The 55,651-nt window shown below is 66.5% G+C and carries 56 protein-coding genes (2 of these 56 running past the window's edge); 9 read left to right on the top strand and 47 right to left on the bottom strand.

Annotation, left to right across the window (positions count from 1 at the left end; translation table 11 throughout):
* The 3 genes from RT97_RS33810 to mscL all read left to right on the top strand — a co-directional run.
* Positions 1–2,671: the 3' portion of a beta strand repeat-containing protein gene (locus tag RT97_RS33810; RefSeq protein ID WP_253278217.1), read on the top strand. The gene continues 374 nt to the left of window position 1, outside the view; the window shows 2,671 of its 3,045 coding nt (coding positions 375–3,045); its start codon lies beyond the left edge, outside the window; its stop codon occupies positions 2,669–2,671.
* Positions 2,672–2,830: 159 nt separating this feature from the next.
* Entirely contained in the window at positions 2,831–5,338 is a 2,508-nt protein-coding gene (locus tag RT97_RS12535) for a tetratricopeptide repeat protein (protein ID WP_042579114.1), read from the top strand.
* Positions 5,339–5,397: 59 nt separating this feature from the next.
* Positions 5,398–5,829 carry a large conductance mechanosensitive channel protein MscL gene (gene mscL, locus RT97_RS12530; RefSeq protein ID WP_042579113.1) on the top strand — a complete coding sequence of 144 codons (432 nt, stop codon included), beginning with the start codon at positions 5,398–5,400 and terminating at the stop codon, positions 5,827–5,829.
* A gap of 4 nt (positions 5,830–5,833) precedes the next feature.
* Here mscL and pdxA read toward each other — a convergent pair whose 3' ends face one another.
* From pdxA to RT97_RS12515, 3 genes are read right to left on the bottom strand one after another with little or no spacing between them, the layout of a single operon-like run.
* Positions 5,834–6,874, bottom strand: coding sequence for a 4-hydroxythreonine-4-phosphate dehydrogenase PdxA (pdxA, locus tag RT97_RS12525; protein ID WP_042579112.1), 1,041 nt, complete (start codon positions 6,872–6,874; stop codon positions 5,834–5,836).
* Positions 6,871–7,644, bottom strand: coding sequence for a Nif3-like dinuclear metal center hexameric protein (locus RT97_RS12520; protein ID WP_042579111.1), 774 nt, complete (start codon positions 7,642–7,644; stop codon positions 6,871–6,873). The genes pdxA and RT97_RS12520 overlap by 4 nt, the downstream gene beginning before the upstream one ends.
* Positions 7,641–8,993 carry an MFS transporter gene (locus RT97_RS12515; protein WP_042579110.1) on the bottom strand — a complete coding sequence of 451 codons (1,353 nt, stop codon included), beginning with the start codon at positions 8,991–8,993 and terminating at the stop codon, positions 7,641–7,643. Before RT97_RS12515 ends, RT97_RS12520 begins: the two co-directional genes overlap by 4 nt.
* A gap of 293 nt (positions 8,994–9,286) precedes the next feature.
* Here RT97_RS12515 and RT97_RS12510 point away from each other — a divergent pair, with 293 nt between their 5' ends.
* Positions 9,287–10,447 (top strand): S1C family serine protease, encoded by a 1,161-nt coding sequence (locus tag RT97_RS12510; RefSeq protein WP_042579109.1) that lies wholly within the window; start codon positions 9,287–9,289, stop codon positions 10,445–10,447.
* A gap of 145 nt (positions 10,448–10,592) precedes the next feature.
* Here the strand turns inward: RT97_RS12510 and tatC are convergent, their stop codons facing one another.
* The 9 genes from tatC to RT97_RS12465 all read right to left on the bottom strand — a co-directional run bounded on the left by tatC (position 10,593) and on the right by RT97_RS12465 (position 15,471).
* Complete coding sequence (tatC, locus tag RT97_RS12505; RefSeq protein ID WP_042579108.1) at positions 10,593–11,399, bottom strand: twin-arginine translocase subunit TatC; 807 nt, start codon at positions 11,397–11,399, stop codon at positions 10,593–10,595.
* A 66-nt stretch (positions 11,400–11,465) separates the two neighbouring features.
* A complete protein-coding gene (gene tatB, locus RT97_RS12500) occupies positions 11,466–11,924 on the bottom strand; it encodes a Sec-independent protein translocase protein TatB (RefSeq protein ID WP_042579107.1) in 459 nt (152 codons plus the stop codon).
* Positions 11,925–11,937: 13 nt separating this feature from the next.
* Positions 11,938–12,189 (bottom strand): Sec-independent protein translocase subunit TatA, encoded by a 252-nt coding sequence (tatA, locus tag RT97_RS12495; RefSeq protein ID WP_042579106.1) that lies wholly within the window; start codon positions 12,187–12,189, stop codon positions 11,938–11,940.
* A 65-nt stretch (positions 12,190–12,254) separates the two neighbouring features.
* On the bottom strand, positions 12,255–12,614 hold the full coding sequence (locus RT97_RS12490; RefSeq protein ID WP_013539728.1) for a histidine triad nucleotide-binding protein: 360 nt from the start codon (positions 12,612–12,614) through the stop codon (positions 12,255–12,257).
* A complete protein-coding gene (locus RT97_RS12485; RefSeq protein ID WP_042579105.1) occupies positions 12,604–12,993 on the bottom strand; it encodes a DUF4870 family protein in 390 nt (129 codons plus the stop codon). Before RT97_RS12485 ends, RT97_RS12490 begins: the two co-directional genes overlap by 11 nt.
* A 10-nt stretch (positions 12,994–13,003) precedes the next feature.
* Positions 13,004–13,396: a phosphoribosyl-ATP diphosphatase gene (locus RT97_RS12480; RefSeq protein ID WP_042579104.1), complete on the bottom strand. Its 393-nt coding sequence runs from the start codon at positions 13,394–13,396 to the stop codon at positions 13,004–13,006.
* Positions 13,393–13,791 (bottom strand): phosphoribosyl-AMP cyclohydrolase, encoded by a 399-nt coding sequence (gene hisI, locus RT97_RS12475; protein ID WP_172672196.1) that lies wholly within the window; start codon positions 13,789–13,791, stop codon positions 13,393–13,395. Before hisI ends, RT97_RS12480 begins: the two co-directional genes overlap by 4 nt.
* A 35-nt stretch (positions 13,792–13,826) precedes the next feature.
* On the bottom strand, positions 13,827–14,612 hold the full coding sequence (gene hisF, locus RT97_RS12470) for an imidazole glycerol phosphate synthase subunit HisF (RefSeq protein ID WP_042579102.1): 786 nt from the start codon (positions 14,610–14,612) through the stop codon (positions 13,827–13,829).
* Between the two features lie 22 nt (positions 14,613–14,634).
* Positions 14,635–15,471 carry a D-hexose-6-phosphate mutarotase gene (locus RT97_RS12465; protein ID WP_042579101.1) on the bottom strand — a complete coding sequence of 279 codons (837 nt, stop codon included), beginning with the start codon at positions 15,469–15,471 and terminating at the stop codon, positions 14,635–14,637.
* 128 nt (positions 15,472–15,599) lie between these two features.
* On the opposite strand from RT97_RS12465, the gene RT97_RS12460 reads away from it, so the two are divergent.
* The gene (locus tag RT97_RS12460; RefSeq protein ID WP_042579100.1) at positions 15,600–16,907 is read left to right on the top strand and encodes a dicarboxylate/amino acid:cation symporter; all 1,308 of its coding nucleotides are present in this window, start codon (positions 15,600–15,602) and stop codon (positions 16,905–16,907) included.
* 8 nt (positions 16,908–16,915) lie between these two features.
* Positions 16,916–17,821 (top strand): amino acid ABC transporter substrate-binding protein, encoded by a 906-nt coding sequence (locus RT97_RS12455; protein WP_042579099.1) that lies wholly within the window; start codon positions 16,916–16,918, stop codon positions 17,819–17,821.
* Positions 17,822–17,848: 27 nt separating this feature from the next.
* Here RT97_RS12455 and RT97_RS12450 read toward each other — a convergent pair whose 3' ends face one another.
* The 23 genes from RT97_RS12450 to RT97_RS12340 form a co-directional block, all read right to left on the bottom strand.
* Positions 17,849–19,021 carry an AAA family ATPase gene (locus RT97_RS12450; RefSeq protein ID WP_042579098.1) on the bottom strand — a complete coding sequence of 391 codons (1,173 nt, stop codon included), beginning with the start codon at positions 19,019–19,021 and terminating at the stop codon, positions 17,849–17,851.
* 19 nt (positions 19,022–19,040) lie between these two features.
* Positions 19,041–19,784 carry a 1-(5-phosphoribosyl)-5-[(5-phosphoribosylamino)methylideneamino]imidazole-4-carboxamide isomerase gene (gene hisA, locus RT97_RS12445; protein ID WP_042579097.1) on the bottom strand — a complete coding sequence of 248 codons (744 nt, stop codon included), beginning with the start codon at positions 19,782–19,784 and terminating at the stop codon, positions 19,041–19,043.
* A gap of 157 nt (positions 19,785–19,941) precedes the next feature.
* Positions 19,942–20,598: an imidazole glycerol phosphate synthase subunit HisH gene (gene hisH, locus RT97_RS12440; RefSeq protein ID WP_042579096.1), complete on the bottom strand. Its 657-nt coding sequence runs from the start codon at positions 20,596–20,598 to the stop codon at positions 19,942–19,944.
* Positions 20,599–20,617: 19 nt separating this feature from the next.
* Positions 20,618–21,226: an imidazoleglycerol-phosphate dehydratase HisB gene (gene hisB / locus RT97_RS12435; RefSeq protein WP_042579095.1), complete on the bottom strand. Its 609-nt coding sequence runs from the start codon at positions 21,224–21,226 to the stop codon at positions 20,618–20,620.
* Positions 21,223–22,305: a histidinol-phosphate transaminase gene (hisC, locus tag RT97_RS12430; protein WP_042579094.1), complete on the bottom strand. Its 1,083-nt coding sequence runs from the start codon at positions 22,303–22,305 to the stop codon at positions 21,223–21,225. Before hisC ends, hisB begins: the two co-directional genes overlap by 4 nt.
* Positions 22,298–22,972, bottom strand: coding sequence for a suppressor of fused domain protein (locus tag RT97_RS12425; RefSeq protein WP_042579093.1), 675 nt, complete (start codon positions 22,970–22,972; stop codon positions 22,298–22,300). The genes hisC and RT97_RS12425 overlap by 8 nt, the downstream gene beginning before the upstream one ends.
* A gap of 7 nt (positions 22,973–22,979) precedes the next feature.
* Positions 22,980–23,339: a hypothetical protein gene (locus RT97_RS12420; protein ID WP_042579092.1), complete on the bottom strand. Its 360-nt coding sequence runs from the start codon at positions 23,337–23,339 to the stop codon at positions 22,980–22,982.
* 5 nt (positions 23,340–23,344) lie between these two features.
* Entirely contained in the window at positions 23,345–24,169 is an 825-nt protein-coding gene (locus RT97_RS12415; protein WP_052810631.1) for a hypothetical protein, read from the bottom strand.
* A 38-nt stretch (positions 24,170–24,207) separates the two neighbouring features.
* On the bottom strand, positions 24,208–25,530 hold the full coding sequence (hisD, locus tag RT97_RS12410; RefSeq protein ID WP_042579091.1) for a histidinol dehydrogenase: 1,323 nt from the start codon (positions 25,528–25,530) through the stop codon (positions 24,208–24,210).
* Positions 25,527–26,183, bottom strand: coding sequence for an ATP phosphoribosyltransferase (gene hisG, locus RT97_RS12405; protein WP_042579090.1), 657 nt, complete (start codon positions 26,181–26,183; stop codon positions 25,527–25,529). Before hisG ends, hisD begins: the two co-directional genes overlap by 4 nt.
* A complete protein-coding gene (gene murA, locus RT97_RS12400; RefSeq protein WP_042579089.1) occupies positions 26,180–27,469 on the bottom strand; it encodes a UDP-N-acetylglucosamine 1-carboxyvinyltransferase in 1,290 nt (429 codons plus the stop codon). Before murA ends, hisG begins: the two co-directional genes overlap by 4 nt.
* A 40-nt stretch (positions 27,470–27,509) precedes the next feature.
* Complete coding sequence (locus tag RT97_RS12395; protein ID WP_013539709.1) at positions 27,510–27,752, bottom strand: BolA family protein; 243 nt, start codon at positions 27,750–27,752, stop codon at positions 27,510–27,512.
* 19 nt (positions 27,753–27,771) lie between these two features.
* On the bottom strand, positions 27,772–28,536 hold the full coding sequence (locus tag RT97_RS12390; protein WP_042579088.1) for an ABC transporter permease: 765 nt from the start codon (positions 28,534–28,536) through the stop codon (positions 27,772–27,774).
* The gene (locus RT97_RS12385; protein WP_042579087.1) at positions 28,533–29,480 is read right to left on the bottom strand and encodes an ABC transporter ATP-binding protein; all 948 of its coding nucleotides are present in this window, start codon (positions 29,478–29,480) and stop codon (positions 28,533–28,535) included. Before RT97_RS12385 ends, RT97_RS12390 begins: the two co-directional genes overlap by 4 nt.
* Positions 29,481–29,643: 163 nt before the next feature.
* Positions 29,644–29,919 carry an STAS domain-containing protein gene (locus RT97_RS12380; RefSeq protein ID WP_013539706.1) on the bottom strand — a complete coding sequence of 92 codons (276 nt, stop codon included), beginning with the start codon at positions 29,917–29,919 and terminating at the stop codon, positions 29,644–29,646.
* A 19-nt stretch (positions 29,920–29,938) separates the two neighbouring features.
* Positions 29,939–30,595 (bottom strand): MlaC/ttg2D family ABC transporter substrate-binding protein, encoded by a 657-nt coding sequence (locus tag RT97_RS12375; RefSeq protein WP_042579127.1) that lies wholly within the window; start codon positions 30,593–30,595, stop codon positions 29,939–29,941.
* Between the two features lie 170 nt (positions 30,596–30,765).
* Entirely contained in the window at positions 30,766–31,509 is a 744-nt protein-coding gene (locus RT97_RS12370) for an MlaA family lipoprotein (RefSeq protein WP_155403795.1), read from the bottom strand.
* A gap of 26 nt (positions 31,510–31,535) precedes the next feature.
* Entirely contained in the window at positions 31,536–32,030 is a 495-nt protein-coding gene (mlaD, locus tag RT97_RS12365) for an outer membrane lipid asymmetry maintenance protein MlaD (protein WP_042579085.1), read from the bottom strand.
* 37 nt (positions 32,031–32,067) lie between these two features.
* Positions 32,068–32,850 carry a lipid asymmetry maintenance ABC transporter permease subunit MlaE gene (mlaE, locus tag RT97_RS12360; RefSeq protein WP_042579084.1) on the bottom strand — a complete coding sequence of 261 codons (783 nt, stop codon included), beginning with the start codon at positions 32,848–32,850 and terminating at the stop codon, positions 32,068–32,070.
* A complete protein-coding gene (locus RT97_RS12355; RefSeq protein WP_042579083.1) occupies positions 32,847–33,674 on the bottom strand; it encodes an ABC transporter ATP-binding protein in 828 nt (275 codons plus the stop codon). The genes mlaE and RT97_RS12355 overlap by 4 nt, the downstream gene beginning before the upstream one ends.
* Positions 33,675–33,772: 98 nt before the next feature.
* Positions 33,773–35,251: a glutamate synthase subunit beta gene (locus tag RT97_RS12350; protein WP_042579082.1), complete on the bottom strand. Its 1,479-nt coding sequence runs from the start codon at positions 35,249–35,251 to the stop codon at positions 33,773–33,775.
* A gap of 36 nt (positions 35,252–35,287) precedes the next feature.
* The gene (locus RT97_RS12345; RefSeq protein WP_042579081.1) at positions 35,288–40,027 is read right to left on the bottom strand and encodes a glutamate synthase-related protein; all 4,740 of its coding nucleotides are present in this window, start codon (positions 40,025–40,027) and stop codon (positions 35,288–35,290) included.
* Between the two features lie 184 nt (positions 40,028–40,211).
* Entirely contained in the window at positions 40,212–40,907 is a 696-nt protein-coding gene (locus tag RT97_RS12340; protein ID WP_042579080.1) for a transposase, read from the bottom strand.
* Between the two features lie 75 nt (positions 40,908–40,982).
* On the opposite strand from RT97_RS12340, the gene RT97_RS12335 reads away from it, so the two are divergent.
* Complete coding sequence (locus RT97_RS12335) at positions 40,983–41,702, top strand: DUF1266 domain-containing protein (protein ID WP_042579079.1); 720 nt, start codon at positions 40,983–40,985, stop codon at positions 41,700–41,702.
* Positions 41,703–41,720: 18 nt separating this feature from the next.
* On the opposite strand, the gene RT97_RS12330 is transcribed toward RT97_RS12335, so the two are convergent.
* The 11 genes from RT97_RS12330 to RT97_RS12280 form a co-directional block, all read right to left on the bottom strand.
* A complete protein-coding gene (locus tag RT97_RS12330) occupies positions 41,721–42,602 on the bottom strand; it encodes a class I SAM-dependent methyltransferase (RefSeq protein WP_042579078.1) in 882 nt (293 codons plus the stop codon).
* Positions 42,599–43,174, bottom strand: coding sequence for a DUF1415 domain-containing protein (locus tag RT97_RS12325; protein ID WP_042579077.1), 576 nt, complete (start codon positions 43,172–43,174; stop codon positions 42,599–42,601). Before RT97_RS12325 ends, RT97_RS12330 begins: the two co-directional genes overlap by 4 nt.
* Complete coding sequence (locus tag RT97_RS12320; protein ID WP_042579126.1) at positions 43,171–44,379, bottom strand: MFS transporter; 1,209 nt, start codon at positions 44,377–44,379, stop codon at positions 43,171–43,173. The genes RT97_RS12325 and RT97_RS12320 overlap by 4 nt, the downstream gene beginning before the upstream one ends.
* Positions 44,380–44,423: 44 nt before the next feature.
* Positions 44,424–45,554: a deoxyguanosinetriphosphate triphosphohydrolase gene (locus RT97_RS12315; protein WP_042579076.1), complete on the bottom strand. Its 1,131-nt coding sequence runs from the start codon at positions 45,552–45,554 to the stop codon at positions 44,424–44,426.
* 61 nt (positions 45,555–45,615) lie between these two features.
* Positions 45,616–46,737, bottom strand: coding sequence for a 3-dehydroquinate synthase (gene aroB, locus RT97_RS12310; protein WP_042579075.1), 1,122 nt, complete (start codon positions 46,735–46,737; stop codon positions 45,616–45,618).
* 34 nt (positions 46,738–46,771) lie between these two features.
* The gene (locus RT97_RS12305; RefSeq protein WP_042579074.1) at positions 46,772–47,320 is read right to left on the bottom strand and encodes a shikimate kinase; all 549 of its coding nucleotides are present in this window, start codon (positions 47,318–47,320) and stop codon (positions 46,772–46,774) included.
* Between the two features lie 23 nt (positions 47,321–47,343).
* Complete coding sequence (gene pilQ, locus RT97_RS12300; protein WP_042579073.1) at positions 47,344–49,494, bottom strand: type IV pilus secretin PilQ; 2,151 nt, start codon at positions 49,492–49,494, stop codon at positions 47,344–47,346.
* The gene (locus RT97_RS12295; RefSeq protein WP_042579072.1) at positions 49,491–50,030 is read right to left on the bottom strand and encodes a pilus assembly protein PilP; all 540 of its coding nucleotides are present in this window, start codon (positions 50,028–50,030) and stop codon (positions 49,491–49,493) included. The genes pilQ and RT97_RS12295 overlap by 4 nt, the downstream gene beginning before the upstream one ends.
* Complete coding sequence (locus RT97_RS12290; protein WP_042579071.1) at positions 50,027–50,704, bottom strand: type 4a pilus biogenesis protein PilO; 678 nt, start codon at positions 50,702–50,704, stop codon at positions 50,027–50,029. The genes RT97_RS12295 and RT97_RS12290 overlap by 4 nt, the downstream gene beginning before the upstream one ends.
* A 6-nt stretch (positions 50,705–50,710) precedes the next feature.
* Positions 50,711–51,331, bottom strand: a complete 621-nt coding sequence (locus RT97_RS12285) for a PilN domain-containing protein (RefSeq protein ID WP_042579070.1) — start codon at positions 51,329–51,331, stop codon at positions 50,711–50,713.
* Positions 51,328–52,407 (bottom strand): pilus assembly protein PilM, encoded by a 1,080-nt coding sequence (locus RT97_RS12280; RefSeq protein WP_042579069.1) that lies wholly within the window; start codon positions 52,405–52,407, stop codon positions 51,328–51,330. Before RT97_RS12280 ends, RT97_RS12285 begins: the two co-directional genes overlap by 4 nt.
* Positions 52,408–52,645: 238 nt before the next feature.
* Here RT97_RS12280 and RT97_RS12275 point away from each other — a divergent pair, with 238 nt between their 5' ends.
* On the top strand, positions 52,646–55,057 hold the full coding sequence (locus RT97_RS12275; protein WP_042579068.1) for a penicillin-binding protein 1A: 2,412 nt from the start codon (positions 52,646–52,648) through the stop codon (positions 55,055–55,057).
* An 11-nt stretch (positions 55,058–55,068) separates the two neighbouring features.
* Here RT97_RS12275 and cyaY read toward each other — a convergent pair whose 3' ends face one another.
* Complete coding sequence (gene cyaY / locus RT97_RS12270; protein ID WP_042579067.1) at positions 55,069–55,401, bottom strand: iron donor protein CyaY; 333 nt, start codon at positions 55,399–55,401, stop codon at positions 55,069–55,071.
* 12 nt (positions 55,402–55,413) lie between these two features.
* On the opposite strand from cyaY, the gene lptM reads away from it, so the two are divergent.
* Positions 55,414–55,651, top strand: partial view of an LPS translocon maturation chaperone LptM gene (gene lptM / locus RT97_RS32490; RefSeq protein WP_080898268.1) — the 5' portion only. The gene runs 32 nt beyond the window's last position; 238 of the gene's 270 nt are visible here — the first part of the coding sequence; it begins with the start codon at positions 55,414–55,416; the stop codon falls past the right edge of the window.

Here is a 55,651-nt window from a genome sequence, read left to right as displayed (position 1 = left end):
GAGCGCAGGCACCGTCAATGCCGCCAGCGTCAGCGCAACCAACGTGTCGGCCGCCAACGGCACCGTCACCAACCTGAGCGCCGGCACGGTCAACACCGCCAGCGTCAGCGCAACCAACGTGTCGGCCAGCAACGGCACCATCACCAACCTGAGTGCCGGCACAGTCCGGACCAACAGCGTCAGTTCGACCAACGTGTCGGCGACCAACGGGACCATCACCAACCTCAGCGCCGGCACCGTCAACACCGCCAGCGTCAGCGCAACCAACGTCTCGGCCACCAACGGGACCGTCACCAACCTGAGCGCCGGTAGCGTCAACACCGCCAGCGTCAGCGCGACCAACGTGTCGGCCACCAACGGGACCATCACCAACCTGAGCGCAGGCACCGTCAACACCGCCAGCGTCAGCGCGACCAACGTGTCGGCCACCAACGGCACCATCACAAATCTGAGCGCCGGTACCGTCAACAGCGCGAGCGTGAGCGCGACCAACGTCTCGGCCACCAACGGCACCATCACAAATCTGAGCGCCGGCACCGTCAACGCCGCCAGCGTCAGCGCGACCAACGTGTCGGCCGCCAACGGCACCGTCACCAACCTGAGCGCCGGCACCGTCAACACCGCCAGCGTCAGCGCGACCAACGTGTCGGCCGCCAACGGCACCGTCACCAACCTGAGCGCCGGCACCGTCAACACCGCCAGCGTCAGCGCAACCAACGTGTCGGCCGCCAACGGCACCTTCACCAACCTGAGCGCCGGCACCGTCAACACCGCCAGCGTCAGCGCAACCAACGTGTCGGCCACCAACGGCACCATCACCAACCTGAGCGCAGGCACCGTCAACACCGCGAGCGTCAGCGCCACCAACGTGTCGGCCACCAACGGCACCATCACCAACCTGAGCGCAGGCACCGTCAACGCCACCAGCGTCAGCGCCACCAATGTGTCGGCTACCAATGGCACCATCAACAACCTGTCCACCACCAGCATCTCGGCCAACACGGGCACGATCAACACGCTGAGCGCGACCAGCATCACGGCCGGCACGGTCAGCGCGGGCAACGTGACCACCGGCAACCTGTCGTCGGGCAACGGCACGATCCAGTCGCTCACCTCGACCAACATCCTGGCGACCGGCGTGACCTCGACCAACGTCGTCGCGACGGGCCTCACATCGACCAGCGTCCTGACGACCAACCTGACGGCCAACACCGGCAGCATCTCGACGCTCACCTCGACCAACGTCAGCACCACGCAGCTGACGGCATCGAACGGCACGATCAACACGCTGAGCGCGGCCAACGTCAGCACGACCAACCTGTCGGCTTCCAACGGCACGATCAACACGCTGAGCGCAGCCAACGTCAGCACGACCAACCTGTCGGCTTCCAACGGCACGATCAACACGCTGAGCGCGGCCGCCGTCAGCACGACCAACCTGTCGGCCTCCAACGGCACGATCAACACGCTGAGCGCGGCCAACGTCAGCACGACCAACCTGTCGGCTTCCAACGGCACGATCAACACGCTGAGCGCAGCCAACGTCAGCACGACCAACCTGTCGGCCTCCAACGGCACGATCAATACGCTGAGCGCAACCAACGTCAGCACGACGAACCTGACGGCCAATGCCGGAACGATCAACACCCTGAGCGCGACCAACGTCAGCACGACGAACCTGACGGCCAACGCCGGCACGATCAACACGCTGAGCGCAACCAACGTCAGCACGACGAACCTGACGGCCAACGCCGGCACGATCAACACGCTGAGCGCAACCAACGTCAGCACCGCGAACCTCTCGGCCAGCAACGGCACGATCAACACGTTGAGCGCGACCAATGTCAGCACGACGAACCTGTCGGCGGCCAATGGCACGATCAACACGTTGAGCGCCACCAACGTGAGCACCACCAACCTATCGGCAGCCAACGGCACGATCACGAACCTGTCGGCCAGCCGCGGCACGATCAACACGCTGAGTGCCACCAACGTCAGCACCACCAACCTGTCGGCAGCCAGCGCAACCATCAATGCACTGACCGCCAACACGGTTGCCGCAACCACGGTGAACGCCAGCACCGTCAATGCCAGCACGGTGAACGCCAGCACGGTGAACGCCACCACGGTGAATGCCACCACGGTGAATGCCAACACCGGCAACTTCCAGACGCTGACGGCGGCCAATGGCAACATCACGGTGCTGAACACGCAGACGGGCAACATCACGACGATCAACGCGGTGACCGGCAACGTCACCACCTTGAACGCAGGCACGGTGAACGTCACCGGCAACGTGACGGCCGGCGGCACGGTCACCGCGGGCAACGGCATGGTCGCCAACGGCCGCGTGCAGAACGTGGCACCCGGCATCCTGCCGACGGATGCCGCCAACGTGTCGCAGTTGAACCAGGTGCGCAGCGAGGTGCAGGACATGCGCAAGACGGCGAGCACTGGCGCGGCGATCGCCCTGGCGGCCGCCTCGGTGCCGGCGCTGGAAGCGGGCAAGAGCTTCGGCATCGGGGTGGGCGTGGGCTCCTACGACGGCCGCTCGGCAGTCGCCGCGGCAGCCAGCTTCCGCCTGAGCGAGTCGGCCCAGATCAAGGTGAACTTCGGCAGCGGCAACAACGGCAAGGTCGGCGGCGGCATCGGCGCCTCCTGGTCCTGGTAGTCCGCCTCGGAGGCACCCGAGGCGCCAATGCGCGAGGGGTGCTCCAACGCATGAAATCGAAGGCCGGCACCTATACTGGGTGACCGGTCTTTTTCGTTGCAGCAAGGGTCGGGGCCAGTGTCTTCGGCAGCCCTCCCGATCCGTCCATCACACGGCCACATGACCACTTCTTCCATCGCGCCAGCACCCGTCCCTTCCGAAGACGTCGAGGACAACGCGCCTCGCCTGCTGGAGCAAGGCCTCGTGCTGCACCGCCAGGGCCTGTTCGCCGAGGCGCTGAAGGTCTACGAAAAGCTGCTCGCCCGATTTCCCGCACACGCCGACGCGCTGCACCTGACGGGCGAGGCGCTGTACCGGCAAGGCCGCCCGCGGCTCGCGCTCAACTACGTGAACCGGGCGATCGCGCAATCGGCGCATCACTTCTACTTCAACACCCGCGCGACGATCTTCATGCACCTGGGCTTGCTGGCCGAAGCGCAGCAGGACCTGCGCCGCGCGATCAAGGCGTTTCCGAACTACCCCGAGGCGTTCGTGAACCTGTCGGCGGTCTACCGCCAGCAGAAGAAATTCCGGCAGGCGCGCGAGGCCGCGGCCGATGCCACGCGCCTCGCGCCGCAGGTGCCCGCGGCATGGAACAACGCCGGCGCGATCGATATGGAGCAAGACCGCTTCGACGAAGCCGTCGTGCAGTTCCAGCAGGCCCTGAAGCTCGACGCGAACTACACCGCCGCCCACAAGAACATCGGCAAGATCCGCGCGCACCAGAAAGACTGGGCCGGCGCCCTCGCCTCGCTGGAGCAGGCCGCGGCCGACCCGCGCGACTTCGAGGCCTCGTACCTGCTCGCCAGGGCGCTGCTCAGCGCCGGCCGCACCGAAGACGCCATCGCGCCCATGCAGCACGCCATGCGCAACTGGCCGGCCGTCGAGCGCCGCAAGGCGCTGTCCGATCCGGAAGGCGTGGCGGCGCTCTATGGCGTGTGCGGCGCGCTCGAGGGCGTGTCGATGCGCTTTGCGGAATCGGCCGAGCTCTACCAGCTCGCGCTCGACAGCCTGCCGGAGCACGAGTTGCTGCTGAACAACCTGGGCACGGTGAACTTCCGGCTTGGCCATTTCGACACCGCCATCGAGGTGCTCAAGAAGGCGCTCGCAGTGCACCCGAAGCAGGTGCTCGCGCGATGCAACCTGGGCGTCACCTATGTGATGGCCGGCCAGTCGGAGGCTGCCATCGCGGAGTTCGAGCAGTGCCTGCGCGACGACCCGAACTTCATGCCCGCCATGGTGTGGATGCTGGGCGAGAAGGCCCACATCGCCGACTGGCGCGGCGTGCCCGAACTGCGCGAGCAGATCGCCGCGCACCTGGACAACCCGGGCAACGACCAGACGGTGTCGTCGTTCATCCTGATGTCGAACTACGACGACGCGCGGCGCCTGATGGCATGGACTCAGCGGTCCGCCACGCTGGCCGACAAGAGCGCGGGCATCAAGCCTTTTTCCGATGCAGCGGACGCGGGCGTGCGCCGCACCTCACCGCGCATCCGCGTGGGCTATTACTCGTTCGACTTTCGCAACCACCCGGTCGCGCACCTCACGGCCGAACTCTTCGCGCGGCACGACCGCAAGGACTTCGAGGTGTTCGCGTACTCCTACGGGCCCGACGACGGCCACCCGGCGCGCGCGCGCATTGCCGCCGCCGTCGAGCATTTCGTGGACATGCAGGGCCAGTCGATCCAGCAGATGGCCGAGCGCATCCGAGAGGACGAGATCGACATCCTCATCGACCTCTCGGGCGACACGCGCGGCGCCAAGCCGCAGGTGATGGCCTACCACGCGGCGCCCGCGCAACTCATGTGGCTGGGCTACATGGGCACCAGCGGCACGCCGAACTACGACTACCTGGTGTCCGACAACTTCCTCTCGCCGCCGGGCACGGAAGACTGCTACTCCGAGAAGCTGCTGCGCCTGCCCGAGACCTTCCAGGTGATCGATTCGCAGCGCCCCACCAGCCCCGCGAGAGCCACGCGCGCCGACCACGGGCTGCCCGAGGACGCCTTCGTGCTGTGCAACTTCTCGCAGTCGTTCAAGATCCAGCCGGAGACCTTCGCGGCCTGGGTGCGCATCGTGCAGCGCATTCCGAACGCGGTGCTGTGGCTCGCGCAGGGCCCGGGCGGCTTCGAGCCCAACCTGCGCGCGCAATGGGAGGCCGCGGGCCTGCCGGCCGGGCGCCTCGTCGTCTCGCCGCGCATGCCGATCGACAGGCACCTGGCCCGCATCGGCCTGGGCGACCTGTTCATCGACACCTTCCCCTACAGCAGCGGCGCGACGGCCAACGACGTGCTCTGGGCCGGCGTGCCGCTGCTCGCGCTCACCGGCACGACGATGGTCTCGCGCATGGCGGGCAGCCTGCTGGGTGCCATCGGACTTCCGGAGCTGGTGGCAACGAGCCACGACGAGTACATCGAGAGGGCCGTTCACTACGCCACGCATCCGGACGAACTGGCGGCGCTGCGCGCCCGGCTGGCCGAGGCGAAGGCCGCGCGCCGCGGCTATTTCGATACGCCGCGCTTCGTGCGGCACCTGGAGGACGGCTTCCGGCAGATCGCTGCGCGCAGCCGCGACGGCCTGCCGGCTGAGCACATCGCCGTCGCCCTGCGGCCGCTGGAGAAGTGAGCAATCGCGGGCATACTCGGCACTCCTTCAACAGCAGAGCTCCAGCAGCCTTTTGAATCATGAGCATCCTCAGTGAATTCAAGGAATTTGCCGTCAAGGGCAACGTCATCGACCTGGCGGTCGGCGTGATCATCGGCGCGGCGTTCGGCAAGATCGTCGACTCGCTGGTCTCCGACATCATCATGCCGGTGGTGGGCCTGGTGTTCGGCAGGCTCGATTTCTCCAACCTCTACCTGGTGCTCGGAACGGCACCCGCCGGCGTGGCGAACACGCTGGCCGATCTGAAGAAAGCCGGCGTGCCGGTGCTGGCCTACGGCAGCTTCATCACCGTGGCGGTGAACTTCGTGATCCTAGCGTTCATCATCTTCATCATGGTCAAGCAGATCAACAGGCTGCGCAAGACCGACGACGCAGCGCCCGCCGCACCGGCCGCGCCGCCTGAAGACATCGCGCTGCTGCGCGAAATCCGCGACAGCCTCAAGCGCCCCTGAGCGCCTAGGCGCTTCCCAGCGTCCTCGCCATGCGAAGCGCCTCGACGAGGCTCGACGCATCGGCCAGGCCGGTGCCTGCGATGTCGAACGCGGTGCCGTGATCGGGGCTGGTGCGCACCAGCGGCAGCCCGAGCGTCACATTCACGCCCTTCTCCACGCCGAGGTACTTGACCGGGATCAGGCCCTGGTCGTGGTACATCGCGATCACCACATCGAACTCGCCGCTGTCGGGCACGCCGTGCCGGGCGCGGGCGCGCATGAACACGGTGTCGGGCGCATGAGGCCCGTTGGCGTCGATGCCCTCGGCGCGCGCGGCCGCAATGGCCGGCGCGATGGTCTCGCGCTCCTCCGAACCGAAGAGACCGCCCTCCCCCGCATGGGGATTGAGGCCCGCGACGCCGATGCGCGGCGCGCGGCCCAGCGCGTGGGAGAGCGCACGGTGCGTGATGCGCAGCGTCTGCAGCACGCCCTCGAAATGCACCGCCTCGATGGCGTTGCGCAGCGACATGTGGATGCTCACGAGCACGGTGCGCAGCTCGTCGTTGGCCAGCATCATGCGCACCGGCACGTCGGCGACGCTCCGACCCAGGTGCGCGGCCGCCTCGGCCTGCAGGAGTTCGGTGTGGCCGGGGTACGGAAAGCCGGCCGCGGCCAGCGCCTCCTTGTGCAGCGGCGCGGTCACGATGGCGGCGATTTCGCCGCGCAGCGCAGCCCGCGCGGCCCACACCACGCAATCGCCCGCCGCGCGGCCGGCCTCGGCACTGACCTGCCCCATCACGATGTTCGCCGGCGGTGCGATCACCTGCAGCACCGGAATGCAGCCGGGCGGCAGGGTGCTCACCTCGGCCACGGTCTCGATCTGCGCGACGGGCCATGCGGGTCGCCCCGGCCCGGCCAGGGCTTGCGATGCGCGCCGCAGCGTGGCCACGTCGCCGGCCACGAAGGCGCCGCGGGTCGCACCGGGTGCATCGCGGAAGGCCTTGGCGATGATCTCGGGGCCGATGCCCGCGGGATCGCCCAAGGTGATGGCGATGGCTCCGCTCATGCCGGATTGTCGATATCGATGAACTCGTGCTTGAGCCCGAGCTGCGCAGCCACGTGCGCGGCCACGGCCTGCGCGCCGTAGCGCTCGGTCGCGTGGTGCCCGCAGGCCAGGAAAGCCACGCCCATCTCGCGCGCGTAGTGCGCTTGGGGCTCCGAGATCTCGCCGGTGATGAAGGCGTCGGCACCGGCCGCGATGGCCGCTTCGAAGTAGCCCTGCGCGCCGCCGGTGCACCAGGCGATGTTCTTGATGGGACGGTGCGCCGTGTCCAGCAGGGTCACGGGGCGCTCGAGCACCTTCTCGACGTGCGAGGCGAGCGCCTTGGCGCTGGCGAAGTGCTCGCCGTTCTCGCGCGCGCCGAGGAAGCCGAGTTCCTGCTCCCCGAAGCGCCCGCCCGAACCCGCGTGCGCCACGAGCCCCAACTGCAGCCCGAGCTGGGCGTTGTTGCCCAGTTCAGGATGCGCATCGAGCGGCAGGTGGTAGGCGAAAAGATTGACGTCGTCGCCGAGCAGCAGGCCCAGCCGCTGCTTCATCCAGCCGGTGACGCAGCCGTCCTGGCCGCGCCAGAACAGGCCGTGGTGGACGAAGATGGCATCGGCGTCGGCGTGGATCGCGGCCTCGATCAGCGCGCGGCTGGCGGTCACGCCCGAGACGATCTTGCGGACCACGGTGCGCCCTTCGACCTGCAGGCCGTTGGGTCCGTAGTCCTTGAAGCGCCCGGGGGCCAGCAACAGGTCGAATGCGTGGAGCAGTTCGTGTCGTGTGGTGCTCATCGCGACATTGTCGCGCTCCCCGGGGCCCCGACGCCATCGCGCATGGCATGGCCGCGCGCGGCCAGTGGCCACAGCGCGAGCAGGAAGCCCAGCGCCGCCAGCGCCGCGACGTAGTGCGCCGGCGCCATCGTGTCGTGCTGCAGCCAGAGCGTGAGAATCACCGGCGTGAGCCCGCCGAAGACCGCATACGACATGTTGTAGGCAAACGAAAGCCCCGTGAAGCGCACCGGCGCCGGAAAGGCGCGCACGCCCGCGATCGGCACCGTGGCGATGGCGCCCACGAAGAAGCCGACCAGCCCGTAGTGCCAGAACAGCGTGGCCGGCGTGCCGGGCAGTCCCGTATAGAACAGGTAGGCCGTGGCGAACAAGCCGCCCCAGCCAATCAGCATGACTGCGCGCGTGCCGATGCGGTCGCTGGCCCAGCCGACGATCACGCAGCCGATGGTCAGCGTCAGCGTGGCGAGCGCATTGGCTTCGAGCGCGAGCGCGGCCGGGATGTGGTGCACCTTCTGCAAGTAGGTGGGCGTGTAGAGCACCACCACCACGATCGCGGCCGACAGCACCCAAGTCTGCAGCGCGACGTACACACAGGCCAGCCGGTGCTCCCGCAGCACGGTGCGCAGCGGCATCTCGCGGGCGACCGACTTCAGGCCGGCCAGTTCCTTGAAGACCGGCGTCTCGTGCAGGAAGCGGCGCAGGTACACCGACACCAGCCCGAACACGCCGCCCAGGATGAACGGAATGCGCCAGGCGAAATCGCTCACCTGCTCCGGCGAGTAGTGGCGGTTGATCGCCACCGCGACCAGTGAACCCAGCAGGATGCCGCCGGTGATGCCCGAGGTCAGCGTGCCGATGCCCAGGCCGTAGCGCTTGACCGGCACGTGCTCGCCGACGAACACCCAGGCGCCGGGCATCTCGCCGCCGATGGCCGCGCCCTGCAGCACGCGCATCGCCAGCAGCAGCAGGGGCGCCGCCACGCCGATGCTCGCGTAGGTGGGCAGCAGGCCGATCACCAGCGTGGGCGCGGCCATCAGGAAGATCGACAGCGTGAACATGCGCTTGCGGCCCAGCAGGTCGCCGAAATGCGCGATGACGATGCCGCCCACGGGACGCGCGAGGTAGCCGGCCGCGAAGATGCCGAAGGTCTGCAGTTGCCGCAGCCAGTCGGGCATGTCGGCGGGAAAGAACAGCCCGCCCAGCACCGTCGCGAAGAAAACGTAGATGACGAAGTCGTAGAACTCCAGCGTTCCGCCGAGGGCCGAAAGAGCGAGGGTCTTGTAGTCGCGCGCGTCGAGCGTGCGTGCCGGAGCGGGCTTTGGGCCGTCCGCGAGGGTTGCTTCTGAAGTCATGGCTGGCAGGGAAATCGTGACCGCGCGCGCCGGCCGTGGAACCGGATGGGAAAGCAGGACATGGCGCGCGGAGGAAATGCCTGGCCGCATCCGCCGGGTGGGCAGTGCGGGAGGCCTGAAAGTTGGGAGCCGGGTGGGATCGCTCCGCGATGCTAGGGGTTATCCCGTATTCACGCAGCCTGGCTTTGCCAATCTCGACCGCGCGGCGCGGTCTATCGCTGGCGTCATTGAGGGACAATTGCAAACAACGCGCCCTTCGTCGGCCCTTTCGAACGTCTTTTCCACCAAGTTTCATGAAACGCACCTGGCTGCTCTTTGCCCAAGCCGTGACCGTCCTGCTGGCGGCCTATTTCGTCGTCGCGACGCTCAAGCCCGAATGGATCAACAAGCGCGCGACCTCGCTCGGTGGCGTGGTGTCGATCGTCGAGGCGCCGGCCGGCGCCCCGAGCCTGCCGCCTGTCGGCAGCCTGAGCGCGGCCGCCAAGAAGGCCTCGCCGGCGGTCGTGAGCATTAACACCAGCAAGGCGGCGCAGCGCCATCCGCGCAGCAACGACCCCTGGTTCCGCTTCTTCTTCGGCGACCAGGGCGACCAGCCCCAGGTGGGCCTGGGCAGCGGCGTGATCGTGAGCACCGACGGCTACATTCTCACGAACAACCACGTGGTCGAGGGCGCCGACGAGATCGAGGTGACCCTGAACGACAGCCGCCACGCGCGCGGCAAGGTGATCGGCACCGACCCCGACACCGACCTGGCCGTGCTCAAGATCGAGCTCGACAAGCTCCCGGTGATTGTTCTGGGCAACTCTGACGAACTGCTGGTGGGCGACCAAGTGCTGGCCATCGGCAACCCCTTCGGCGTGGGCCAGACCGTGACCAGCGGCATCGTCTCGGCGCTGGGCCGCAACCAGCTGGGCATCAACCAATTCGAGAACTTCATCCAGACCGACGCGGCCATCAACCCCGGCAACTCGGGCGGTGCGCTGATCGACGTCAACGGCAACCTGCAGGGCATCAACACCGCGATCTACTCGCGTTCGGGCGGCAGCATGGGCATCGGTTTCGCCATTCCCGCGTCGATGGCCAAGATCGTGCTCGAGGGCATCGTGAAGGAAGGCCAGGTGCGCCGCGGCTGGATCGGCGTGGAGCCGAACGACCTCTCGCCCGAACTGGCCGAGACCTTCGGCGTGAAGGCCGATGCGGGCGTGATCATCACCGGCGTGCTGCAGAACGGCCCCGCCGCCAAGGCCGGCATCCGGCCGGGCGACGTGATCACCTCGGTGGGCGAGAAGAAGACCGACAACGTGCAGGCCCTGCTGACCGCCGTGGCCGGCCTGAAGCCCGGCGACACGTCGCGCTTTGCGCTGCAACGCGGCAGCGACAAGATGGAACTGGATGTGACGCCGGGGCTGCGCCCCAAGAACCCGGTCCGGCAAGTGCCGAATCAGCAGGAATAAGGCTCGCTCCCGGGCGTGGCGAACTTCGTGTCGCTACGCCGCCCGCCCTATCCGGGACAACACCTGAGGCCCGGTGAAGCCGGTTCCTCGGTGTTTCAGGCAGATGCCGGGCTTGGGTGCCGGGCTTGGCGTGATCCCTTGGCCTTCAGCTCGAAGCTGACGAATCGACGTTTTCTTCTTCCGGCTTCTTGCCCTGGGCAAAGTAGCGCGCGCCGATGATGCCCACCTCGTACAGCAGGCACATCGGCACGGCCAGCGCCAGTTGCGAGACCACGTCGGGCGGCGTGAGCACCGCGGCCACCACGAAGGCCACCACGATGAAGTAGCCGCGGAAGGACTTCAGCTTCTCGATGGTCACCATCTCGAAGCGCACCAGCAGCATCACCACGATCGGCACCTGGAAGGCGACGCCGAACGCGATGTAGAGCGACAGGATGGCCTCCACGTACGACGAGATGTCGGGCGTGGCCGCCACCGCGGCGGGCGTGAACTTCTGGATGAAGCTGAACATCTTGTCCAGCACGAAGAACTGCACGAAGGCGATGCCCGCATAGGCCAGCAGGCTGCCGAAGAAGATCAGCGGCAGCGCAAAGCGCTTTTCGTGGCTGTAGAGCCCCGGCGCAACGAACATCCAGGCCTGGTACATGAGCCACGGCAGCGCCAGCAGCACGGCCGTCATCATCAGCACCTTGAGCGGCACGAAGAACGGCGAGAACACGCCGATGGCGATCAGCTTGGCGTCCGGCGGCATGTGCGCGCGGATGGGCATCGCGATCAGGTCGATGAGGCCGCCCGGGCCCGGCCAGATGGCCAGCAGGATGCCAGCGACCGCCAGCCCGTAGACGCAGTAGAGCAGGCGGTCGCGAAGCTCGACCAGGTGCTGCACGAACGGCTGCTCGGTGCCCGCCAGCTCGTCTTCTTTGTCTTTGTTCTTGTCGTCGGAATCGGCCATTGGGAAAGGAAAGAGCGTGGCTTCGGCCGGCGTGCGGCAAGCGAGAAACGCGGGGGTGTTGAAGCGCTAGTTGATCTTGTGGGGGCGAAAGCGCGCCACGCGCGCCGCACCCGACAACGCCTTGGTGCGGACGCCGTTGCGCGCCTTGTACCAATTCGGCGTGGCGCCCTGCTTCAGGCGCCAGTTCTTGCGGGGGTGCTTGTACTCGGGCACCGGGGCTTCGGGCTCGGCCAGGGCCGAGAGCGTTTCGCCGGAGCCGGAGAACTGCTTTTCGAATTCGCTCGCACCGGAGTGGATGTTCTGCTCGACGTCGCGGGCCGCATCCTCCACCGTGGTCTTCATCTTGCGGAGCTCGTCCAGCTCCATCGAGCGGTTGACTTCGGCCTTGACGTCGTTCACGTAGCGCTGCGCCTTGCCGAGCAAGGTGCCGACCGTGCGGGCCACGCGCGGCAGCTTCTCCGGCCCGATGACGATCAGCGCCACGACGCCGATCAGCGCCAGCTTCTCAATGCCGAGGTCGAGCACGTGCGGTCCGCGCTCAGGACTTCTGACGCGCTTCGACGTCGATCGTCTTGTCGCTGTTGGCCGGCTGGCCAGTCACTTGCGCGGCGGGGGCGGAAGCCGCCGATGCATCGGTGGTGGGATTGCCGTTGGCATCCTTCATGCCGTCCTTGAAGCCCTTGACGGCGCCACCAAGGTCCGAACCCATGTTCCGCAGCTTCTTGGTGCCGAAGATCATGACCACGACGAGCAGCACGATCAGCCAGTGCCAGATAGAAAAAGAACCCATGGAAGACTCCTAAGAATGTGTCCGATTTTAGTCGGGGTGAATGTGACAGTTTGGCTTAATGAAAGTCAGCCGCGAAGCCATGGCCGGGGACCGCCCATGACGTGCACATGGAGATGGTGAACCTCCTGCCCGCCCTCGGTGCCGGTGTTGACGACGACGCGGTAGCCGCCGTCCGGATAGGGCCTGCAGCCCTGCTCCAGCGCCAGCTTGGGCGCCAGGGTCATGATCTTGCCCATCAAGGCGGCGTCGTCGGGCGTGAGCTGCGCCATCGAGGCGATGTGCTTCTTGGGCACCAGCATGAAATGCACCGGCGCCCAGGGCGCGATGTCGTGGAAACCGAACAGGTCCTCGTCTTCGTAGACCTTGCGCGAAGGGATCTTGCCCTCGACGATTTTGCAGAAAACGCAGTTCGGATCAGATGACATCTTTGGGTTCCATCGGGCGGTTGTCGTTCATGCGGATCATGCCTTTCACGATCCGGTACAGGAACCACAGCGAAATCAGGCTCCAGGCGATCCAGCCCGGAACGAAGAACAGGAGCCAGAGCCACGAGGTGACGATGTACAGCAGCCCCGCCCAGAGCACCGAGCGGATGCGCCAGCTGAAGTGCGAGGCCTGCCAGGTGCCGGCCGCGTCGTCGCGCTTCACGAAATCGATCACCAGGGCCACCAGCAGGATGACGACGGAGGCCTGCGCCCCCGGGAGGACCGCGCCGATGGCCACGATCAGGTGCAGGATGTAGCTCACCCAGCCCCAGGTCTTGAGCGATTCGTCGGGTTCCACGTTCACGATCTCGTTGGCCATGGGATCTCCTTTAATCGTTGCCTGCCTCGCGGGCCTGCACCTTGCGCAGGGCCTTTTCCTCGATGCCGCTGGTGCCTTCGCGGCGCTCGAGCTCCGCGACGACTTCGGCCGGCGAGAAACCGTAGTGCGCCAGCGCCACCATGGTGTGGAACCACAGGTCGGCCACTTCGTTCACTATTTTCGAGCGGTCGCCGCCGTGGTCGGCGTCCTTGGCCGCCATCACGACCTCGGTGGCTTCCTCGCCGATCTTCTTGAGGAAGGCGTCGGGGCCCTTGTGCAGGAGGCGCGCGACGTAGCTCTTCTCGGGGTCGCCGCCGTTCGCGGGCAGGCGCGTCTCGATGACGGCGGCCAGGCGCGCGAGGGCGTCGGAAGTGTTGGAGGGGTTGTTCACGGTGCCGGTCATTTGTAGATCGACTCCGGGTCTTTCAAGACCGGCTCGACCACGGTCCACTGGCCCTTTTCGTACTTGCTGAAGAAGCAGCTGTGGCGACCGGTGTGGCAGGCGATGCCGGGCTCGTGGCCCAGCTGGGTGACCTTGAGCAGCACCACGTCGTTGTCGCAGTCCATGCGGATCTCGTGCACGGTCTGCACGTGGCCCGATTCCTCGCCCTTGAACCACAGCTTGTTGCGCGAGCGGCTGAAATACACCGCGCGGCCCAGCTCGGCGGTCTTCTGGAGCGCCTCGCGGTTCATCCAGGCGAACATCAGCACGTCGTTGCTGCCTTGTTCCTGCGCGATGACCGGCACCAGGCCGTTCGCGTCCCACTTCACTTCATCGAGCCAATTCATGGGCGGTATTGTCGTGGATGGGGCAAAGACCCCTCAGCGGCCGATCAACGGTCGATCCGCACCGGGATGCCCCGTGCGGCCATGCGGGCTTTCGCCTCGCCCACGGTGTGCTCGCCGTAGTGGAAGATGCTGGCGGCCAGCACCGCATCGGCGCCGCCGGTCTGGATGCCGTCGGCCAGGTCGTCCAGGTTGCCGACGCCGCCCGAGGCGATCACCGGCACGCTCACGGCATCGCTCACCGCGCGGGTGAGCGCGAGGTCGAAGCCGCTCTTGGTGCCGTCGCGGTCCATGCTCGTGAGCAGGATCTCGCCCGCGCCGCGGCGCGCCATCTCGGCGGCCCACTGGACGGCGTCGAGGCCCGTGTTCTTGCGGCCGCCGTGGCTGTACACGTCCCAGCCCGGTCCGCGCGTGGCGGCCTCTTCGGGCGTGCGGCGCTTGGCATCGATGGCCACCACGATGCACTGCGAGCCGTATTTCTGCGAGGCGTCGTTGATCACCTGCGGATCGGCGATGGCGGCCGAATTGAAGCTGGTCTTGTCGGCGCCCGCGTTGAGGAGCCGGCGCACGTCGGCCACGGTGCGCACGCCGCCGCCCACCGTGAGCGGAATGAACACCTGCGAAGCCACCGCCTCGATGATCGGCAGGATCAGGTCGCGCCCGTCGCTGGTGGCGGTGATGTCAAGGAAGGTGAGCTCGTCGGCGCCCTGCGCGTTGTAGCGCGCGGCAATTTCGACCGGATCGCCGGCATCGCGCAGTTCGAGGAAGTTGACGCCCTTGACCACACGGCCGCCGGTGACGTCGAGGCAGGGAATGATGCGTTTGGCAAGCATGGGAATTTGAACCGGAAGGAAATCAGAGAACGGTGAGCTGTTGCCAGCCCTGCCATTGGGCGCCGGGGGAAAGCGTCACTTGTTCGTCGATGCGGGCGGCCTCGACGCAGAGCATATGGCGGTAGCCATCGGCCGGCATGTCGGACAGCTTGGCGCAGAGCGCGGCGCCCGGGTTCCACACCACGGTTTCGGTACAGCTCGCGCTTTGCGAGATCTCGAGCGTGCCGCTCGGCTGCACCAGGCGCAGCGGCTTCGCCGGCGCGGCGTAGACGCTGTCGAACTCGGCATCGAACCGCAATGCGGCAGACGTCTCCACATGGCGGTCATCGCGCAGCGAATCCCAGCGGTTGGCGCCCTCGAGGCCTTCGAGCCGCACATCGGCGAGGTCGTCGACGCGCAGGTACGAATGCAGCGCCGCGGCAAAGGCCCAGGGCGCGGAGTCGATGTTGGTCAGCGTGAGGGCGATACGCAGTTGGCCGGGAGCCAGCGTCGCTTCGAGCCGTGCCTCGAATGCGTGCGGCCAGAGCGCCCGTGTGGCCTCGTTGTCGCGCAGCCGGAATGCCAGGGTTCCCGGCGCGGCGCCGGAAGCCTCAAGTTCCCAAGGCAAATTGCGCATGAAACCATGCTTGGGCAGCATGCCGCGCATGTTGAATTGCGGACAGCAAATGGGCACGCCGCCCCGGATCGCGGTCTTGCCGTCGAACACCGCGCGACGGCTGACGAAAAACCGTTCCCCTCCGTCGGCGGTGGTCCACGAGAGCACCTGCGCCCCATGCAGGGCGACTGTGACGGTGCTTCCGTCTCTGCCGGTGGCACGCATCGCAGGCTGGCCTCGAAAGTCGATGGGGGTGATTTCCATGTGAGGAATTGTAGGCAGCCCCCGTGCCACGGCACGGAATCGGCTTCGAGGGCCCATTGCGCGCCGGGGGCCTTCTTGGATACCCTGTGCCCCTCTAAAAAACACTCACACATCCAAAGGGGAATCTCATGAAGAAAAAGCTGCCGATGGCCGCCTGGATCCTGATTGCCATGGTGCTCGGCATCGTCGTCGGCTACATGATCTTCACGAGCTTTCCGGACAAGAAGGCCGCCAAGGAAATCGCGGACTACGTCTCCATCGTCTCGGACGTGTTCCTTCGCCTGATCAAGATGCTGATCGGCCCGCTGGTGTTCTCCACGCTGGTGGTGGGCATCGCGCACATGGGCGATGCCAAGTCGGTGGGCCGCGTGTTCGGCAAGGCCATCGGCTGGTTCCTCACCGCCTCGCTCATCTCGCTGGTCATCGGCCTCATCATGGCCAACCTGCTCAAGCCCGGCGAGAACCTGGGTCTGCCGCTGCCCGACATCGGCGCCTCGGCCAACCTGGCCACCTCCAAGTTCACGCTCAAGGACTTCGTGAGCCACACGGTGCCCAAGTCGTTCGTCGAAGCCATGGCCAACAACGAGATCCTGCAGATCGTGGTCTTCTCGATGTTCTTCGGCGTGGCGCTCGCCTCGCTGGGCGACAAGGCCAAGACGCTGGTGGCCGCCATCGAGGAGCTCTCGCACGCGATGCTCAAGATCACCGGCTACGTGATGAAGCTCGCGCCCCTCGCGGTGCTGGCTGCCATGGCCGCCACGGTGGCCGTCAACGGCCTGGGCATCCTTCTGAAGTTCGCCGTGTTCATGGGCGACTTCTACCTGGGCCTCTTCGTGCTGTGGGGCGTGCTGATCCTGGCGGGCTTCCTGTTCCTCGGGCCGCGCGTGTTCAAGCTGCTGGTGCTCATCAAGGAAGCCTTCCTGCTCTCGTTCGCGACGGCCAGCTCCGAAGCGGCGTACCCGAAGATCCTGCAGGCGCTCGACCGTTTCGGCGTGAAGCGAAAGATCTCCAGCTTCGTGATGCCGATGGGCTATTCGTTCAACCTGGACGGCTCGATGATGTATTGCACCTTCGCCGTGCTCTTCATCGCGCAGGCCTACAACATCCACATGCCGATCAGCACGCAGGTCACCATGCTGCTGATCCTGATGCTCACCTCAAAGGGCATGGCCGGCGTGCCGCGCGCCTCGCTGGTGGTGATTGCCGCCACGCTGAACCACTTCGACATTCCAGAGGCCGGCCTGCTGCTGATCCTGGGCGTGGACACCTTCCTGGACATGGGCCGCTCGGCCACCAACGCGGTGGGCAACTCCATCGCCACCGCGGTGGTCGCCAAGTGGGAGGGCGAATTACTCTCCGAGGGCGATGCCGAGGTCAACGCCCGCGCGCTCGACGAGGAAGCCAACGCCACCCTCGCCCACCCGGCCCACGCGTGAGGCGCGCCATGAACCTCAAGGCCAAGCTGTCGGCTCTGCTCACCGGACTGCTGGCGGCTGCAGCACTCGCGACTGCGCCGGCGCAGGCACAGGAGCAGCTCACCGGCACGCTCGCCAAGGCGCGCGAGTCGGGCGCCATCACCATCGGCTACCGCGAGTCGTCGGTGCCCTTCTCGTACCTCAATGCGCGCAAGGAGCCGATCGGCTATTCGATCGAGCTGTGCCGCGCGCTCGTCACCGCCATCGAAGACGCGGTGAACAAGAGCCTCACGATCAAGTGGGCGCCCGTGACGTCCGATTCGCGCATCGACGCGGTCGCCAGCGGCAAGGTCGACCTGGAGTGCGGCTCCACCACCAGCAACCTGGAGCGCCAGAAGCGTGTGAGCTTCTCGCCGACGATCTTCGTCTCGGGCACGAAGGTGCTCGTGAAGAAAGGCGCGCCGATCAAGTCGTTCCGCGACCTGGCCGGCAAGAAGGTGGCCGTGACGGCAGGCACCACCAACGAGAAGACGCTGCGCGACCTGTCGGAGAAGTTCAAGCTCGGCATCAACCTGCAGGTGGCCCGCGACCACGCGGAATCGTTCGGGCTCGTCAAGAGCGGCCAGGCCGACGCCTTCGCCACCGACGACGTGCTGCTCTACGGCCTTATCGCGCAGGACGCCGCCAAGGCCGACTACGAAGTGGTGGGCGACTTCCTCTCCTACGACCCCTACGGGATCATGTACCGCAAGGGCGATGCGCAACTGGCCAAGGTGGTCAACGACACCTTCCAGGTGCTGGCCGAGGACGGCGAGATCGAGCGCCAGTACAAGCGCTGGTTCCTGCGCAAGCTCCCTTCGGGCGAGGGCATCAACCTGCCGATGAGCGCGCAGCTGGAAACGATCATCCAGACGATGTCGGTGAAGGCCGAGTAGGCCTCTGCGGCTCCCGCCGGGCCGCCCCTAGCGGGCGGGCCACTCCCAGCGCGGGATCTCGCTCATGTCGAGGTTCGCGATGCGGGTCTCGCCGAACTGCTTTTCGAGCACCACGGGCTGCAGGCCCTCGCTGTCGTCCAGCGCGGCGATCAGCCGCGCCGCGTGCGACACCACGATCACTTGCGACTGCCGCGCCGCCTGCGCGATGAGGCGTCCGAGCGCGGGCAGCAGATCGGGGTGCAGGCTGGTCTCGGGCTCGTTGAGCACCAGCAGCGCGGGCGGCCGCGGCGTCAGGAGCGCCGCAATCCACAACAGGTAGCGCAGGGTGCCGTCCGAGAGTTCGGCGGCCGTCAGGGGCCTCAAGAGGCCGTGCTGGTGCATCAGCGTCTGAAAGCGGTCGCCCTCGGCTTCGACTTCGACGCGGGCACCCGGAAAGGCGTCGTTCACGGCGCGGTCGAGCGCCTCGCCGTCGCCGATCTCGCGGATGGTCTGCAGCGCGGCGGCCAGGTCGGCGCCGTCGTTGGCGAGCACGGGCGTGTAGGTGCCCAGTTGCGGCAGGCGCGCGGGCGCATCGGCATCGGAGCGGAAGTGGTCGTAGAAGCGCCAGGAGCGCATTTGCTCGCGCAGCGTGAGCATCTCGGGCGCGTCGCGCGGGTCGGCGTGCTCGGTCATCATGCTGGCGAAGGCCGGGATCGGCCGGCCGACCGCCTGCCAACCCTTGCCTTCGCGCAGGCGCAGCGCCCCGCCCTTGCGGTCGACCAGCTGCGTCGAGGGCCGCAGCAGCGGGCCGCTCCAGATCGCCTCGTGCTTGATCTGCGGATCGCGCGAGAAGGCTGTTGATGGAATCGGCGGCGGCAGGCCGATGTCGATGGCGTAGCCGAAATCTTCCGACTCGGCGCCCGCGAACCCCAGCTTCAACGCGACCGGCTCGCTGCGCGTGGTGCCCTGCACCGGCACCTCGCCGCGCAGCATCGCCGCCGAGAAGCGCTCAGGCCCGGCCCACAGTGTGGAAGACAGCCCGCCCTCGCGCACCAGCGAGCGGATCACTCCGCCGTTGGCGATATCGGCCAGGAGCCGCATCGCCCGGTACACGCTCGACTTGCCGCTGCCGTTGGCGCCCGTCACCACCGTGAGGCGACCGAGCGGCACCGTCAGCTGGCGCAGCGACCGGTAGTTGGCAATGGCGAGCGCGGAGAGCACGCGCTGCGCAAGGAAGGCGTCAGGCGCCGGCCAGCTCGTCCGCGCGCGCCTGGGCGGCGGCGAAGTCGAGGTCGCCCGAGTAGATGGCGCGTCCGCAGATCACGCCCTCGACGCCTTCGAACTCGACCGCGCAGAGCTGGTCGATGTCGGCCATGTTCGAGAGACCGCCCGAAGCGATCACCGGGATCGTCAGCGCCTGCGCGAGCTTCACGGTGGCTTCGATGTTGATGCCCGAGAGCATCCCGTCGCGGCCGATGTCGGTGTAGATGATCGACTCGACGCCGTAGTCCTCGAACTTCTTGCCGAGGTCGGCCACCTCGTGGCCGGTGAGCTTGCTCCAGCCGTCGGTGGCGACCTTGCCGTCCTTGGCATCCAGGCCCACGATGATGTGGCCGCCGAAGGCGCTGCAGGCGTCCTTCAGGAACCCCGGGTTCTTGACCGCGGCGGTACCGATGATCACGTAGCGCAGGCCGTCGTCGATGTAGCGCTCGATGGTGTCCAGGTCGCGGATACCGCCGCCCAGCTGCACCGGGATGTCGTCGCCGACTTCCTTCAGGATCGCCTTGATCGCCGCGTGGTTCTGCGGCTTGCCGGCGAAGGCGCCATTCAGATCGACCAGGTGCAGCCGCCGTGCGCCGGCCTCGACCCACTTGCGGGCCATGGCGGCGGGGTCTTCGCTGAAGATGGTGGACTGGTCCATGTCGCCCTGTTTGAGGCGAACGCAGTGGCCGTCTTTGAGATCAATGGCGGGAATGAGGAGCATGGTGCCGGTCAGCAGAAGCGAAGGTTCAAGAAAAAGGAAGGAAGGGATTGGTCAGGCACACCACGGAACCGGCTTTGCCGGGCCGTCGGTGTCGCCCCCGACAGGGGGTTGGCGAAGCGGACACGCAGTGCCGCGCAGCCTGGGGGCGAGCAACAAGTCATGGGTTCCAGTGGAGGAAGTTGCGATAGAGCTGCAGCCCATGGTCCGCACTCTTCTCCGGGTGGAACTGGGTGGCAAAAATGTTATCGCGTGCGATGGCTGCGGTAAAGCTCGCGCCGTAATCGGCCTCGCCCACGCTGTGCCGGGCGTCGGCCGGCCGCGCGTAGAAGCTGTGCACGAAGTAGAAATAGCTCTGGTCCGGAATGCCCGCCCACACCGCGTGCGGCTGGGCCTGGCGCACCTGGTTCCAGCCCATCTGCGGCACCTTGAAACGGCTGCCGTCGGCCTGCAGGCGCCCCGCCAGTTCGAACTTGATGACCTCACCAGGTATGAGGCCAAGGCCGTCGGTGGGGCCTTCGTCGCTGCGCGACAGCAGCATCTGCATGCCCACGCACACGCCGAAGAGCGGCTTGCTGGCTGCCGCCTCGAGTACCGATTCCTGCAGGCCCGAGTCGCGCAGCTCGCGCATGCAGTCGGGCATCGCGCCCTGCCCCGGCAGCACCACGCGGGTGGCCTTGCGCACCACGTCCGGGTCGGAAGTTACGAACACCTCCACGCCCGCCAGGTCGGCCGCATGGCGCACGGCCTGCGACACCGAGTGCAGGTTGCCCATGCCGTAGTCGACGACCGCGACGGAATTTGCTACAGATTTCATAGCTGTTCGCCGGCGGCTCTCAGAGCGAACCCTTGGTCGACGGGATGACGCCCACGGAGCGCGGGTCGAGTTCCAGCGCGCCGCGCATCGCACGGGCGAAGGCCTTGAACACGGTCTCGCACTGGTGGTGCGCGTTCACGCCCTTCAGGTTGTCGATGTGCAGCGTGACGAAGGCGTGGTTCACGAAGCCCTGGAAGAACTCGTAGGTGAGCTGGCTGTCGAAGGTGCCGATCATCCCGCTGGTGAAGGGCACGTGCATCACGAGGCCGGGACGGCCCGAGAAATCGATGACCACGCGGCTCAATGCCTCGTCCAGCGGCACGTAGGCGTGGCCGTAGCGGCGGATGCCCTTCTTGTCGCCGATGGCCTGGGCCACGGCCTGTCCGAGCGTGATGCCCACGTCTTCCACCGTGTGGTGGCCGTCGATGTGCAGGTCGCCCTGGCAGTCGATATCGAGGTCGATCAGCCCGTGGCGGGCGATCTGGTCGAGCATGTGGTCGAAGAAGCCGATGCCGGTGGACAGCGTGGCCTTGCCGGTGCCGTCGAGGTTCACGCTGACGGTGATCTTCGTCTCGGCGGTATTGCGGGTGACCGACGCGATGCGGTCGGTGCTCTGTGGGGTGGTCATAGTGAGGCTTCGAGTGCCGCCAGCATCCGCGCATTCTCGTCGGCCGTTCCGACGGTCAGGCGCAGGCAATTTGCCAGCAGTTCGTGCATTTTAGAAACGTTCTTCACCAGGACCCCCTGAGCCTTCATGCCCTCGAAGGTCTTGGCGGCATCGGGCACACGCAAAAGGATCATGTTGGCGTCGCTCGGCCAGGTCTTCACGCCGGGCAGCCGGCCCAGGCCGGTCATCAGGCGCTCGCGCTCCTCGCGGATCTGCCTGGCCTGCGCCTCGAACACCTCGGTGTGCTCCAGCGCGAACAGCGCGCACTCGCAATTGAGCACGCTGATGTTGTAGGGCGGGCGCACCTTGTCGATCTCGGCGACCAGCGCGGCCGGCCCCATGAGGTAGCCCAGGCGGATGCCCGCCAGGCCGAACTTGCTGAGCGTGCGCATCAGCAGCACGTGGCGGTGCCCGGCAAGCCGGTCGATGTAGCTGCGGGCCGCGAAGGGCTGGTACGCCTCGTCGATCACCACCAGGCCGCCCTGCGCGCCCTGGGCTTCGACAATCTTCTCGACGACGGTGTCGTCCCAGAGGTTGGCGGTCGGATTGTTCGGGTAGGCGAGGTAGACGATGGCGGGCTTCTCGCGCGCAATGGCGGCCACCATGGCGGCCTCGTCCAGCTCGAAATCGGCCGTGAGCGGCACGCCGACGAAGCGCAGGCCCTGCAGCTGGGCGCTCATCGCGTACATCACGAAGCCGGGCACGGGCGCGAGCACGGTGGCGCCGGCCTGGTCGCAGGCGATGGTCAGGAGCGAGATCAGTTCGTCCGAGCCGTTGCCCAGCATCAGGCTGAAGCCCTCGGGCATCTGCGCATGCGCGGCCAGCGCGCGCTGCAGGTCGGCGCCGCGGTCGCCCGGGTAGCGGTTGAGCGCCAGCGCGCCCAGCCGCGCGCCGAGCTCGGCCTGCAGCGCGGGTGGCAGGCCGAAGGGGTTTTCCATCGCGTCGAGCTTGATGAAGCCGCGCGCGTCCTGCACGGCGTAGGCGTGCATGGCGCGCACGTCGGCGCGGATGCGCTGGAGCGCGGGAAGAGAGTCAGACATAAGAGGTTCGCTGGGGGTCGAAGACCATCGGGTGGTCGTTGGCGTCGAACATGTCGAGCAGTTCGTCCAAGCCGCCCTCGCGCTTGACCAGCGCGTATTCGGCTTCGGAGATGAGATTGACGGTCAGCGTCGCGATGGCCTCGCCCTCGTCCACCGTGACGCCGGAGAGCAGCCGCGCGTCGGGGCGGTAGATCGGCGTGAGGAAGAAGAAGGTCTGGAACCCGCAGAACGACAGCGGCGGCTCTGGCATCGGCACGCGGTGGCCGCTGGCCAGGAAGAAGCGGTCGAAGGCCGGCAGCTTGGCGAGCCAGCGCAGGTTCGAGATGTATTCGGGGTCGAGGTCGCGCACGTACCAGACCAGCTCGGCCGCGCGCGTCATCCCCTCGGGCACGCCATTGGGCGGCGCGGGCATGAGCCGGTCGCTCATGCCGTTGGTGACGAGCACGTAGCCTTCGTCGTCGGCCGATTCGCCGTCATCGCCTTCCTCGACGAAGTTGCGGCCGAAGGCATGGATGTCGACGCGGTGCTCCGCATCGGCGCTGTCCAGGAAGGTCTGCTCGGGCTCGTCTTCCAGCTCGTCGAGCATGGCCTGCAGGCGCAGCTGGGCGCGCGTGGGTGTTGCATCGGCGGCGCCGCCCATCAGGGCCTTTTTCAGTTTTGCGAACATGGGGCAGTCACGACGCGCAGCGGAAGCTGTTCTGCAACGCGGCCGACAGCACCAGCTGCACCGGCATGTCGGCCTCGTAGAGTTCGGCGTTGCGCTTGAGTTCGGATTCGAAGATCGAGCGCGCCATCGAGGGCTCGAGCCGCCGGCCATCGACGCAGAACAGCGGCTTCTGGCCCGTGCGCCGCGCCGTGTCGCTGGCTTCGCGCAGGCCTTCGAGCACGCCCACGAGGTAGTAGCTCGCGTAGGCCTTGCCCTCTTTCTTTTCCTTGACCTCGAGCGTGTGGAACTCGCGGATGGTCATGGCCTGCGCACCGGCACCGGCCGCAAGCGCGAACACGAGCATCGACAGACGGGCGGTGCGCTTCATGGCCTTTACTTGCGGTAGCGCGGCGGCGGCGCATAGGCGCCGTCGGCCGGAAAAGCGCTGGGCTGCGGCGGCGTGGCATCGCGGCGCGGACGGCGCGGGGCCTGGGGCTGCTCGAGTTCGAACAGGGCCGCGCCGATCACGCCGATGTTGCGCACGTCACCGGCTTCGGTGTTCGCCGCATAGGCGCGCCCCGGGGTGGCGAAGCGGAAGGCGGCGACCTCGCTCTGGCTCTTGCGGAAGCCCTCGATGTTCAGCGTCTCCTGCGGGCGCAGCACGTAGCCGCCGTTGCGCAGGCTGCCGGGCCTGCCGGTGAGCACATCGAGGCCGTCGACGGTGGCGATCACCTCGTAGCTGCGTTCGCTCAGGTTGCGAAAGCGCAGCGTGTAGCGCGCGCCTTCGATGCCGGCGAGGCGGAAGTTGTCGTCGCCGCGGCGCGAGCGCTGCAGCGCCAGTGGTCGGTTGTTCTCGTCGAGCACCGACCATTCGACATCGCCCTGGGCCAGTTGCAGGTTGAGCCGGCGCTCAGGGTTGCTGCCCACGTCGCGGCGCACGGCAGCGGCTTCGTTGTAGCCAACCGAAGCCACTTCGTCGGGCTGCTCGGACAACCGCTTGGTCACGATGGTGCGGGTCTTCGACTCGATGCCCTCGCCCCATTGGGTGCCCAACTTCGCGGGCGCGGGGGCGGCCGGTGCGGCGCTGGGCGTGGCGGACATCGCCGCCGTCTCGGCGCGGTTCTGCGGCATCTGCGTGCAGGCGGCCAGCAAGGCGGCGCCTGCCGCGAGGCCCGCGGCGAAACGGAAAAATCGCGAACGATAGAGACGTTGAATCATCTGGCGTGCTCCTCCCTGAAGCGGGGTTTGTTGGAGCCTCAGATCTTACGCAGGCGCATGCGGGCGGCTTCGGCGTGCGCCTGCAGGCCCTCGCCTTCGGCCAGCGTGACCGCGATCGGGCCGAGCACCTGGGCGCCGGCTTCGCTCACCTCGATCAGGCTGGAGCGCTTCTGGAAGTCGTAGACGCCCAGCGGGCTGGAGAAGCGCGCCGTGCCGCTCGTGGGCAGCACGTGGTTCGGGCCGGCGCAGTAGTCGCCCAGGCTCTCGCTGGTGAAGGCGCCCAGGAAGATCGCGCCGGCGTGGCGCAAGAGCGGCTCCCAGCGATTGGGCTCGCTGCTGCTGACTTCCAGGTGCTCGGGGGCGATGCGGTTGCTGATCTCGCAGGCCTCTTCCATGCTCTTGGTGTGGATCAACGCGCCGCGGCCGTTGAGCGAGGCGGCGATGATTTCCGCGCGAGGCATGGCGGGGAGCAGGCGGTCGATCTCGGCCTGCACGCGGTCGATGTAGGCGGCATCGGGGCACAGCAGGATGCTTTGCGCCAGCTCGTCGTGCTCGGCCTGGCTGAACAGGTCCATGGCCACCCACTCGGGCGGCGTGGTGCCGTCGGCCAGCACGAGGATCTCGCTCGGGCCCGCGATCATGTCGATGCCCACGGTGCCGAACACGCGGCGCTTGGCGGCGGCCACGTAGGCGTTGCCGGGGCCGGTGATCTTGTCGACCGCGCGGATGGTGGCGGTACCGTAGGCCAGCGCGGCCACGGCCTGGGCGCCGCCGACGGTGAAGCCGCGCGTGACGCCGGCCACGTAGGCGGCGGCGAGCACGAGCTGGTTCTTTTCACCTCTCGGCGTCGGCACGACCATGATGATCTCGCCCACGCCCGCGACGTGCGCGGGAATGGCATTCATCAGCACGCTCGACGGATACGCGGCCTTGCCGCCCGGCACGTAGATGCCGACGCGGTCGAGCGGCGTGACCTTCTGGCCGAGCAGCGTGCCGTCGGCGTCGCGGTAGCTCCAGCTCTCGCCGCTCGCCTTCTTCTGGGCCTCGTGGTAGCTGCGCACGCGGCGCGCGGCGGCTTCGAGCGCGTCGCGCTGCGCGGCGGGCAATGCCTCGAAGGCGGCCTTCAGTTCGGTTTGCGTGAGTTCCAGCCCGGGCAGCGTCTTCGCGTCCAGCTTGTCGAAACGGTTCGTGTAGTCGAGCACCGCGTCGTCGCCGCGCTTTTGCACGTCGGCCAGGATGTCGGCCACCACCTTCTCGATGGCCGCATCCGCGTCCGCGGACCAATGCAGCCGCGCCTTGAATTCAGCGTCGAAGCTGGCTGAAGTCGTGGAGAGACGGGCGGGGGCTGCTTTCAAAGTCATGGGGCTGGAGATTTGGCGGGAGGAATGGCTGACGCGAACGCGTCGATGATGCGGCGGATGGGTTCGCGCTTGAGCTTGAGCGCGGCCTGGTTGACGACGAGGCGCGCGCTGATGTCCATGATGCGTTCGACCTCGACGAGGTGGTTGGCCTTGAGCGTGTTGCCCGTCGAGACCAGGTCGACGATGGCGTCGGCCAGCCCCGTGAGCGGCGCGAGCTCCATGCTGCCGTAGAGCTTGATGAGGTCGACGTGCACACCCTTGCTTGCAAAGAACTCGCGCGATAGGCCCACGTACTTGGTCGCCACGCGCAGGCGCGAGCCCTGGCGCACGGCCGAGGCGTAGTCGTAGTCGGCGCGCACGGCCACGCTCAGGCGGCAGGCCGCGATGCGCAGGTCCAGCGGCTGGTACATGCCCTGGTTGCCGTTTTCCAGCAGGACGTCAAGGCCTGTCACGCCGAGGTCGGCGCCGCCGTACTGAACGTAGGTGGGCACGTCGGAAGCGCGCACCAGCACCACGCGCACGTCGGGGCGGGTGGTTTCGAGGATGAGCTTGCGCGACTTCTCGGGGTCTTCGGTGACCTCGATGCCGGCGGCGGCCAGGAGGGGCATCGTCTCTTCGAAGATGCGGCCTTTGGAGAGTGCCAGGGTGATCATGCGGCGGCTCCGGTCACGCGTTCGATGTCGGCGCCGAGGCCGCGCAGCTTGGCTTCCATGCGGTCGTAGCCGCGGTCCAGGTGATAGATGCGGTCGACCAGCGTCTCGCCCTCGGCCACGAGGCCGGCGATGACCAGGCTGGCGGAGGCGCGCAGGTCGGTGGCCATCACGGTGGCGCCCGAGAGCTGGGGCACGCCTTCGACCATCGCGACCTTGCCTTCGACGTGGATCGTCGCGCCCAGGCGCACCATCTCGTTCACGTGCATGAAGCGGTTCTCGAAGATCGTTTCGGTGACCATCGAAGCGCCGCGTGCGATCACGTTCAGCGCCATGAACTGGGCCTGCATGTCGGTCGGGAAACCGGGGTATTCGGTGGTGCTGAAGCTCTGCGCCTTCAGGTGCTCGCTGGCCGGGGCCTTGGAGCTGATGCGGACGCCCCCCTCTTCCGGGGAGACCGTGCAGCCGGCGTCGCGCAGCTTGTCGATCACGGCGTCCATGTGGTCGGCGCGGGCGTGGCGCAGGAACACGTCGCCGCCCGTGGCCGCGACGGCGCAGAGGAAGGTGCCGGCCTCGATGCGGTCGGCCACCACGGCGTGCTCGCAGCCGTGCAGCTTGTCGACGCCCTGGATGCGGATGTGGCTGGTGCCGTGGCCTTCGATCTTCGCGCCCATGCGGATCAGCATTTCGGCCAGGTCGACGATTTCGGGCTCCTGCGCGGCGTTTTCGAGCAGCGTCTCGCCCTCGGCCAACGCGGCGGCCATGAGGAAGTTCTCGGTGCCGGTGACGGTGACCATGTCGGTCAGGATGCGCGCGCCCTTCAGGCGGGTGCGACCGGCGGGCAGGCTCGCGACCATGTAGCCGTGCTCGACCACGATCTCGGCGCCCATCGCCTGCAGGCCCTTGATGTGCTGGTCGACCGGCCGCGAGCCGATGGCGCAGCCGCCCGGGAGCGACACCTTGGCTTGGCCGAAGCGCGCGAGCAGCGGCCCGAGGGCCAGCACGGAGGCGCGCATGGTCTTCACCAGCTCGTAGGGGGCCTCGGGATTGGTGAGGTCGCCGGCGTTCAGCTGCACGGTGCCGCTGTCATCGCGCTCGGCCGCGACGCCCATGTTGCGCACCAGCTTGAGCATCGTCGAGACGTCCTGCAGGCGGGGCACGTTATGCAGCGTCACGGGCTGGTCGGTCAGGAGCGCGGCGCACAACTCGGGCAGCGCGGCGTTCTTGGCGCCGGAAATGAGCACTTCGCCGCGAAGCTGGCGCCCGCCGCGAATCAGAAGTTTGTCCATCGAGGATCCAGCGAAATGGGGTGGCCCGAGGGCCGGAAAGTTACTTTTCCACCGCCGCCCATTCGGCCGGCGTGTAGGTTTTCATCGAGAGCGCATGCACTTCGTCGGTGTGCATTTTCGCACCGAGGGTGGCGTAGACCCGCTGGTGGCGCTGGATGGCGCGCTTGCCCTCGAATTCGGCCGAGACGATGGTCGCGTACCAATGTCGGCCGTCGCCCTCCAGCGAGATGTGCTCGCAGGGGAGATGGGACTGGATCAGGGCCTGGAGTTGTTCGGCGGTCATGGGGTCTGGAAAGAGGCTTTCAGCCTCGGATTTTGTAGCCGATACGAAGGAGATGGACGGCAATCGCGCTCACCACCAGCCAGGCGGTGCCGACGATGCCCAGGCTGAGCCACGGCGACGCGTCGCTCACGCCGAAGAAGCCGTAGCGAAAGCCGTCGATCATGTAGAAGAACGGGTTCAGGTGGCTCACGCTCTGCCAGAACGGCGGCAGCGAGCCGATCGAATAGAACACGCCCGAGAGGAACGTCATGGGCATGATCAGGAAATTCTGGAACACGGCCATCTGGTCGAACTTCTCGGCCCAGAGGCCGGCGATCAGCCCCAGGGTGCCCAGCATGGCGGCGCCCAGCAGCGCGAACACGACGATCCAGACCGGCGCCACGAAGTTGGGCATCGCGAAGAAGATGGTGACCACGAACACGCCGAGCCCTACCGCCAGCCCGCGGATGATCGACGACCCCACGTAGGCGAAGAACCAGCCCCAGTGCGACAGCGGCGTGAGCAGCACGAACACCAGGTTGCCCATGATCTTGCTCTGGATGATCGAGGACGAGCTGTTCGCAAAGGCGTTCTGCAGCACGCTCATCATCACGAGGCCCGGCACCAGGAAGGCCGTGTAGCCGACCGAGCCGTAGACCTTCACGTGGTCTTCGAGCACGTGGCCGAACACCATCAAATAGAGCAGCGCGGTGAGCACCGGCGCGCCGACCGTCTGGAAGCCGACCTTCCAGAAGCGCAAAGTTTCCTTGTAGAGCAGTGCGCGCCAACCGGTAACCGCCATCATCTTGCGACCTCCAGCGGCGTCTGTTCGCCCGCCATCAGGTCGATGAACACGTCTTCCAGGTCGGCCTTGCGCATTTCCACGTCTTCCACCGCGACACCGGCTTCGCGGATCGCGGCCAGCAGTTGTTCGACTTCATGGGCGTTCTGCGCCGGCAGTTGCACGATGCGCCCGGTGATGCGCGCGTGCTGGGCAATGGCCCAGGGCAGCATCGCGTCAGTCTTGAAGCGCAGCACGTTGCTTGCAGCCGACTTCAGCAGTTCGCTGGTGCGGTCGAGCGCGATCACGCGGCCCAGCTTGAGCATCGCGATGCGGCTGCACAGCGCCTCGGCTTCTTCGAGGTAATGGGTCGTCAGCAGCACGGTGCTGCCCTGCTTGTTGAGCTTGGCGACGAACTGCCAGAGCGTCTGGCGCAGCTCAACGTCGACGCCGGCGGTGGGCTCGTCCAGCACGATCACCGGAGGCTTGTGCACCAGCGCCTGCGCCACCAGCACCCGGCGCTTCATGCCGCCCGACAGCTGCCGCATGTTGGCCGTGGCCTTGTCGGCCAGGCCCAGGCTGTGCAGCAGCTCGTCGATCCAGTCGTCGTTGTTCTTGATGCCGAAGTAGCCCGACTGGATGCGCAACGATTCGCGCACATTGAAGAAGGGGTCGAACACCAGCTCCTGCGGCACGATGCCCAGCTGGCGCCGCGCCTGGGCATAGTCGCGCTGCACGTCGAAGCCATGGACGCTGATGGCGCCGGACGTGGGCCGCGAGAGGCCCGCGAGCATGCTGATCAAAGTGGTCTTGCCCGCGCCGTTGGGGCCGAGCAGGCCGAAGAACTCGCCCGGCTCGATCTGGAAGGAAACCTCGTCGACCGCGCGCAAGCCTTGTTTGCCTTGGGCTTTCTGCTGTCTGGAGGGAGGGTAGGTCTTGGAGACCGATTGGAATGAGATCGCGGGCATGGGAGCCCGCGATTTTACGGGGCGCCCCCGCGAGCTGCCGTGCGGCGGCTCGATTGACCTCATGCGGTCGCCGCCGGGCCGCCCAAAGCGGGCCGCGCCCCCAGCCTCGGAGGCTGGCGATTTACACGCAGCGAAGGGAAGTGAAAAGCCGGGAAGCCGACCGTCAGGGCGCGGCGGGCAAAAGGCCCGCGATGCCGTACAGCGCAGCCAGTTCGCGCAGACGCGGCGACAGGCCCTTGACCGAAAAGCCGCGGCCCAGTGCGCTGGACTCGCGGCGGCATTCGAGCAGCACCGCCAGCGCCGACGAATCGAACTGGGCCAGCGCAGTGGCGTCGACCACCGTGGACGACGAGTCCGTCTGTCCCTTGAGCCCCTGCTGCAGCATGCGCATGCAGGCGGGGGCCTCGTCGTGGGTGAGCTTGGTGGGCAGGACCAGCATGTGCGTCGCCGTGGGCCGGTCAGCCCTTGGTGTTGCTCTTGTTGCGGCTGGCCAGCGCGGCGATCAGGCCGTCGATGCCGCTCTTGTTGATTTCCTGCGCGAACTGCGTGCGGTAGGTATCGACCAGCCAGACGCCCAGCACATTGAGGTTGTAGACCTTCCAGCCTGCGCCCTGGCCCGGCGTCTTCTCGAGGCGGTAGTCCAGCTGCACGGGGTCGCCGCGCCCCTGGATCTCGGTGCGGACCAGCACTTCCTTGTCATCGGCCGAGCCGCGGAACGGACGCACGGTCACGGTCTGGTCGACCACCTGGTCGAGCGCGCCGGCGTAGGTGCGAACCAGCAGGGCCTTGAATTCGTCCTGCAGGCGCTTTTGCTGCTCGGGCGTGGCCTGGCGCCAGGCCGGGCCGACGGCGGAGGCCGTCATGCGCTGAAAGTTGACGTTGGGCATGATCTTGCTGTCGACCAGCAGCATGATCTTGTTGACGTCGCCGGCCTTGATCGACGAGTCGGCCTTGATCGTCTCGAGCACATCGGTCGACAGGCGCTTGACCAGCGCGTCAGGCGCCTCGTCGGCGGCGTAGGCCGGGCGGACGAAGGCGACAGCGGCGCCGAACAGCAGGGCACCTGCCAGAACCAGCCGGCCCACATCGCGTCGTTGCAAGATCTTGTTGTTCATGGAGAGTCCCTCGAAGTTTTGAAAATGGACGAAACACCGGCGCCGCGCGCGGCGGCCGAGGTGCTGCGACAAGAACGGATTCGACAGGCCCGAGGCCGACCGGGTTCCTGAAGCGCAGGTGAAGCCTTGCAACCGGATGCAAGCGGCTTCATGGTCCGCCGCTGCGTTAATTACTTTCCGGCGCCGTCGTCTGCCGGGCTGTTGCCGGCACCGTCGTCCGGCGGATTGCCGTCGTAGACCTGGCTGCGGCGGCGCTGCAGGAAGGCATCCCGCGTAAACGAATACTTGTCGAGCGCGGCCTCGCCGAGCAGGCGGCTCGCGCGCAGGTACTGCGAACGCGTATCGACGATGCGCAGCACCGAGAGCGAATTGCGCCAGGCCACGTCGTCCATCTGAGAAACCGGGTCGCCGAAGCGGTCCACCGGCAGCGCAGCCGTGTCGCGCAGGGTCGACGGGCCGAGCAGCGGCAGCACGACGTACGGACCGGCACCTACGCCCCAGTAGCCCAGCGTTTGTCCGAAGTCTTCGTCATGACGGGGAATACCAGCCTCGGTGGCCACGTCGAGCAGCCCGCCCAGGCCGAAGAACGTGTTGACGTTGAGCCGCATGAAGGTTTCGGCGCTGCCTTGCAGCTTGAGCTGCACGACGTTGTTGGCCAGATTCCAGACGTCGCTGAGGTTGCCGAAGAAGTTGTTCACGCCCGTGCGCACCATCGAGGGCAGCGCACGTTGGTAGGCGGTGGCCACCGGCACGAGGACGGCGTCGTCCACGGTGTCGTTGAAGCGCGTCACGCCGCGATTGAACGGCTCGAACGGATCGGCCGGATTGGCGTTGGGCCCGGTGGCGCACCCGGCGACGACCGCCAGAGCGCCAGCGGCAATTGCCCAGCGGGCGCTGTTAGCTATGCTTTTCATAGCATTCGATGCAAAGAATCGTGATTTCATTTTTTGTTGGCTGTTCCCGGCGCCGTGTTCGAACCCCCCTCGGCCGCCTTGCTGTAAAGGAACTGGCTGATCAGGTTCTCCAGCACCACGGCCGATTGGGTCGAGGTGATGGTGTCGCCGGCTTGCAAGTTCTTCTCCTCGGCGCCCGCTTCGATGCCGATGTACTGCTCGCCGAGCAGGCCACTGGTCAGGATCTTGAGCGAGCTGTCCTTGGGAAAACTGTAACGTTTTTGCAGCGCCAGCGTGACGTCGGCCTGAAAGGCCTTGTCGTTGAACGCGATGGATTCCACACGTCCGACCACTACGCCTGCGCTTTTGACCGCGGTTTGTGGCTTCAAACCACCAATGTTGTCGAATCGCGCGGTGACCGCGTAGGTCTGCTGGAAGTTCAGGCTCAGCAGATTGGCCGACTGCAGCGCGAGAAACAGCAGTGCGGCCGCGCCGATGAGCACGAATAGGCCGACCCAGATGTCGTTGTTGGTACGTTGCATGGTTTGCACTCTTTAGAACGATGGGAGCGGTGCCCCTTTAAATACTGAACATCATGGCGGTGAGCAGGAAGTCCAGCCCGAGCACCGCAAGCGACGCCGTCACGACCGTGCGCGTCGTCGCGCGCGACACGCCCTCGGGCGTGGGCTGGGCCTCGTAGCCCTGCAGGAGCGCGATGAAGGTCACGGTGAAGCCGAAAACGACGCTCTTGATCACGCCGTTGCCGACGTCGCGCCACACATCGACGCCGCCCTGCATCTGGCCCCAGAACGCGCCAGGGTCGACCCCCAGCATCAGCACGCCCACGACGTAGCCGCCCATGATGCCGACCGCGCTGAACACGGCCGCCAGCAGCGGCATGGTGATGACGCCGGCCCAGAAGCGCGGCGCCAGGATGCGTTGCACCGGATCGACCGCCATCATTTCCATGGCGCTCAATTGCTCGTCGGCCTTCATGAGGCCGATCTCGGCGGTGAGCGACGTGCCCGCGCGCCCGGTGAAGAGCAGCGCGGCCACCACGGGCCCGAGCTCGCGCACGAGGCTCAGCGTGACCAGGAGGCCGAGCGCCTCGGACGAGCCGTAGCGTTGCAGCGCGTAGTACATCTGCAAGCCCAGCACGAATCCAACGAACAGCCCCGACACGCCGATGATCGCGAGCGAGTAGTTGCCCAGGAAATGGATCTGGTCGCGCACGAGGCCGAAGCGCCGCATGATCTGCGCGCCCGGGCCAAGAAGGCGCATGAAGAGCTTGGCGCCGTAGCCCAGATTCGCAAGATGGCTGCGCACGGCAAAGCCGACGTCGGCGGGCTTCCACCAGCTCATGAGCGCCCTCCTTCGACATTGCCGAAATCGTCTTCGATGCTGACGCCCGGGTAATGAAAGCGCACCGGCCCGTCGGGCAGCGCATTCACGAACTGGTGCACCAGCGGGTCGGTGCTCTCGCGCACCTCGGCTGGCGCGCCCTGCGCGGCAATGCTGCCGTTGGCCAGGATGATCACGTGATCGGCGATGCGGAAGGTTTCTTCGAGATCGTGCGAGACCACGATGCTGGTCAGCCCGAGCGTGTCGTTGAGCTGGCGAATCAGCCGCGCCGCGGTACCGAGCGAAATCGGATCGAGACCGGCGAAGGGTTCGTCGTACATCACGAGATCGGGGTCGAGCGCGATCGCGCGCGCGAGCGCCACGCGCCGTGCCATGCCGCCCGACACCTCGCTGGGCATCAGGTCGCGCGCACCGCGCAGGCCTACCGCATCGAGCTTCATGAGCACCACGTCGCGCACCAGCGCTTCGGACAACTGCGTGTGCTCGCGCAGCGGGAACGCCACGTTGTCGAACACGGTCATGTCGGTGAAGAGCGCCCCGAACTGGAAGAGCATGCCCATGCGACGCCGGGCCGCGTAGAGCGCCGCGTTGTCGAACTTGCCGACGTCGTGGCCGTCGAAATGCACCTCGCCGCGCTGCGCCCGCTGCTGTCCGCCGATCAACCGCAGCACGGTGGTCTTGCCGCCGCCGGAGGCGCCCATGAGGGCGGTGACCTTGCCGCGCGGGACGACGAAAGAGACGCCGTCGAGAATCGCACGCGCCCCGTAGCCAAACGTGACGTCGCGGAACTCTACGAAGGGTTGTGGCTGTGCGGCTGGGTCCATCTCAATAAAAAAGCCGGGCGCCTTTTCAGGCATCCCGGCATGCGGTTTCCGCGAATGATAGCGGGGCGGCGAAGGCGCCCGCGAAATTGAAACAAAAATCAGCGCGGCAAATCACTGAATCCCATGAGGAACTCGTCCACCGATCGTGCGGCCTGGCGCCCCTCGCGAATGGCCCACACCACCAGCGACTGGCCGCGGCGGATATCGCCCGCTGCAAACACCTTCGGCACGTTGGTGGCGTAGCCGCCGATGAAGTCGACGCTCGCTCGGGCGTTGCCGCGGGCATCCTTCTCCACGCCGAAAGCGTCGAGCACGGTGGCCACGGGGCTGATGAAGCCCATCGCCAGCAGAACGAGGTCGGCCTTGAGGATCTGCTCGCTGCCGGCCACTTCCTGCATCTTGCCGTCCTTCCACTCGACGCGAACGGTCTTCAGGCCCGTGACCTTGCCCTTTTCGCCGATGAACTCCTTGGTGGAGATGGCGAACTCGCGCTCGCAGCCTTCTTCGTGGCTGGAGCTGGTGCGCAGCTTGATCGGCCAGTAGGGCCAGGTCAGCGGGCGGTTCTCTTCCTCGGGCGGCTGGGGCATCAGTTCGAACTGCGTGACGCTCACGGCGCCGTGGCGGTTGCTGGTGCCCACGCAGTCGGAGCCGGTGTCGCCGCCGCCGATGACGATCACGTGCTTGCCGTCCGCGCGCAACTGGCCCTTGACCTTGTCGCCCGCGTTGACGCGGTTCTGCTGCGGCAGGAACTCCATCGCGAAGTGGATGCCGTCCAGGTCGCGGCCGGGCACCGGCAGGTCGCGCGATTGCTCGGCGCCGCCGGTGAGCACCACGGCATCGAAGTCCTTCTGCAGCTGCTCGGGGGTGATGGTTTCCTTGGCGAGGTTGGTCACCTTGGAGCCCTTGCCCAGCGGGTCCTTCGCGGCACCGATCATCACGCCGGTGCGGAAGGTCACGCCCTCGGCCTTCATCTGCTCGACACGGCGGTCGATGTGGGTCTTCTCCATCTTGAAGTCGGGGATGCCGTAGCGCAGCAGGCCGCCGATGCGGTCGTTCTTCTCGAAGAGGGTCACGTCGTGGCCGGCGCGCGCCAGCTGCTGCGCAGCCGCCATGCCTGCGGGGCCCGCGCCCACCACGGCCACCTTCTTGCCGGTCTTGTGCTTGGCCACGCGCGGCGCCACCCAGCCTTCGTCCCAGGCGCGGTCGATGATCGCGTGCTCGATCGACTTGATGCCGATCGCGTCGTCGTTCACGTTGAGCACGCAGGCCGCCTCGCAGGGGGCGGGGCAGATGCGGCCGGTGAACTCGGGGAAGTTGTTGGTCGAGTCAAGCACCGCGAAGGCGTTCTGCCAATCGTTGCGATACACGAGGTCGTTGAAGTCCGGAATGATGTTGTTGACCGGGCAGCCGCTGTTGCAGAACGGCGTGCCGCAGTCCATGCAGCGCGCGCCCTGCACCTTGGCCTGCTCGGGCGTGAGGCCGACGACGAATTCCTTGTAGTGCTTGACGCGCTCGTCGACGGGCTTGTAGCCCTCTTCGATGCGCTCATGCTCCATGAAGCCGGTGATCTTTCCCATCGTGCTTTCCTCTGTTCTTCGTATCTGTGGCCGCGCTCAGACGGCGGCCGGTGCGGTCAGCGCGTGCGGCTCGAGGCCGACATGCGCGTTGTTGCCGCTGCTGGTGAGCTCGACCTTGCGGTCGTGCAGTTCGGCAAGCGCTCGCTTGTATTCGTTCGGGAACACCTTGACGAACTTGGTGCGCGACACGGCCCAGTTGTCCAGCAGTTCGCGCGCGCGCTTGCTGCCGGTCCAGCGGTGGTGCTCTTCGAGCAGCTTCTTGAGCTGGGCCTCGTCGGTCTCGCCGCCGTGCCAGATCTTGCGATGCACGCTGGCGGTCTGTTCGGCCGAAGTCAGCACCTTGTCGAGCGACACCATCGAGAGGTTGCAGCGCGTGGCGAACTGGCCGTCCTCGTCGTAGACGAAGGCGACGCCGCCGCTCATGCCGGCCGCGAAGTTGCGGCCCGTCTTGCCGAGCACCGCGACCGTGCCGCCGGTCATGTATTCGCAGCCATGGTCGCCCGTGCCTTCGATGACCGCCGTGGCGCCCGAGAGGCGCACCGCGAAACGCTCGCCGGCCACGCCGCAGAGATACGCCTCGCCGGTGGTCGCGCCGTACAGCGCGGTGTTGCCGACGATGGTGTTGCGCACCGCTTCGCCGCGGAAATCGAGGCTGGGACGCACCACCACGCGGCCGCCGGAGAGGCCCTTGCCGGTGTAGTCGTTGGCGTCGCCGATCAGGTATAGCGTGATGCCGCGCGCGAGGAACGCACCGAACGACTGCCCGCCCGTGCCTTCGAGCTGGATGCGGATCGAGTCGTCAGGCAGGCCTTGGGGATGCACCTTGGTGAGCGCACCCGAGAGCATCGCGCCCACCGAACGGTTGACGTTGCGCGCCACCTCGATGAACTGCACCTTCTCGCCCTTGTCGATGGCGGGACGCGACTTCTCGATGAGCTTGACGTCGAGCGCGCGCTCCAGGCCGTGGTCCTGGTTCTCGACGTGGAAGCGCGCCACGTCGGCCGGCACGTTCGGCAGTGCGAACAGGCGGCTGAAATCCAGGCCCGAGGCCTTCCAGTGTTCGATGCCCTTGCGGGTGTCGAGCAGGTCGGCGCGGCCGATCAGGTCGTCGAACTTGCGGATGCCCAGCTGGGCCATGATCTGGCGCACTTCTTCGGCGACGAAGAAGAAGTAGTTGACGACGTGCTCGGGCTTGCCCGAGAACTTCTTGCGCAGGATCGGGTCTTGGGTGGCCACGCCCACCGGGCAGGTGTTCAGGTGGCACTTGCGCATCATGATGCAGCCCTCGACCACCAGCGGCGCGGTGGCGAAGCCGAATTCGTCGGCGCCCAGCAGCGCGCCGATGGCGACGTCGCGACCGGTCTTCATCTGGCCGTCGGCCTGCACGCGGATGCGGCTGCGCAGGCGGTTGAGCACCAGCGTCTGCTGCGTCTCGGCCAGGCCGATTTCCCACGGGCTGCCCGCGTGCTTGATCGACGACCAGGGCGATGCGCCCGTGCCGCCGTCGTGGCCGGCGATCACCACGTGGTCGCTCTTGCACTTGGCCACGCCCGCGGCGATCGTGCCGACGCCGATTTCGCTCACCAGCTTGACGCTGATGCTCGCGTGCGGCGCGGTGTTCTTCAGGTCGTGGATGAGCTGGGCCAGATCTTCGATCGAGTAGATGTCGTGGTGCGGCGGGGGCGAGATGAGCCCCACGCCCGGCACGGCATAGCGCTGCTTGCCGATGTACTCGGTGACCTTGCCGCCCGGGAGCTGACCGCCCTCGCCCGGCTTGGCGCCCTGCGCCATCTTGATCTGGATCTGGTCGGCCGAGTGCAGGTACTCGGCGGTGACGCCGAAGCGGCCCGAGGCCACCTGCTTGATGCGCGAGCGCAGCGAGTCGCCGTCGTTGAGCGGCAAGTCGACCTCGACGTTGGCCGCGCCGATCACGCTCTTGAGCGTGTCGCCCTGCTTGATCGGGATGCCCTTGAGCTCGTTGCGGTAGCGCGCCGGGTCTTCGCCGCCCTCGCCGGTGTTGCTCTTGCCGCCGATGCGGTTCATTGCAATGGCGAGCGTGGCGTGCGCCTCGGTGCTGATCGAGCCGAGCGACATCGCGCCGGTGGCGAAGCGCTTGACGATTTCGGAAGCCGCTTCGACTTCGTCCACCGGGATCGCCTTGGCCGGATCGATCTTGAACTCGAACAGGCCGCGCAGCGTGAGGTGCCGACGGTTCTGGTCGTTGATGAGCTGGGCGTATTCCTTGTACGTGTTCCAGTTGTTGGAGCGCGTGCTGTGCTGCAGCTTGGCGATGGCGTCGGGCGTCCACATGTGCTCTTCGCCGCGCGTGCGCCAGGCGTATTCGCCGCCGGCGTCCAGCATGTTGGCCAGCACCGGGTCGTCGCTGAACGCGGCCTTGTGCATGCGGATGGCTTCCTCGGCGATCTCGAAGACGCCGATGCCTTCCACGCGGCTGGCCGTGCCGGTGAAGTACTTGTTCACCGTCTCGCTGTTCAGGCCGATGGCCTCGAACAACTGGGCGCCGCAGTAGCTCATGTAGGTGCTGACACCCATCTTCGACATGATCTTCGACAGGCCCTTGCCGATGGCCTTGACGTAGTTGTAGACCGCCTTGTCGGCGCTCAGGTCGCCCGGCAGGTCGGCATGCATGGCCGCCAGGGTTTCCATCGCGAGGTACGGATGCACGGCTTCCGCGCCGTAGCCGGCGAGCACGCCGAAGTGATGCACTTCGCGGGCCGAACCGGTTTCCACCACGAGGCCGGCCGTGGTGCGCAGGCCCTCGCGGACCAGGTACTGGTGCACGGCCGAGAGGGCCAGCACTGCCGGAATCGCCACCTGCGTCGGGCTCACGCCGCGGTCGCTCACGATCAGGATGTTGTGGCCGCCCTTGATGGCGTCCACCGCTTCGGCGCAGAGCGACGCCAGCTTGGCTTCGACGCCCTCGTCGCCCCAGGCGAGCGGGTAGGTGATGTCGAGCACGTAGCTCTTGAACTTGCCCTGCGTGTACTTGCCGATGTCGCGCAGCTTCGCCATGTCGGCGAAGTCGAGGATCGGCTGGCTCACTTCGAGCCGCATCGGCGGGTTGACCTGGTTGATGTCCAGCAGGTTGGGCTTGGGGCCGATGAACGACACCAGCGACATCACGATGGCTTCGCGGATCGGGTCGATCGGCGGGTTCGTCACCTGCGCGAACAACTGCTTGAAATAGTTGTAGAGCGGCTTGTTCTTGTTGGAGAGCACGGCCAGGGGGCTGTCGTTGCCCATGGAGCCGATGCCTTCTTCCCCGGCCTGCGCCATCGGGCTCATCAGGAACTTGATGTCTTCCTGCGTGTAGCCGAACGCCTGCTGGCGGTCGAGCAGCGCGACCTGGCTGAGCGGCGCGGAGACGGGCGCGGCATTGACGCTGTCGAGCTTGATGCGCAGGTTCTCGATCCACTGCTTGTAGGGCTTGCTGTTGGCGAGGGTGGCCTTGACCTCCTCGTCATCGATCATGCGGCCCTGCTCCAGGTCGATCAGGAACATCTTGCCGGGCTGCAGGCGCCACTTGCGAACGATCTTCTGCTCGGGCACGGGCAGCACGCCCGACTCGGAGGCCATGATGACCAGGTCGTCGTCGGTCACGCAATAGCGCGAGGGACGCAGGCCGTTGCGGTCGAGCGTGGCGCCGATCTGGCGGCCGTCGGTGAACACGATGGAGGCCGGGCCGTCCCAGGGCTCCAGCATGGCGGCGTGGTACTCATAGAACGCGCGGCGGCGCGGGTCCATGGTGGCGTGCTGCTCCCAGGGCTCGGGAATCATCATCATCACGGCCTGGCTGATGGGGTAGCCGGCCATCGTCAGGAGCTCGAGGCAGTTGTCGAAGGTGGCGGTGTCGGACTGGCCGGCAAAGCTGATCGGGTAGAGCTTCTGCAGGTCGGCGCCCAGCACGGGCGACGACATGACGCCTTCGCGCGCCTTCATCCAGTTGTAGTTGCCCTTGACCGTGTTGATTTCGCCGTTGTGCGCAACGTAGCGGTACGGGTGGGCCAGCGGCCACTCGGGGAAGGTGTTGGTCGAGAAGCGCTGGTGCACGAGGCCGAGGGCCGAGACACAGCGCTTGTCCTGCAGGTCGAGGTAGTAGGTGCCGACCTGGTCGGCGAGCAGCAGGCCCTTGTAGACCACGGTGCGGCTCGACATGCTGGGAACGTAGTATTCCTTGCTGTGCTTGAGCTTCAGGCGCTGGATGTTGGCGCTGGCGGTCTTGCGGATCACGTAGAGCTTGCGCTCCAGCGCGTCCTGCACGATCACGTCATTGCCGCGGCCGATGAAGACCTGGCGCAGCAGCGGTTCCTTTTCGCGCACGGTGGGCGACATGGGCATGTCGCGGTTGACCGGCACGTCGCGCCAGCCGAGCAGCACCTGGCCTTCGGCCTTGATCGCGCGCTCCATTTCCTGCTCGCAGGCTTCGCGCGAGGCGTGTTCCTTCGGCAGGAAGATCATGCCGACCCCGTATTCGCCCGGCGGGGGCAGCGTGACGCCCTGCTTGGCCATCTCTTCGCGGTAGAGGTGGTCGGGCAGCTGGATCAGGATGCCGGCGCCGTCGCCCATCAGCTTGTCGGCGCCCACTGCGCCGCGATGGTCGAGGTTCTCGAGGATCTTCAAGCCCTGCAGCACGATGGCGTGGCTCTTTTCGCCCTTGATGTGGGCCACGAAGCCGACGCCGCAGGCATCGTGCTCGTCGGCACCGGAATACAGACCGTGTTTTTGGAGATGTTCGATCTCGGCAGCCGTCGTCATGGCGCACTCCTTCAGTTTTCGCAGGGAAAGGGAGCATATTGCGATGCACAAAGAATGCCAAACACTTTAATAGGGGTCAGATTCTTATTAAAAGTCGAGTTTTCTTATCGGGATTAAATTAGGGACATATTAAAAAGAGTAGCAAAAATCGCAGACGGCACGCGGCCGAGCCAGCGCTTTCAGCTTAAGAATTCGACGCTGACGGCGGCCGACCGGCCTTGGCCTTGATCACGCGACGCTCGGTCGATTTCTGCAATGCGTCCAGAAAATCGCCGTCGCCCGCCGCCCAGCCGCGCAAGGTGGCCTCGGTCAACGCGTTCTGATCGGCCGACCGCACGCCCGCACGCACCAACTCGACATACGCCGCCTCGCGCGCGAACGGCGTGTTGCCCAACTCCCAGTACAGCGGATGCGGCGTCAGCAGCTTGTCGTGGCGCAGCCCCGCGTAGTGCCCGTGACTCGACCACGGATAGTCGCGGGCATCTACCGCCATGCCGGCGCGCACCGGGTTGAGGTCGATGTAGGCCATGCAGGTCATGAGGTAGCGATCGGTCTGGATCAGCGTCGACCTGTAGCGCCCCTCCCACAGGGTGCCGCTGCGGCCATGGCGGTCGTTGAAGTAGCGCACGTAGCTGCGCCCCACCGACTGCATGAACTGCGGCAGGCCGGTGGTGCTGTCGGGCGTGGCCAGCAGGTGGAAATGGTTGTCCATCAGCACGTAGGCGTGCAGCGCGATGCCAAAGCGTGAGGCGTTGTCGGCCAGGAGGCCGAGCAGCTTTTCTTGGTCCGCGCGATCCACAAAGATCGGCTGGCGGTTGTTGCCGCGCTGGATCACGTGGTGCGGCATGTCGGCCAGCGTGAGACGGGGAAGTCGGGCCATGGGTTGAAGTGACGCAGTGAAGCGCGAGGCTTGTATCCTAAGCGGCTCGCTGACCAACACCCTGGAGGGGGACGAATGTTCAAGTTTTTCAAAGAATTGGTGGACACGGTGAAAGAGGGCATGGCCGAGGGACGGGCCGAGCTCGCGCAGGAGACGGCCGACCGTGAGGCCGCGCGACAGGAAAACAACGCCGCGCTCGCGGCCCGCCTGGCGGCCTCGTCGCGCTTCGAGAATTTCGCCGTGGCCCTCGCCGCGGTGTACCGGCAGACCTTCGCACCCGATCTGAAGGAGGCACGCGAGGCGCAACGCAGCGCCGTGCACCTGATGTGCGTCGGCATCCCTCCCGATGAGGTCGAGGCCTGGAAGAAACTGCTGGCGCGCGACTTCTCGGTGTCGAACGGCGACGAGGCCGAGTCTGCGGTGACGGAGATCGTCGATGGCCTCGCCGCACAGGCCAGCGACGACGACCTGGCCCTGTGGATCGGTCGCGCCGCCCATCTGGCGACGGGCGCGGCCGCTGTCGGCTACACGAGTGCCGAGGAGGCTCTGGACTGGCTCGAACCGGCCATGGAGCTCGCGATCGAGCGTTTCAGCGGCTGGGACCACTACGCGCAGAGCTTTCTCGCCGGCGAACGCAACGCGCCGGGCAGCAACATCGTCGGGCGCAAGCTGCTGGCCTCGGTCGCTGAGAAGCTTCTCTCGGACGACCTCAGCCCGTGGAAGACGGTGGCTTGGCCCGCGCGTGATTCATTCGCCGACCTGGTGGCCTCGCGCGGGGCCGCCCGCTCTGCCTAGCGCTGCGGTACGGGCTCGTCAGCCCAGGCGAAACCGGGTGTCGCCGAGCGCATCGAGCCCGAACTGCGACAACAGCTCGCCCAACCGCGTCGCCGCGCTGGCCTTGCGCTGGCCGGTGTAGCGCGCCAGGATCAACTCGTTCTTCATGCTGTGCTCCCAGCCGACCAGTTCGGTGACCGTGACGCTGTAGCCGTTGGCTTCGAGGTACAGGCAGCGCAGCACGTTGGTGAGCTGGCTGCCGATTTCGCGCGTGTGCAGCGGATGGCGCCACAGCTCCGCGAGCGGCGTGCGCGACAGGGCGAGCGCCTTGGTCTCGCGCAGGCAGGCGGCCACTTCCGCCTGGCAGCACGGCACCAGGACCATGCAGCGCGCCTTCTTCGCCAGGCCGAAGGCGATGGCGTCGTCGGTCGCGGTGTCGCAGGCGTGCAGCGCGGTGACCACGTCGATCTGCGCCGGCAGCTCGCTCGCATTTGCCGATTCGGCGACCGTGAGATTGAGGAACGACATGCGCCCGAAGCCCAGGTGCTCGGCCAGCTTGCGCGAGCGCTCGACCAGCTCGGCCCGCGTCTCGATGCCGTAGACATGTCCGCCCTGGCGCGCCCTGAAGAACAGGTCGTAGATGATGAAACCGAGGTACGACTTGCCCGCACCGTGGTCGGCCAGCGTGGCCTCGGCGCCCTCGCCCGGCAGCTCGCGCAGCAGTTGCTCGATGAACTGGAACAGGTGGTAGACCTGCTTGAGCTTGCGCCGCGAGTCCTGGTTGAGCCGGCCCTCGCGCGTGAGGATGTGCAGCTCCTTGAGCAGCTCGATCGACTGCCCGGGGCGCAGCACCTCGGTCAGTTCGGCGTCGGCCTTCGCGGCCTTGTTGGTCTTCGTGGCCTTGGCCGCGTGTGCATTCATGGTCGGGCACTCCCTGGGCCCACGTCGAGCGCGGCCCAGCCGTCGGGGCCCAGCGCTTCGAGCGTCTCGATGTTGCGTTCGAAGATGGCTTCGGCTCCCGGAAACGCCTCGACCGCGCGGCTCACGCTGTCTTCGCGCAGCAGGTGCAGCGTGGGGTACGGCGCCCGGTTGGTCGCGTTCTCGATGTCGTCCGCCTCGGTGCCCGCGAACTGGAACTGCGGGTGAAAGCTCGCGAGCTGGAACACGCCGTCGAAGCCGGCCCGCGAGAGCTTGCGTTCGGCACGGCCGAGAAAATCGTTGAAGTCCAGAAAATCCGCCAAGGTGTTGGGTGCGATCAGAAGGGTGGTGTCGCGCACGGCGGCGTCGACGGCAGCGAGGTCGTTGGCTTCGGAAAGAAGGGCGTCCATCAGGCCGGCTTCCTCGGCGGGCAGGTGTACGGCGTAGTGGATTTGCGCCTTCACATGCACCGCCTTGGCGAACGGACACAGGTTCAGGCCGATGACTGCCCGCTCGAGCCAGCGCCGCGTGTCGGCCTCGGCCTGAGCGGCGTCGATTGTCGCCGGGTCGGTCATGCCACCTCCGTTGGAGGGCGTATTCGGCCCAGGCGCCTCGCGAGCGCCATGCCTGCGACCGAGCAGGCGAGCGTCGCCGCCCAGGTCCAGTGCCAGCCGCCGACGCGATGCGCCACCCACGCCACCGCCGGCGGCGCCAGGAACTGTCCGAGCGACGAAGCCTGCTGCATGAGCCCCACCGTCGTGGAAACCGTGGTCGGACTGGGCGCCAGCCGGACGCCGAGCAGGAACAGCGTGGCCGGCACCATGCCGCCGCCGAGCGAGAAGGCGCAGACCGCGGCGTAACGAAGCGCAGGCGGCAGGCCCAGCGCATCGGCGCCCTGCCCCACCTGGGCAAACGCGGCCACGCCGCCCAGCGCCATCGCCAGGAAGCCCCATTGCAACAAGCGCTCGGGCGCCACGCCGCGCTGCAGCCAGCGGCCGCCCGCCACGTTGCCGACGATGTTCATCGCGGCCGCGATTGCGGTGAGCACGGCGTTCCAGCCGGCCGGAACGCCCGCGCCGGCATAGATGGCGGGTAGAAAACCGATCACGGCCATCCACTGGGCCGAATACACGGCGAAGGTCAGCGCGGTCAGCCAGGGTGTGCGCGCACCAACCGTGGCGCGCAGGCGCGAGACCCAGCCTTCGCCCGCGCCGCTCGCCGCGGCAGGACGCAGCCGGTCTGCCGGCACGGCGGACCACACCCACAGCGCGGCCGCAGCCGAGACGACCGACAGCGCCCACCACCAGTCGGCCCAACCGCCCCAGGCGATGAGTGCGGGCCCCAGCAACAGCGCGACGGCCACGCCGAGCGGCATGTAGGCGCCCCAGAGGCCGAGCGCCGCCTTGTCGGCGCCCGATGGCGTGAGCGCGCGGATCAGTCCCGGGCCCGGCATGACCGCCAGGAGAAAGCCGATACCTTCGACCGCGCGCAAGACCAGCAACCACTGCACCGCTTGCGCCCCGCCCACGAGGCCGGCGCCGACTGCACCACCAAGCAGGCTGGCCGTCGTCAGCACCACCAGCCCCGTCAGCATGCTTCGGCGCAAGCCGATCGTGTCGGCCGCAAGACCCGCCACGAGGCCCAGCGTCATGCTCGCGACCTGCACGAGCGAGAGCAGGAACCCCGCTTCGACCAGCCCGATGCCAAGAGAAGCCTGCAACGCCGGCACCGCGGGCGGCAGCTTGCCCAGGTGCAACGCGGCGCTGACGCCGCCCAGCATGACGGCGAAGGCCGCAAGCGGGACGCGCGGTGCGGGGTCCGTGCTCACCCGATGCCTCGCCGGCCGGTCAGCCGCTCGTGCTCGCGCATCGCGAAGCGGTCGGTCATGCCGGCGATGTAGTCGGCCACGGCCCGGTGCCGGTCGCGCCGCTCGGCATAGGAGTCGGGCATTTCGACCCCGCGTTCGAGGTAGGCCTCGAACAACTCGCGCACCACCTGCTGGGCCTGGTCGGTGGTCTGCGTTACCTGCGGGTGGCGATAGAGGTTCCGGAACAGAAAACGCTTGAGTTCGTCCGACTGGGCCTGCATGGTCTCGCTGAAGGCGACGATGGGTACGGCATTGCGGACGCCATCCGCATCGGCAGGCGCCACGGCCTGCAGCGCCGCGCGGGTCGCGTCGATCACGTCGTAGACCTGCGCGCTCAGCATGCGGCGGATCGTCTCGTAAAGCACGCGACGCCCCTGCAGCTCCGGGTATTCGGCGAGCGCCTCGCGCCGGTAGCGCTCGAAGAGCTCCACCTCGGCGAGTTGCTCGACGCTGATGAGGCCCGATCGCACGCCGTCGTCGATGTCGTGGGCGTTGTAGGCGATGGCATCGGCCAGGTTGCACAGCTGCGCCTCGAGGCCGGGTTGCGTGCGGTCGAGGAAGCGGCGCGCCACCCCGTTCGGCTCGGCCAGCTCCAGGCGCTCGGCATTCGCGCGCGAGCAGTGCTTGAGGATGCCCTCACGGGTCTCGAAGCTGAGGTTCAGGCCGTCGTATTGCGGGTAGCGGTGCTCCAGGGCATCCACCACGCGCAGGCTCTGCAGGTTGTGCTCGAAGCCGCCGTAGTCGGACATGCAGACATTGAGCGCGTCTTGCCCCGCATGGCCGAAGGGCGTGTGGCCCAAGTCGTGCGCCAGGGCGATCGCTTCGACCAGGTCTTCGTTCAGGCGCAGGGCCCGCGCGATGGAGCGGCCCAGCTGCGCGACTTCCAGCGAATGCGTGAGCCGCGTGCGGAACAGGTCGCCTTCGTGGTTGAGGAAGACCTGCGTCTTGTAGACCAGCCGGCGGAACGCCGTGGAGTGCACGATGCGGTCACGGTCGCGCTGGAAGGCGTCGCGCGTGGGCGCGGGCGGCTCGGCATGACGGCGGCCGCGCGACTGGGCGGGGTGGCAGGCATAGGCCGCGAGACTCATGCGGGGACCTCGGCGCTTCGCGTTGCGGTGCGCGCTTGCCTGTCGCGGCCCGGCGCTGTGATCATCCCGCCAGGCAGCACTGCGCGAGCACTTCGCGCACCAGCGCGTCGGGCGCGCTGCTGAGCGCGGCGGAACCGGGCTTGTCGATCACCACGAAGCGGATCTCGCCGGCTTCCGACTTCTTGTCCACGCGCATCAGTTCCAGGTAACGGTCGGCGCCGAGGGCCGGACCGACGATCGGCAAACCCGCGCGTTCGATGAGGCGGGTGAGGCGTGCCACGAACGCCGAATCGACGCCGCCCAGCCGCTGCGACAGGTGCGCCGCCATGACCATGCCGCAGCCGACAGCCTCGCCATGCAGCCATTCGCCGTAGCCGAGGCCCGATTCGATCGCGTGGCCGAAGGTGTGGCCGAAATTCAGGATGGCGCGCAGGCCTGTCTCGCGCTCGTCCTGGCCGACCACCAGCGCCTTGATCTCGCAGCTACGCTTGACGGCGTAGGCCAGCGCGGCCGGATCGCGTGCAACCAGCGCGTCGATGTTCGTTTCGATCCAGTCGAAGAACGCCATGTCGTGGATCGGCCCGTACTTGATCACTTCGGCCAGGCCCGCGCTGAGTTCGCGCGGCGGCAGCGTCTGCAGCGTGCCGAGGTCGCAAACCACCAGTTGCGGCTGGTAGAACGCGCCGATCATGTTCTTGCCCAGCGGATGGTTGATGGCCGTCTTGCCGCCGACCGACGAATCGACCTGCGCCAGCAGCGTGGTCGGCACCTGCACGAAAGGCACGCCGCGCATGTAGCTGGCAGCGGCGAAGCCGGTCATGTCGCCCACCACGCCGCCGCCCAGGGCGAACAGCACGGTCTTGCGGTCGCTGCCGTGGCCCAGCAGCGCGTCGAAGATCAGGTTCAGTGTTTCGAGGTTCTTGTACACCTCGCCGTCGGGAAGCTCGAGCAGGTGCACGGTGCGAAAGCGGTTCGCCAGCGCGGCCCGAAGCGCCTTGGCGTAGAGCGGAGCGACCGTGGTGTTGCTGACGATCAGGGCGCTGGCGGCCGCGGGCGTGGCCGCGAAGCTTGTCGGATCGTCCAGCAGGCCGGCGCCGATCAGGATGGGATAACTGCGATCGCCGAGCTGGATGTCGACGCGTTCTGGCGGTGCGGAAAGTACGGGCTGTGCTGACAATGGCATGGCAGCGAGTTTAGGCGCTGCGGCCGGGGCAGGCTCAGGCGGTGGGCTCTTCAGGATGGGCGCCCGGCGCGACGACGCCGGCCAGTTCGAGCTGCATCACGATGATGTTGACCAGCATGGCGATCGAGGGCCGTCCGGTATCGACCACATCGTGGGCCGTCTCGCGATAAAGCGGATCGCGCGCGTCGTGCAGCTCGCGAAGCCGGCCCAGCGGGTCGGCCACTTGCAGGAGCGGCCGCTTGACGTCGTGGCGCAGACGCCGGAACAGGTCTTCAGGGGAGGAGCGCAGGTAGATCACATGGAAGTGATCGCGCAGTTGGCCGCGGTTGGCCTCGCGCAACACGGCGCCGCCGCCGGTGGCCAGCACGCCCTGGGCGTTCGCGGCCAGATCGGCGATGACGCTCTGTTCGAGATCCCGGAAGACCGCCTCGCCTTCGCGTTCGAAGTAATCACGGATCGAGCAGCCGATGCGCTGTTCGATCACGTGATCGGTGTCGATGAATGGAGTGTTCAACCGCGCCCCCAGGCGCCGGCCCACTGCGGATTTTCCGGCGCCGGGCAAGCCGACGAGTGCGACCGCCACGCGGTGGCTGCTACGCCCGCGCGTCAGCGCGCGGCGTTGCGGTCGGTAATCATCTTTGGAGTGATAAAGACGAGCATTTCGGTCTTGTTGGCAACGCGTTCGCGCTTGCGGAACAATGCCCCCATGTAGGGGATTTCACCCAGCACCGGCACGCGCGACTCGTCATTGGTTTCGGTAAGTTCGAAGATACCACCGATGACAACCGTGCCGCCGTTCTCTACAAGCACCTCGGTCTGAACATGCTTGGTGTTGATGGCCGGGCCCGAGGGCGTGTTCGCACCGCGGGCATCCTTGCTCACATCCAGGGTCAGGATGATGTTGCCTTCGGGCGTGATCTGCGGGGTGACTTCGAGCTTGAGCACCGCCTTGCGGAACGAGATGGAAGTTGCGCCGCTGGACGTCGCCTGCTGGTAGGGGATTTCTTCGCCCTGCTCAATCAGCGCCTTGGTCTGGTCGGCCGTGATGACGCGGGGGCTGGAAACCAGCTTGCCCTTGCCGTCGGCTTCCAGCGCGGAGATTTCGAGGTTAAGCATTCGGGAGAAGCTCGAGTTGAACAGCGAGATCGCGAAGGTGCCGGCGGCTGTGCCTGCAACACCTGCATCGCCTGCGGGTAGATTGACGAAATTGGAGTTCGTCCATGTGGTGGTCGGCGTACCACCGGTACTGCCCGTGCCGGTAACGGGCATCACCCCCACCGTGCCAAATGCTCGGTTACCAGCCGAGGAAGCAAAGCGTTCTCCCGCAATGCCGCCACCCAGGCGCACTCCCAGCGATTTGCCGAACGTATCGGATGCTTCGACAATACGAGCTTCGATCAGCACCTGACGGACCGGAATATCCAGCTTCTGAATCAGCTCCGACACCTGCGCGAGCCGCGAAGGGATGTCCGACACAAACAACTGATTGGTCCGCGCCTCGGCGATCACACTACCGCGCGGGCTCAAAATGCGAGTGGTCGTACCACTGCTCCCACCACCGCTGCCACCAGCTGAAGCCCCGGTACCGGTGAGGCCTTGCGCAATGGCAATCGCCTTCGTGTAATTCAGCTGGAACGATTGAGTGCGCAGCGGCTCCAGGTTCTCGATCGCTGCCTTGGCCTCGAATTCGAGCTTTTCCTTGGCGTTGATTTCATCCTTGGGTGCGATCCACAGCACGCTGCCGTTCTTGCGCATGCCCAGGTTCTTCGCCTGCATGATGATGTCCAGCGCCTGGTCCCACGGCACGTCCTTCAGACGCAGCGTCAGCGCGCCGGTCACCGAGTCCGAGGTCACGATGTTGAAGTTCGTGAAGTCGGCAATCACCTGCAGCAGCGAGCGAATCTCGATGTTCTGGAAGTTCAGAGAGAGCTTCTCACCGTTGTAGCCAACGCCTTGCGTGAGCTTGGTGGGGTCGACCTTGCGGGCACGCACTTCCACCACGAACTGGTTTTCGCTCTGGTAGGCACTGTGCTCCCAGTCACCCTTGGCTTCGATCGTCATGCGAACGCGGTCGCCAGACTGCTGCGAGGTGATCAGCTGGACCGGAGTGCCGAAGTCGCCAACGTCGAGGCGGCGGCGCAGGCCTTCAGGCAGCGTCGACTTGGTGAATTCCACGACAAGGTTCTTGCCTTGCTGCTTGACATCGACACCCACCTGGTTGTTCGGCAGGTCGACGATGACGCGGCCCGTGCTGTCGGCGCCAAGACGGAAGTCGACGTCGCGCAGCGGCAGCGTGTCGCGATTGCGGTTCTCCGCGAAAACCGTGGCCGTCGATGCAGCCAATGCCGTACCGGCGGCCGGTTCGAGAATGACCAGCAGCGACTTGCCCTGGATTTCGGTCTTGTAGGCCGTGGCTTGCTTGAGGTTCAGCACCACCCGGCTGCGCTCGCCGGCCTGCACGACGTTGACCGAACGCAGGTTGCCCTGGTTCACTTCAATGGCGGAACGCCCGATGGCATTCGTCACGCCCGGAAAGTCCAGCGCGATCCGCGCAGGCGTCTGCACGGCGAATCCGGCCGGCACCGCGGTCAGCGGCTGGGTCAGATCGATCCGGATCACCTCGGCGCCGGATTGCGTCGAGCTGGTGACAGCCTCGATCGCGTTTTGCGCATGGGCGACGGCAAGTGCACCGAAGGCCAGCAGACCCAGCCCGGCGGCGCGCAGCCACTGTGCCATCGTTGATTTTTTTTGGTTCATTTCGCACTCTCTTGCAGCTGCAATGTCGCCACGCGTTCGATCCATTCACCGGCGGCGTCTTGCACGATTTCACGCAAGGCGACTTCGGTTTCGTTGATACGGGTAATGCGCCCGTAGTTCAGGCCCAGGTATTCGCCGACGCGCACCTTGTAGAGCAGCTTGTCGACACGAACCAGCGCCACCGGCTGGCCGTTGCGGTTCATGCTGCCCACCATGGCCATCGAATCGAGCGGGAAGGCTTCGAGCGACTCCTTGCGGCGCGCCAGTTCGGGCGCGATCAGCTCCGAGGTGCTCGGCTGGTTCGATTCGCGGCGCAGCGCCTGCGTCAGCTTCAGCATGTTGAAGGGCTCGAAAGACGAGCCTTCGGTGTATGCCTGCGGCGTGAATTTCTTGGGCTCGGTAATCGGAGGCACCGAAGGTTTCACCTGGGCGCGCTGCTCGACCATCCAGCGCTGCAGGTCTTCCTGGCCGGAATCGCAGGCGCTCAGGCCCATCGTGGCCAGCATCAGCCAGAGGACTTTGCTTGCCGCCCTCATTTCTTCGCCTTCGGCGCCGTGGCGCGTTTCTGGGCTGCCCGCTCGTCTTCATCGAGATAGCGGAAGGTGCGCGCGGTGGCGTCCATCGTCAGCACGTCCTTGTCCTTTTGCGGCGTGATCGTCACGTTGTTGAGTGTCACGATGCGCGAGAGACTGGCAACGTCTGCTGCGAAGGCGCCCATGTCGTGATAGCGCCCGGTGACACGAACGGCGATCGGAAGCTCGGCGTAGTAGTCCTTCACAGAGATGGAACCCGGGCGGAACAGCTCGAACTGCAGGCTGCGGCCGAGGCCGGCCTGGTTGATGTCCGAGAGCAGCGCGTCCATTTCCGCCTTGCTGGGCAACTGCTTCTCGAGCAGAGTCACGTACTGCTGAACCTGTTCGCGCTGCTTCTTCAGAAGGTCGAGGTTCGCCGCCTGGGCGACCTTCTTCTGGTAGTCGGCCTTGAGCGTCACTTCCTTGGCACGCTCGCTCTCGAGTTGGTCGTTGGAGTTGGTGAGCCAGACGAACCACAACGCCACGAGCACCAGTGCGGTCACGGCCAGGCACAAGGCGTAGCGCGGGACTGCCGGCCACATCGACGGGTCGTTCGGATTGAGTCCGCGGAACTGATCGCCGACGCTCCGCAGTGCGGCGCCGACGTCTACTTTTTGGGAGGGGCGATTGCTTGCCATGATCGATTACCCCTTGGACTGCGCGGCAGCGGCCAGCGCTTTGTCAGCTGCAGCCTTCTGCGCATCGGTCGGCCGCTTCAGGCCGATCTTCATCGTGAAGCTTGCAACACGACGCTGGTCGCGCTGGCTCAGGTTTACATTCGTCGACGTGATCTCGACCAGTTCGGGCTTCACCAGCCAAGGGCTGTTGTTGCCCAGGTTGCGCAGCAATTCCGACACGCGTTCGTTGGACTGGGCCATGCCTTGCAACGTCACGGTCTGGTTGTCCTGCTTCATGCTGCTCAGATAGACACCGTCGGGCAGTTGCCGGACCAGCTCATTGAACAGGTGCACTGGCAGGTTGCGGTCGCCCTGCAGGTCTTCGACGGCCTGCTGGCGCGCGCGCAGAGCCGCAATTTCATCTTGCAGCGTCGAAATCTCCTTGATCTCGACTTCGAGTTTCTTGATCTCGGCTTGCAGGAAACCGTTCTTCGATTGCTGGGTCGAGATCTGCGCCTCGAACCAGAGGTAGCCGAGGCCCGCGATCAAGGCACCCAACAGGGCAGCGCCGCCGAGGGTTCCATAGAAGGCCTCGCGACGCCGCTTGCGTGCGGCTTCGCGATGCGGAAGCAGGTTGATGAGGATCACTGCAGGAACCTCCGCATGGCAAGGCCGCACGAGGTCAGGTACGAAGGCGCTTCGCGCCGCACCTTCTTCTCGCGGATGCTCGGACCGAAGTCCATGCCGTCGAACGGATTGACCAGCGAGCACGCAAACGAGGTCTGGCGGGTCACGGCACTAGTCAGCCCCGGCAGCGACGACGAACCGCCGGCCAGCAGCACGTAATCGACGCGGTTGTGCGGCGTGCTCGTGAAGAAAAATTGAAGCGCACGCGCAATTTCCTGCGCGATGCTTTCCACGAAGGGCTTGAGTACGCCCGAGCCGTAGTCGTCGGGCAGGTCGCCGCTGCGCTTCTTGGCTTCGGCTTCTTCTGCGGAAAAACCGTACTGCCGCACGATCAGCTGGGTCAGCTGGGCGCCGCCGAAGGCCTGGTCGCGGTCGTACAACACTTCCTGGTTGCGCAACACCTGCATGCTGGTGGTGAACGCGCCCACCTCGAACAGCGCCACGATCGAGTCCACGCCCTTGCCTGGCAATTGCTCGATCAGGCGTGCGGTCGCGAGGCGCGAGGCGTAGGACTCGACGTCCAGGATCATGGCCTTGAGCCCGGCCGCTTCGGCCAGGCCTTCGCGGTCCTGGACCTTCTCCTTGCGGGACGCGGCGATCAGCACTTCCACATCGCCGGCGGAACTGGCGCTCGGGCCGGTGACGCAAAAGTCGAGGCTCACCTCATCGAGCGAGAAGGGGATGTACTGGTTGGCTTCGGACTCGACCTGGATCTCGAGTTCCTGCTCGCTCATGCCACCGGGAAGAATGATCTTCTTGGTGATCACAGCCGACGGCGGCAGTGCGAGCGCGACGTTGCGCGTTTTGGTGCCGCTCTTGCGCACGACACGCCGGACGGCCTCGGCCACCTCGTCGAATTTCTCGACGTTGCCGTCAGTGATCCAGCCGCGTTCTAGCGGCTCGATGGCGCAACGCTCCAGCACCAGCTTTCCGCTGGCTTCACGGCCGAGCTCGACCAGCTTGACGCTGGACGAACTGACATCCAGCCCAAGCAGGGGGGCGTTTTGACGACGAAACAATGTTCCAAGAGCAGCCAAGTTAGGTCCCTCTCCCCCTGTATTTGTAACCAATGGAAAAATATGCGTTCGGTTGCACTCTAGCAGCAGGCGTAACGCCCACCAAGCAACCCAGGCGGACAAACCCGAGAACCGTTGTCAAAACCTGACGTCAAAGCCGCATTCTGTAACTTTTGGATTAGGACTGCACGAGGAAACAAAGATCGGATCTCGCTGGAGGGGCGGCTTTTTATAATGTCCGGTGACTCTCCGGCCCTCCATGCAAGAAACACCACGCCCCAAAGGGCCAGCCAAGACCCCTCCTCCCGCACGACCAGCCTGGCTCAGATGGTTGTTGCGCTTCGTGTTCTGGGGGTTCGGCATTGCCGCGGCCGGTGTGCTGTCTGTCCTTTGCGTGGTCGCGGTGGCTCTCGCGGTCGCCTATCCGAACCTGCCGGACATCTCGGAACTCTCCGACTACCGGCCCAAGCTGCCGCTGCGGGTTTTTTCCGCCGAAGGCACGCTGATCGGCGAATTCGGCGAAGAACGGCGCAACCTCACGCCGATCGCCGCGATTCCCAAGGTGGTGAAAGATGCGGTGCTTGCCGCCGAAGATGCGCGCTTCTATGACCACGGCGGCGTCGACTACAAGGGCATGGTCCGCGCGGGCCTGGCCAACCTGAACCGGGTGAAGAGCCAGGGCGCATCGACCATCACGATGCAGGTGGCGCGCAACGTCTACCTGAGCTCCGAGAAGACGCTGACCCGCAAGGTCTACGAAGTGCTGCTCACCTTCAAGCTGGAGCACCTGCTCAGCAAGGACCAGATCTTCGAGATCTACCTGAACCAGATCTACCTGGGCAACCGCGCCTACGGCTTCGCCGCCGCGTCTGACGCGTACTTCGGCAAGCCGCTGCAGGAACTGACGATCGCGCAGGCCGCCATGCTCGCCGGTTTGCCCAAGGCACCGGGCGCCAACAACCCCGTCAACAACCCGCAACGCGCACGCGGCCGCCAGTTCTATGTGATTGATCGCATGCAGGAGGCCGGCTTCATCACCGCCGAGCAGGCCGCCGAGGCCAAAAAGGAAGAACTGCATCTGCGCGATGCCGCCGATCCGAACCGCCTGCACGCGGAGTACGTGGCCGAAACCGTGCGCCAACTGATGTATGCGCAATACGGCGACAGCACCTACACGCGCGGCCTCAAGGTCTACACCTCGCTGGTCGCGGCCGATCAGGCGGCCGCCTACAAGGCGCTGCGCAAGGGCATCATGGATTACGAGCGCCGCCAGATCTATCGCGGCCCCGAGAAGTTCGTCGACCTCCCGGCCGACAACAAGGACCTCGACGAAGCCGTCGACGACGCTCTCACCGATCACCCCGATAACGGCGATGTGATGGCAGCAGTCGTCCTCAAGGCCACGGCAAAACAGATCGACGCGGTGCGCGGCAACGGCGACCCCGTGCAGATCACCGGCGAAGGCTTGAAGCCCGCGCAGTCAGGGCTCTCCGACAAGGCACCGCCCAACATCAAGATCCGCCGTGGCGCGGTGATCCGCGTGGTGAAAACGCCCAAGAACACCTGGGAAATCACCCAGTTGCCCGAGGTGGAAGGCGCCTTCATCGCCATGGACCCGCGCGACGGCGCCATCAAGGCGCTGGTGGGCGGCTTCGATTTCGGCAAGAACAAGTTCAACCACGTGACGCAGGCCTGGCGCCAGCCGGGCTCGAGCTTCAAGCCGTTCATCTACTCGGCCGCGCTGGAGAAGGGCTTCACCCCTGCCACGGTCATCAACGACGGCCCGCTCTTCTTCGATGCCGGCACCACCGGCGGCCAGCCGTGGGAGCCCAAGAACTACGGCGGCGGCTACGACGGCCCGATGTCGATGCGCACGGCGCTCATGAAGTCGAAGAACCTCGTGTCGATCCGCATCCTGCAATCCATCGGCACCCGCTATGCGCAGGAATGGATCACCAACTTCGGCTTCGACAAGGACAAGCACCCCGCCTACCTGCCGATGGCGCTGGGTGCAGGCGCCGTCACGCCGATGCAGATGGCGGTGGGTTACTCGGTGTTCGCCAATGGCGGGTACCGCGTGAATCCGTACCTGGTGACCCGCATCACCGACCACAAGGACAAGCTCCTGGTCGACAAGCAGCCGTCATTGCTCAACGAAGCGAACCGCGCCATTCCGCAGCGCAACGCCTTCATCATGGACACGCTGCTCAATTCCGTCGCTCGCGCCGGCACAGCCGCGAAGGCACAGGCCACGCTCAAGCGCATCGACCTCTACGGCAAGACCGGCACCACCAACGATTCGCTCGATGCCTGGTTCGCGGGCTTCCAGCCCACGATGACGGCGATTTCGTGGATCGGCTACGACACGCCGCGCAACCTGGGCGATCGCGAGACCGGTGGCGGCCTGAGCCTGCCGATCTGGATCAACTACATGGAGACCGCCATCAAGGGCGTGCCCGTGACCGACCTGTCGGCCACGCCGCCGTCGGGCATCGTGAACGTGGGCGGCGAGTGGTATTACGACGACTACGCGCCGGGCCGCGGCGTGGCGAGCCTCGGCGTGGAAGCGGCAGCACCGGTGGCACCAGTCGAAGCCTTGACCGGCGTGCCGGTGAGCCCGCCGCCGCCGCCGGAAGAGCGCAACCGCATCCTCGACCTCTTCCGGAACTGACCAAAGGCGGATCAGCCGGCTGCAAACTCCAGCGGCTGGCCCGCCTGCAACGTGGCTTCGCGCGAGAGGTTGCCGAAGAACTCCTCGCCCGTCTTGGTGTCGACCCAGGCGTGGCCATCGTGCCGGTAGTGATAGCCACCGGACCGCGCGGCCAGCCATATCTCCTGCAGCGGCTTCTGCAGGTTCACGATCAGCTGGCTCCCGTTCTGGAATGAAATTGTGATCATCCCGCCCACCCGCTGGTTGTCGAGATCGGCGTCGGTCGCGTCGTTGATGCGATCGCAGGCTTGCTCGATCGCGGCGAGCGCGGCTTCAGCGCGGTCCATGTACTCGGTGTCGGTCATTACAATTTCGCTATGTTGAATGTTCGCCAAATTCTAGTGACCGCCCGCGGCCGCACTGTGCTCATGGTTTGCATCGCCGCTGCGGCAGCCGGGCTCGCTGCCTGCGGCCAGCGCGGTGCGTTGTACCTGCCGAATGATCCGGCAGCCGTGCAGCGAGCCACCCTGCCGCAATTGATAACCCCCGGCGGCTCGGGCGCTTCCAGCAACGAAGCCGCTCCCAAGCCGGCCGCCGCCAGTAGCGCGCCGGCCT

Source organism: Variovorax paradoxus (assembly GCF_000834655.1).
GTDB classification, from domain to species: Bacteria; Pseudomonadota; Gammaproteobacteria; order Burkholderiales; family Burkholderiaceae_C; genus Variovorax; species Variovorax paradoxus_F.
The sequence above is the reverse complement of the archived record's forward strand: the minus strand, read 5'-3'. Positions and strand labels throughout refer to the sequence as shown.

Bases quoted from the DNA above. Each gene is read 5' to 3' on its own strand.
- RT97_RS12340 (WP_042579080.1), bottom strand. From the start codon at position 40,907: ATGGCCCGACTTCCCCGTCTCACGCTGGCCGACATGCCGCACCACGTG.
- RT97_RS12535 (WP_042579114.1), top strand. From the start codon at position 2,831: ATGACCACTTCTTCCATCGCGCCAGCACCCGTCCCTTCCGAAGACGTC.
- mlaE (WP_042579084.1), bottom strand. From the start codon at position 32,850: ATGAGCTGGTGGAAGCCCGCCGACGTCGGCTTTGCCGTGCGCAGCCAT.
- hisH (WP_042579096.1), bottom strand. From the start codon at position 20,598: ATGAAATCTGTAGCAAATTCCGTCGCGGTCGTCGACTACGGCATGGGC.
- RT97_RS12425 (WP_042579093.1), bottom strand. From the start codon at position 22,972: ATGTTCGCAAAACTGAAAAAGGCCCTGATGGGCGGCGCCGCCGATGCA.
- pdxA (WP_042579112.1), bottom strand. From the start codon at position 6,874: ATGAGCGGAGCCATCGCCATCACCTTGGGCGATCCCGCGGGCATCGGC.
- RT97_RS12515 (WP_042579110.1), bottom strand. From the start codon at position 8,993: ATGACTTCAGAAGCAACCCTCGCGGACGGCCCAAAGCCCGCTCCGGCA.
- mlaD (WP_042579085.1), bottom strand. From the start codon at position 32,030: ATGCAACGTACCAACAACGACATCTGGGTCGGCCTATTCGTGCTCATC.
- RT97_RS12395 (WP_013539709.1), bottom strand. From the start codon at position 27,752: ATGACCGCCGAACAACTCCAGGCCCTGATCCAGTCCCATCTCCCCTGC.
- RT97_RS12465 (WP_042579101.1), bottom strand. From the start codon at position 15,471: ATGGAAATCACCCCCATCGACTTTCGAGGCCAGCCTGCGATGCGTGCC.
- tatA (WP_042579106.1), bottom strand. From the start codon at position 12,189: ATGGGTTCTTTTTCTATCTGGCACTGGCTGATCGTGCTGCTCGTCGTG.
- RT97_RS12330 (WP_042579078.1), bottom strand. From the start codon at position 42,602: ATGAATGCACACGCGGCCAAGGCCACGAAGACCAACAAGGCCGCGAAG.
- RT97_RS12345 (WP_042579081.1), bottom strand. From the start codon at position 40,027: ATGACGACGGCTGCCGAGATCGAACATCTCCAAAAACACGGTCTGTAT.
- RT97_RS12385 (WP_042579087.1), bottom strand. From the start codon at position 29,480: ATGCCCGCGATCTCATTCCAATCGGTCTCCAAGACCTACCCTCCCTCC.
- RT97_RS12320 (WP_042579126.1), bottom strand. From the start codon at position 44,379: ATGCTGGGCGGCGTCAGCGCCGCGTTGCACCTGGGCAAGCTGCCGCCC.
- RT97_RS12415 (WP_052810631.1), bottom strand. From the start codon at position 24,169: ATGATTCAACGTCTCTATCGTTCGCGATTTTTCCGTTTCGCCGCGGGC.
- hisG (WP_042579090.1), bottom strand. From the start codon at position 26,183: ATGATCACCCTGGCACTCTCCAAAGGCCGCATCTTCGAAGAGACGATG.
- RT97_RS12460 (WP_042579100.1), top strand. From the start codon at position 15,600: ATGAAGAAAAAGCTGCCGATGGCCGCCTGGATCCTGATTGCCATGGTG.
- hisA (WP_042579097.1), bottom strand. From the start codon at position 19,784: ATGCTCCTCATTCCCGCCATTGATCTCAAAGACGGCCACTGCGTTCGC.
- RT97_RS12335 (WP_042579079.1), top strand. From the start codon at position 40,983: ATGTTCAAGTTTTTCAAAGAATTGGTGGACACGGTGAAAGAGGGCATG.
- cyaY (WP_042579067.1), bottom strand. From the start codon at position 55,401: ATGACCGACACCGAGTACATGGACCGCGCTGAAGCCGCGCTCGCCGCG.
- RT97_RS12380 (WP_013539706.1), bottom strand. From the start codon at position 29,919: ATGCTGGTCCTGCCCACCAAGCTCACCCACGACGAGGCCCCCGCCTGC.
- RT97_RS12480 (WP_042579104.1), bottom strand. From the start codon at position 13,396: ATGACCGGCACCGTGAACAACCCCTCCAACACTTCCGACGCCCTCGCG.
- hisF (WP_042579102.1), bottom strand. From the start codon at position 14,612: ATGCTTGCCAAACGCATCATTCCCTGCCTCGACGTCACCGGCGGCCGT.
- mscL (WP_042579113.1), top strand. From the start codon at position 5,398: ATGAGCATCCTCAGTGAATTCAAGGAATTTGCCGTCAAGGGCAACGTC.
- RT97_RS12520 (WP_042579111.1), bottom strand. From the start codon at position 7,644: ATGAGCACCACACGACACGAACTGCTCCACGCATTCGACCTGTTGCTG.
- aroB (WP_042579075.1), bottom strand. From the start codon at position 46,737: ATGCCATTGTCAGCACAGCCCGTACTTTCCGCACCGCCAGAACGCGTC.
- RT97_RS12370 (WP_155403795.1), bottom strand. From the start codon at position 31,509: ATGAAAAGCATAGCTAACAGCGCCCGCTGGGCAATTGCCGCTGGCGCT.
- murA (WP_042579089.1), bottom strand. From the start codon at position 27,469: ATGGACAAACTTCTGATTCGCGGCGGGCGCCAGCTTCGCGGCGAAGTG.
- RT97_RS12490 (WP_013539728.1), bottom strand. From the start codon at position 12,614: ATGTCATCTGATCCGAACTGCGTTTTCTGCAAAATCGTCGAGGGCAAG.
- RT97_RS12355 (WP_042579083.1), bottom strand. From the start codon at position 33,674: ATGGACCCAGCCGCACAGCCACAACCCTTCGTAGAGTTCCGCGACGTC.
- RT97_RS12455 (WP_042579099.1), top strand. From the start codon at position 16,916: ATGAACCTCAAGGCCAAGCTGTCGGCTCTGCTCACCGGACTGCTGGCG.
- RT97_RS12275 (WP_042579068.1), top strand. From the start codon at position 52,646: ATGCAAGAAACACCACGCCCCAAAGGGCCAGCCAAGACCCCTCCTCCC.
- hisB (WP_042579095.1), bottom strand. From the start codon at position 21,226: ATGACCACCCCACAGAGCACCGACCGCATCGCGTCGGTCACCCGCAAT.
- RT97_RS12325 (WP_042579077.1), bottom strand. From the start codon at position 43,174: ATGACCGACCCGGCGACAATCGACGCCGCTCAGGCCGAGGCCGACACG.
- RT97_RS12315 (WP_042579076.1), bottom strand. From the start codon at position 45,554: ATGAGTCTCGCGGCCTATGCCTGCCACCCCGCCCAGTCGCGCGGCCGC.
- RT97_RS12350 (WP_042579082.1), bottom strand. From the start codon at position 35,251: ATGGGAAAGATCACCGGCTTCATGGAGCATGAGCGCATCGAAGAGGGC.
- tatC (WP_042579108.1), bottom strand. From the start codon at position 11,399: ATGGCCGATTCCGACGACAAGAACAAAGACAAAGAAGACGAGCTGGCG.
- RT97_RS12420 (WP_042579092.1), bottom strand. From the start codon at position 23,339: ATGAAGCGCACCGCCCGTCTGTCGATGCTCGTGTTCGCGCTTGCGGCC.
- RT97_RS12510 (WP_042579109.1), top strand. From the start codon at position 9,287: ATGAAACGCACCTGGCTGCTCTTTGCCCAAGCCGTGACCGTCCTGCTG.
- hisD (WP_042579091.1), bottom strand. From the start codon at position 25,530: ATGACTTTGAAAGCAGCCCCCGCCCGTCTCTCCACGACTTCAGCCAGC.
- RT97_RS12375 (WP_042579127.1), bottom strand. From the start codon at position 30,595: ATGAACAACAAGATCTTGCAACGACGCGATGTGGGCCGGCTGGTTCTG.
- RT97_RS12290 (WP_042579071.1), bottom strand. From the start codon at position 50,704: ATGGCAAGCAATCGCCCCTCCCAAAAAGTAGACGTCGGCGCCGCACTG.
- RT97_RS12485 (WP_042579105.1), bottom strand. From the start codon at position 12,993: ATGGCCAACGAGATCGTGAACGTGGAACCCGACGAATCGCTCAAGACC.
- RT97_RS12390 (WP_042579088.1), bottom strand. From the start codon at position 28,536: ATGATGGCGGTTACCGGTTGGCGCGCACTGCTCTACAAGGAAACTTTG.
- pilQ (WP_042579073.1), bottom strand. From the start codon at position 49,494: ATGAACCAAAAAAAATCAACGATGGCACAGTGGCTGCGCGCCGCCGGG.
- hisC (WP_042579094.1), bottom strand. From the start codon at position 22,305: ATGTCTGACTCTCTTCCCGCGCTCCAGCGCATCCGCGCCGACGTGCGC.
- RT97_RS12295 (WP_042579072.1), bottom strand. From the start codon at position 50,030: ATGAGGGCGGCAAGCAAAGTCCTCTGGCTGATGCTGGCCACGATGGGC.